The sequence below is a fragment of the Lacticaseibacillus pantheris DSM 15945 = JCM 12539 = NBRC 106106 genome, assembly GCF_001311175.1.
In the GTDB taxonomy this organism is placed as follows: domain Bacteria; phylum Bacillota; class Bacilli; order Lactobacillales; family Lactobacillaceae; genus Lacticaseibacillus; species Lacticaseibacillus pantheris.
The window spans coordinates 1-57,671 of the sequence record NZ_BBAI01000005.1; the positions used below are offsets into that span (position 1 = coordinate 1).

General features: G+C 49.1%; 51 protein-coding genes and 17 pseudogenes (1 of these 68 running past the window's edge). 47 read left to right on the forward strand and 21 right to left on the reverse strand.

Annotated features, from left to right (window positions below):
• Window positions 1–45 precede the first annotated feature (45 nt).
• The 4 genes and pseudogenes from JCM12539_RS02950 to JCM12539_RS02965 form a co-directional block, all read right to left on the reverse strand.
• Window positions 46–911, reverse strand: a pseudogene (locus tag JCM12539_RS02950) (aldo/keto reductase).
• 14 nt (window positions 912–925) lie between these two features.
• Window positions 926–1,962, reverse strand: a pseudogene (locus JCM12539_RS02955) (zinc-dependent alcohol dehydrogenase family protein).
• Window positions 1,962–2,447: a flavodoxin gene (locus JCM12539_RS02960; RefSeq protein ID WP_054649139.1), complete on the reverse strand. Its 486-nt coding sequence runs from the start codon at window positions 2,445–2,447 to the stop codon at window positions 1,962–1,964. Before JCM12539_RS02960 ends, JCM12539_RS02955 begins: the two are co-directional and overlap by 1 nt.
• A 179-nt stretch (window positions 2,448–2,626) precedes the next feature.
• Window positions 2,627–3,496, reverse strand: coding sequence for a DMT family transporter (locus JCM12539_RS02965; RefSeq protein ID WP_054649141.1), 870 nt, complete (start codon window positions 3,494–3,496; stop codon window positions 2,627–2,629).
• Window positions 3,497–3,730: 234 nt separating this feature from the next.
• On the opposite strand from JCM12539_RS02965, the pseudogene JCM12539_RS15500 reads away from it, so the two are divergent.
• The 3 genes and pseudogenes from JCM12539_RS15500 to JCM12539_RS02975 all read left to right on the forward strand — a co-directional run.
• Window positions 3,731–3,967, forward strand: a pseudogene (locus tag JCM12539_RS15500) (ATP-binding cassette domain-containing protein); the annotation flags it as partial.
• Window positions 3,968–4,053: 86 nt separating this feature from the next.
• Window positions 4,054–4,197, forward strand: a pseudogene (locus JCM12539_RS15505) (ATP-binding cassette domain-containing protein); the annotation flags it as partial.
• Between the two features lie 204 nt (window positions 4,198–4,401).
• Window positions 4,402–7,014: an ABC transporter permease gene (locus JCM12539_RS02975; protein ID WP_054649143.1), complete on the forward strand. Its 2,613-nt coding sequence runs from the start codon at window positions 4,402–4,404 to the stop codon at window positions 7,012–7,014.
• Between the two features lie 191 nt (window positions 7,015–7,205).
• Here JCM12539_RS02975 and JCM12539_RS02980 read toward each other — a convergent pair whose 3' ends face one another.
• Together JCM12539_RS02980 and JCM12539_RS02985 are read right to left on the reverse strand one after the other, a co-directional pair.
• Entirely contained in the window at window positions 7,206–7,688 is a 483-nt protein-coding gene (locus tag JCM12539_RS02980; RefSeq protein WP_054649145.1) for a YbhB/YbcL family Raf kinase inhibitor-like protein, read from the reverse strand.
• Window positions 7,689–7,770: 82 nt separating this feature from the next.
• Window positions 7,771–8,736, reverse strand: a complete 966-nt coding sequence (locus tag JCM12539_RS02985; RefSeq protein WP_054649146.1) for a zinc-binding dehydrogenase — start codon at window positions 8,734–8,736, stop codon at window positions 7,771–7,773.
• A 169-nt stretch (window positions 8,737–8,905) separates the two neighbouring features.
• Between JCM12539_RS02985 and JCM12539_RS02990 the strand changes: the two genes are divergently transcribed.
• Complete coding sequence (locus JCM12539_RS02990) at window positions 8,906–9,463, forward strand: PadR family transcriptional regulator (RefSeq protein WP_054649148.1); 558 nt, start codon at window positions 8,906–8,908, stop codon at window positions 9,461–9,463.
• Between the two features lie 2 nt (window positions 9,464–9,465).
• Complete coding sequence (locus tag JCM12539_RS02995; protein WP_054649150.1) at window positions 9,466–11,037, forward strand: MFS transporter; 1,572 nt, start codon at window positions 9,466–9,468, stop codon at window positions 11,035–11,037.
• 331 nt (window positions 11,038–11,368) lie between these two features.
• Here JCM12539_RS02995 and JCM12539_RS03000 read toward each other — a convergent pair whose 3' ends face one another.
• Window positions 11,369–12,376 carry a TMEM175 family protein gene (locus JCM12539_RS03000; RefSeq protein WP_054649152.1) on the reverse strand — a complete coding sequence of 336 codons (1,008 nt, stop codon included), beginning with the start codon at window positions 12,374–12,376 and terminating at the stop codon, window positions 11,369–11,371.
• 191 nt (window positions 12,377–12,567) lie between these two features.
• On the opposite strand from JCM12539_RS03000, the gene JCM12539_RS12525 reads away from it, so the two are divergent.
• Window positions 12,568–12,750 (forward strand): type II toxin-antitoxin system HicA family toxin, encoded by a 183-nt coding sequence (locus tag JCM12539_RS12525; protein ID WP_082405304.1) that lies wholly within the window; start codon window positions 12,568–12,570, stop codon window positions 12,748–12,750.
• Window positions 12,751–12,898: 148 nt separating this feature from the next.
• Window positions 12,899–13,174: a hypothetical protein gene (locus JCM12539_RS03005; RefSeq protein WP_225350213.1), complete on the forward strand. Its 276-nt coding sequence runs from the start codon at window positions 12,899–12,901 to the stop codon at window positions 13,172–13,174.
• A 282-nt stretch (window positions 13,175–13,456) separates the two neighbouring features.
• Here the strand turns inward: JCM12539_RS03005 and JCM12539_RS03010 are convergent, their stop codons facing one another.
• The 6 genes and pseudogenes from JCM12539_RS03010 to JCM12539_RS03035 all read right to left on the reverse strand — a co-directional run bounded on the left by JCM12539_RS03010 (window position 13,457) and on the right by JCM12539_RS03035 (window position 21,107).
• Window positions 13,457–13,855, reverse strand: coding sequence for a pyridoxamine 5'-phosphate oxidase family protein (locus tag JCM12539_RS03010; protein WP_054649154.1), 399 nt, complete (start codon window positions 13,853–13,855; stop codon window positions 13,457–13,459).
• A gap of 142 nt (window positions 13,856–13,997) precedes the next feature.
• Complete coding sequence (locus JCM12539_RS03015; RefSeq protein WP_054649156.1) at window positions 13,998–15,422, reverse strand: MFS transporter; 1,425 nt, start codon at window positions 15,420–15,422, stop codon at window positions 13,998–14,000.
• Between the two features lie 25 nt (window positions 15,423–15,447).
• A complete protein-coding gene (locus tag JCM12539_RS03020; RefSeq protein WP_054649158.1) occupies window positions 15,448–16,569 on the reverse strand; it encodes an alpha-L-fucosidase in 1,122 nt (373 codons plus the stop codon).
• Window positions 16,566–17,981, reverse strand: coding sequence for an MFS transporter (locus JCM12539_RS03025; protein WP_054649160.1), 1,416 nt, complete (start codon window positions 17,979–17,981; stop codon window positions 16,566–16,568). The genes JCM12539_RS03020 and JCM12539_RS03025 overlap by 4 nt, the downstream gene beginning before the upstream one ends.
• Before the next feature lie 2 nt (window positions 17,982–17,983).
• Window positions 17,984–20,343 (reverse strand): annotated as a pseudogene (locus JCM12539_RS03030) (glycoside hydrolase family 3 C-terminal domain-containing protein).
• 140 nt (window positions 20,344–20,483) lie between these two features.
• Window positions 20,484–21,107 (reverse strand): hydrolase, encoded by a 624-nt coding sequence (locus JCM12539_RS03035; protein ID WP_054649162.1) that lies wholly within the window; start codon window positions 21,105–21,107, stop codon window positions 20,484–20,486.
• A 1,010-nt stretch (window positions 21,108–22,117) separates the two neighbouring features.
• Here JCM12539_RS03035 and JCM12539_RS03040 point away from each other — a divergent pair.
• Entirely contained in the window at window positions 22,118–22,702 is a 585-nt protein-coding gene (locus JCM12539_RS03040; RefSeq protein ID WP_054649164.1) for a hypothetical protein, read from the forward strand.
• Between the two features lie 65 nt (window positions 22,703–22,767).
• On the opposite strand, the gene JCM12539_RS03045 is transcribed toward JCM12539_RS03040, so the two are convergent.
• From JCM12539_RS03045 to JCM12539_RS13825, 6 genes are all read right to left on the reverse strand, one after another.
• On the reverse strand, window positions 22,768–23,418 hold the full coding sequence (locus tag JCM12539_RS03045; RefSeq protein WP_054649166.1) for an EAL domain-containing protein: 651 nt from the start codon (window positions 23,416–23,418) through the stop codon (window positions 22,768–22,770).
• 355 nt (window positions 23,419–23,773) lie between these two features.
• Complete coding sequence (locus tag JCM12539_RS03050; RefSeq protein WP_054649168.1) at window positions 23,774–25,186, reverse strand: C69 family dipeptidase; 1,413 nt, start codon at window positions 25,184–25,186, stop codon at window positions 23,774–23,776.
• Window positions 25,187–25,354: 168 nt separating this feature from the next.
• Window positions 25,355–26,125, reverse strand: a complete 771-nt coding sequence (locus JCM12539_RS13025) for a hypothetical protein (protein WP_156302017.1) — start codon at window positions 26,123–26,125, stop codon at window positions 25,355–25,357.
• Window positions 26,126–26,646: 521 nt separating this feature from the next.
• Entirely contained in the window at window positions 26,647–27,657 is a 1,011-nt protein-coding gene (locus JCM12539_RS03060) for a 1-phosphofructokinase family hexose kinase (RefSeq protein ID WP_054649172.1), read from the reverse strand.
• Window positions 27,654–28,127 carry a DeoR/GlpR family DNA-binding transcription regulator gene (locus tag JCM12539_RS13820; protein ID WP_225350214.1) on the reverse strand — a complete coding sequence of 158 codons (474 nt, stop codon included), beginning with the start codon at window positions 28,125–28,127 and terminating at the stop codon, window positions 27,654–27,656. Before JCM12539_RS13820 ends, JCM12539_RS03060 begins: the two co-directional genes overlap by 4 nt.
• On the reverse strand, window positions 28,078–28,416 hold the full coding sequence (locus JCM12539_RS13825) for a DeoR family transcriptional regulator (protein WP_225350215.1): 339 nt from the start codon (window positions 28,414–28,416) through the stop codon (window positions 28,078–28,080). The genes JCM12539_RS13820 and JCM12539_RS13825 overlap by 50 nt, the downstream gene beginning before the upstream one ends.
• A 365-nt stretch (window positions 28,417–28,781) precedes the next feature.
• Between JCM12539_RS13825 and JCM12539_RS03070 the strand changes: the two genes are divergently transcribed.
• The 13 genes and pseudogenes from JCM12539_RS03070 (at window position 28,782) to JCM12539_RS03120 (ending at window position 37,034) form a co-directional block, all read left to right on the forward strand.
• Entirely contained in the window at window positions 28,782–29,150 is a 369-nt protein-coding gene (locus JCM12539_RS03070; RefSeq protein ID WP_369396052.1) for a PTS sugar transporter subunit IIA, read from the forward strand.
• Window positions 29,147–29,480: pseudogene (locus JCM12539_RS03075) on the forward strand (PTS sugar transporter subunit IIB). The gene JCM12539_RS03070 and the pseudogene JCM12539_RS03075 overlap by 4 nt, the downstream one beginning before the upstream one ends.
• A 14-nt stretch (window positions 29,481–29,494) precedes the next feature.
• Entirely contained in the window at window positions 29,495–30,889 is a 1,395-nt protein-coding gene (locus JCM12539_RS03080; protein WP_054649174.1) for a PTS galactitol transporter subunit IIC, read from the forward strand.
• A gap of 22 nt (window positions 30,890–30,911) precedes the next feature.
• Complete coding sequence (locus JCM12539_RS03085) at window positions 30,912–31,118, forward strand: hypothetical protein (RefSeq protein WP_054649176.1); 207 nt, start codon at window positions 30,912–30,914, stop codon at window positions 31,116–31,118.
• A 48-nt stretch (window positions 31,119–31,166) separates the two neighbouring features.
• Complete coding sequence (locus JCM12539_RS03090) at window positions 31,167–31,970, forward strand: class II aldolase/adducin family protein (protein ID WP_054649178.1); 804 nt, start codon at window positions 31,167–31,169, stop codon at window positions 31,968–31,970.
• 186 nt (window positions 31,971–32,156) lie between these two features.
• Window positions 32,157–32,612 (forward strand): transporter substrate-binding domain-containing protein, encoded by a 456-nt coding sequence (locus JCM12539_RS15510; RefSeq protein ID WP_439645114.1) that lies wholly within the window; start codon window positions 32,157–32,159, stop codon window positions 32,610–32,612.
• Between the two features lie 78 nt (window positions 32,613–32,690).
• On the forward strand, window positions 32,691–32,990 hold the full coding sequence (locus tag JCM12539_RS15515) for a type 2 periplasmic-binding domain-containing protein (RefSeq protein WP_439645115.1): 300 nt from the start codon (window positions 32,691–32,693) through the stop codon (window positions 32,988–32,990).
• Window positions 32,991–33,031: 41 nt separating this feature from the next.
• On the forward strand, window positions 33,032–33,706 hold the full coding sequence (locus JCM12539_RS03100) for an amino acid ABC transporter permease (protein WP_054649180.1): 675 nt from the start codon (window positions 33,032–33,034) through the stop codon (window positions 33,704–33,706).
• Window positions 33,693–34,421, forward strand: a pseudogene (locus JCM12539_RS03105) (amino acid ABC transporter ATP-binding protein). Before JCM12539_RS03100 ends, JCM12539_RS03105 begins: the two are co-directional and overlap by 14 nt.
• A gap of 120 nt (window positions 34,422–34,541) precedes the next feature.
• On the forward strand, window positions 34,542–34,688 hold the full coding sequence (locus JCM12539_RS15050; protein ID WP_369396053.1) for a GntR family transcriptional regulator: 147 nt from the start codon (window positions 34,542–34,544) through the stop codon (window positions 34,686–34,688).
• Window positions 34,678–35,166 carry a UTRA domain-containing protein gene (locus tag JCM12539_RS03110; protein ID WP_156302019.1) on the forward strand — a complete coding sequence of 163 codons (489 nt, stop codon included), beginning with the start codon at window positions 34,678–34,680 and terminating at the stop codon, window positions 35,164–35,166. Before JCM12539_RS15050 ends, JCM12539_RS03110 begins: the two co-directional genes overlap by 11 nt.
• Window positions 35,167–35,239: 73 nt before the next feature.
• Complete coding sequence (locus JCM12539_RS03115; RefSeq protein WP_162203999.1) at window positions 35,240–35,980, forward strand: PfkB family carbohydrate kinase; 741 nt, start codon at window positions 35,240–35,242, stop codon at window positions 35,978–35,980.
• Between the two features lie 100 nt (window positions 35,981–36,080).
• Window positions 36,081–37,034: pseudogene (locus tag JCM12539_RS03120) on the forward strand (SIS domain-containing protein).
• 46 nt (window positions 37,035–37,080) lie between these two features.
• Here JCM12539_RS03120 and JCM12539_RS03125 read toward each other — a convergent pair.
• Window positions 37,081–37,521: a GntR family transcriptional regulator gene (locus JCM12539_RS03125; protein WP_082405305.1), complete on the reverse strand. Its 441-nt coding sequence runs from the start codon at window positions 37,519–37,521 to the stop codon at window positions 37,081–37,083.
• Window positions 37,522–37,529: 8 nt separating this feature from the next.
• On the reverse strand, window positions 37,530–37,811 hold the full coding sequence (locus tag JCM12539_RS03130) for a GntR family transcriptional regulator (protein WP_054649188.1): 282 nt from the start codon (window positions 37,809–37,811) through the stop codon (window positions 37,530–37,532).
• Between the two features lie 176 nt (window positions 37,812–37,987).
• On the opposite strand from JCM12539_RS03130, the gene JCM12539_RS13830 reads away from it, so the two are divergent.
• From JCM12539_RS13830 to JCM12539_RS03255, 26 genes and pseudogenes are all read left to right on the forward strand, one after another.
• On the forward strand, window positions 37,988–38,554 hold the full coding sequence (locus tag JCM12539_RS13830; RefSeq protein WP_225350216.1) for a phosphoheptose isomerase family protein: 567 nt from the start codon (window positions 37,988–37,990) through the stop codon (window positions 38,552–38,554).
• 1 nt (window position 38,555) lies between these two features.
• Window positions 38,556–38,834: a phosphoheptose isomerase family protein gene (locus JCM12539_RS13835; protein WP_225350217.1), complete on the forward strand. Its 279-nt coding sequence runs from the start codon at window positions 38,556–38,558 to the stop codon at window positions 38,832–38,834.
• Window positions 38,835–39,089: 255 nt separating this feature from the next.
• A complete protein-coding gene (locus JCM12539_RS03140) occupies window positions 39,090–39,449 on the forward strand; it encodes a hypothetical protein (protein WP_054649189.1) in 360 nt (119 codons plus the stop codon).
• Window positions 39,446–41,263, forward strand: coding sequence for a sigma 54-interacting transcriptional regulator (locus JCM12539_RS03145; protein WP_054649191.1), 1,818 nt, complete (start codon window positions 39,446–39,448; stop codon window positions 41,261–41,263). The genes JCM12539_RS03140 and JCM12539_RS03145 overlap by 4 nt, the downstream gene beginning before the upstream one ends.
• Window positions 41,247–41,837 (forward strand): PRD domain-containing protein, encoded by a 591-nt coding sequence (locus JCM12539_RS03150; RefSeq protein WP_054649193.1) that lies wholly within the window; start codon window positions 41,247–41,249, stop codon window positions 41,835–41,837. The genes JCM12539_RS03145 and JCM12539_RS03150 overlap by 17 nt, the downstream gene beginning before the upstream one ends.
• Before the next feature lie 213 nt (window positions 41,838–42,050).
• The gene (locus JCM12539_RS03155; protein ID WP_054649195.1) at window positions 42,051–42,470 is read left to right on the forward strand and encodes a PTS sugar transporter subunit IIA; all 420 of its coding nucleotides are present in this window, start codon (window positions 42,051–42,053) and stop codon (window positions 42,468–42,470) included.
• Entirely contained in the window at window positions 42,470–42,940 is a 471-nt protein-coding gene (locus JCM12539_RS03160; RefSeq protein ID WP_054649197.1) for a PTS sugar transporter subunit IIB, read from the forward strand. Before JCM12539_RS03155 ends, JCM12539_RS03160 begins: the two co-directional genes overlap by 1 nt.
• A 38-nt stretch (window positions 42,941–42,978) precedes the next feature.
• A complete protein-coding gene (locus JCM12539_RS03165; protein ID WP_054649199.1) occupies window positions 42,979–43,782 on the forward strand; it encodes a PTS mannose/fructose/sorbose/N-acetylgalactosamine transporter subunit IIC in 804 nt (267 codons plus the stop codon).
• Between the two features lie 18 nt (window positions 43,783–43,800).
• A pseudogene (locus tag JCM12539_RS03170) lies at window positions 43,801–44,636 on the forward strand (PTS system mannose/fructose/sorbose family transporter subunit IID).
• A gap of 70 nt (window positions 44,637–44,706) precedes the next feature.
• Window positions 44,707–44,988 (forward strand): phosphoheptose isomerase family protein, encoded by a 282-nt coding sequence (locus JCM12539_RS13840; protein ID WP_225350218.1) that lies wholly within the window; start codon window positions 44,707–44,709, stop codon window positions 44,986–44,988.
• A gap of 115 nt (window positions 44,989–45,103) precedes the next feature.
• Window positions 45,104–45,685 carry a phosphoheptose isomerase family protein gene (locus JCM12539_RS13845; RefSeq protein WP_225350219.1) on the forward strand — a complete coding sequence of 194 codons (582 nt, stop codon included), beginning with the start codon at window positions 45,104–45,106 and terminating at the stop codon, window positions 45,683–45,685.
• Between the two features lie 162 nt (window positions 45,686–45,847).
• A pseudogene (locus JCM12539_RS15055) lies at window positions 45,848–46,454 on the forward strand (HAD family hydrolase).
• A 16-nt stretch (window positions 46,455–46,470) separates the two neighbouring features.
• Complete coding sequence (gene rpoN, locus JCM12539_RS03190) at window positions 46,471–47,838, forward strand: RNA polymerase factor sigma-54 (protein ID WP_054649205.1); 1,368 nt, start codon at window positions 46,471–46,473, stop codon at window positions 47,836–47,838.
• Entirely contained in the window at window positions 47,795–48,670 is an 876-nt protein-coding gene (locus tag JCM12539_RS03195; RefSeq protein ID WP_082405307.1) for a YitT family protein, read from the forward strand. Before rpoN ends, JCM12539_RS03195 begins: the two co-directional genes overlap by 44 nt.
• Before the next feature lie 258 nt (window positions 48,671–48,928).
• Complete coding sequence (locus JCM12539_RS03200) at window positions 48,929–50,221, forward strand: BglG family transcription antiterminator (RefSeq protein ID WP_054649209.1); 1,293 nt, start codon at window positions 48,929–48,931, stop codon at window positions 50,219–50,221.
• Window positions 50,222–50,258: 37 nt separating this feature from the next.
• Window positions 50,259–50,468 (forward strand): annotated as a pseudogene (locus tag JCM12539_RS14525) (PTS sugar transporter subunit IIA); the annotation flags it as partial.
• A gap of 111 nt (window positions 50,469–50,579) precedes the next feature.
• A pseudogene (locus tag JCM12539_RS03210) lies at window positions 50,580–51,021 on the forward strand (PTS sugar transporter subunit IIA).
• Between the two features lie 2 nt (window positions 51,022–51,023).
• Window positions 51,024–51,307: pseudogene (locus tag JCM12539_RS03215) on the forward strand (PTS sugar transporter subunit IIB).
• 2 nt (window positions 51,308–51,309) lie between these two features.
• Window positions 51,310–52,575 carry a PTS ascorbate transporter subunit IIC gene (gene ulaA, locus JCM12539_RS03220; RefSeq protein WP_054649213.1) on the forward strand — a complete coding sequence of 422 codons (1,266 nt, stop codon included), beginning with the start codon at window positions 51,310–51,312 and terminating at the stop codon, window positions 52,573–52,575.
• Between the two features lie 11 nt (window positions 52,576–52,586).
• Window positions 52,587–53,322 (forward strand): annotated as a pseudogene (locus tag JCM12539_RS03225) (sugar isomerase domain-containing protein).
• 331 nt (window positions 53,323–53,653) lie between these two features.
• Window positions 53,654–54,569 (forward strand): annotated as a pseudogene (locus tag JCM12539_RS15520) (restriction endonuclease).
• Window positions 54,570–54,703: 134 nt separating this feature from the next.
• Window positions 54,704–55,078: a nucleotide pyrophosphohydrolase gene (locus tag JCM12539_RS03235; protein ID WP_082405310.1), complete on the forward strand. Its 375-nt coding sequence runs from the start codon at window positions 54,704–54,706 to the stop codon at window positions 55,076–55,078.
• A 30-nt stretch (window positions 55,079–55,108) separates the two neighbouring features.
• Window positions 55,109–56,295 (forward strand): annotated as a pseudogene (coaBC, locus tag JCM12539_RS03240) (bifunctional phosphopantothenoylcysteine decarboxylase/phosphopantothenate--cysteine ligase CoaBC).
• Window positions 56,296–56,300: 5 nt separating this feature from the next.
• Window positions 56,301–56,483 carry a hypothetical protein gene (locus JCM12539_RS03245; RefSeq protein WP_054649215.1) on the forward strand — a complete coding sequence of 61 codons (183 nt, stop codon included), beginning with the start codon at window positions 56,301–56,303 and terminating at the stop codon, window positions 56,481–56,483.
• 51 nt (window positions 56,484–56,534) lie between these two features.
• The gene (locus tag JCM12539_RS03250) at window positions 56,535–56,990 is read left to right on the forward strand and encodes a Fic family protein (protein WP_263849733.1); all 456 of its coding nucleotides are present in this window, start codon (window positions 56,535–56,537) and stop codon (window positions 56,988–56,990) included.
• A 295-nt stretch (window positions 56,991–57,285) separates the two neighbouring features.
• Window positions 57,286–57,671 (forward strand): annotated as a pseudogene (locus JCM12539_RS03255) (S8 family serine peptidase) (it continues 4,012 nt past the right edge of the window).

A 57,671-nucleotide genomic window follows, 5' to 3' on the forward strand; every position in this document is an offset into this window, starting at 1 on the left:
GGCGCGTGTTTGCGTATATTAGGTCAAATGACAATTGTTGTACCGCTATTGATCGGCGTGGACATCGAAGGCGCCCAATAGTCGCTTAGCCACACCTGGCGCGTCAGGATCGTGACGGCCGTGGCCTTTGTCCAGCGCTTGCATTGTGGCCATTTCATCGTCGGTTAGGGCAAAGTCGAAGATGTTCTGATTGGAAGCAATGCGTGCTTCATGCACTGACTTAGGGAACACCACGACGTCGGACTGGTACTCGAAACGCAGGATAATCTGGCCGGCATCTTTCTTGTACTTGGTGGCTAGCGCTGGATGACTGGCTCCTGGAACAGTTCAGGGTTGCCCTGACCCAGTGGCGCCCACGCCTCCAACACCGTCTGTGTGGAGGCCATTAGGGCACGCAATGGTTGTTGCTGGAAGTAAGGGTTGAATTCAACCTGGTTCACTGCCGGCCGTACGTCAAAGTCAGGAACGAACTTTGCCCACAGCCGTGGCGTGACGTTAGAAATACCGATGGAGCGAATCTTGCCGGCCTGTTGCCCCGCTTCTAAGGCCCGCCAGGCTCCGGGAACATCCCCATATGGCTGGTGTAATAGGTACAAATCGATGTAGTCGAGGCCGAGTTTTTGCAAAGAAGTGTCGATGCCCGTCCTGGCGGCTTCAAAGCCATAGTCTTGAAGCCATAGTTTGCTGGTGACCCAAATTTGGTCGCGGGGGATGCCGGACTCGGCGATGGCCTGGCCGACCTCTCGTTCGTTAAAGTATGCTGCGGCGGTATCGATGTGGCGGTAACCGAGACGTAAGGCGGTAGCCACCGCTGCTTTGGTCGAGCCGTCCGCCGGAATTTGGAACGTCCCGAAACCGAATGCGGGCATCTGGTTGCCGTCATTTAAGGTGAAGGATGGAATTGTTGTCATAAAATACCCCCCGATTATTTGCTTACAATTAATAGTGACTTGATCGCTGTACGCTGGTCCATTGCTTCGTAGGCCTGTTGCACGTCGGCTAGGTCAAAGCGCTGGGTAAAGACGTGGCCTGGGTGGATTTGGCCCTGCAGCACCGCGTCGAGTAAGACGGCGCGGTCGTACGTGGTGACGGAAGCAATACCGCCGCGCAGGCCAACGTTGGTCCAAAATGGTGTGGCGTTAGCGTTTGTCGCTTCTTGTGGTACACCAACACGGCCGACGACGGTACCGGCCGGGCGACTTTGATGGCAGTATCCACGGATAGCGCCGTGCCGACGCATTCGAGAACGGCGTCAGCACCGCCGTCAGTCATGTCCAGGACCTTGCGAACGGCGTCGTCGCCACGTTCCTCAACGATATCCGTAGCGCCAAATTCTCGGGCCAAAGCTTGGCGGTCGGCGTGGCGGCTCATAGCGATGATGCGCGTTGCACCCATCAACTTGGCCGCAATCACACCACACAGGCCAACTGCGCCGTCGCCCATAACGACTACGGTGTCGCCGGGTTTGACCTCGGCGCTAGCCGCAGCGTGGTAGCCGGTGGCCATGACGTCCGACAGTGCCAACAAGTCGTTGAGCTGTTCGTCCGTGTAATCTTCTGGCTGGCCGGGAATTTTAACCAGCGACCAGTCGGCCAGGGTAAAGCGAACGTATTCGCCCTGGAAACCACTGGAGCCGTGTTCCTGGGCGTTGAGGCAGTTACCTTCAAAGCCTGCGCGACAGGCCGCACAGTGCCCACAACCGTGGGTAAACGGCAGGATCACGAAGTCACCCGGTTGGACGTGGGTTACTTCCGCCCCGACTGATTGAACGACACCGATTGCCTCATGACCCACAGGTGAACCAGGTTCGCGTTGGGCGAGTCCCCGGAACCACCACAGGTCAGAGCCGCAGACGCAGGCGCGGAGTACCTTAATGACGGCATCAGTGGGTTGTTCGATTTCAGGCATGGGCAGGTCTTGAACGGCCACGTGCCCCTTTTCTTCAAATATAGTAGTGCGCATTATTTTTCCTCCTTCAATAATTGTTCGAGCCATGACTTAATTTTCGGGTTGGCGGCGTCAACCGCGTTTCCGGTAATGCCTAACCCAGTGGCAACGGGTCGCGTTCCAGCAAACTGTTTAAAAGTTGCCTCGTATTCACCGGCCGTACCGGCATGAGTGTAAAACGGGGCCAACAGCGCATTGCCAGTGTCGACCGTACTGAGAAAACTCATAATCGGTGTGGCGGGCTTACCGGACCAAACCGGGCCACCAACCAGGATCACATCGTAGTTGTTGCAATCTGGTAGTGGTTGAACGAGTGTTGGTAGATTTCCCGATTGTAGTTGTTGCTGCGCAGTGTCTGACGTTGCGTACATATCTTTGGCAAAGGTGCTCGGTTGCACCTGGATTTGGTAACGGTCGGACGCAACCATGTCGCTGATTGTTTGGGCCAGCGTGGCGGTGTGGCCCGACCACGAATAATCGACAATTAGTATTTTGTTCACTCTGAATGCCTCCCAACTGTTGTGATTATCATAGTGCCTTACAGTTGGTGTAAGGCAAGGGCAATTTAAAATTAATAGGTACTTTCTACGGTTAGACAACAAAAAAAGCCCCAGCAAACTGGACCATGGTATGCCGTTAGACCTTGACTATACACGCTGCTTCTTCGGTACCCAACTCATCATGCACACCGCGCTAGTACCAAGACAATCCCGGCGAACTGTAGGAAGTGGAAACCCAGCGCCAAGAAGATAATGGATAGAATCGTGGCGGTGAGGGGCTCCAAGTTGCCGATCATGCTGGCAATTGCGGGGCGCAGCGTTTTGAGGCTGGACACGTAGAGAATGTACGCGAGGAAAGTCGCCCCGAAAATGATGAAGGCGATGAATAACCACGACCACGCGTGTAGCCCCGTGGGTACGCGCCAGACGGGGGTAATCCAGTTCATCAGGAACCCGCCAATCACGAGGCCCCAGGCGACGATGACCAGTGGCGGCTCGTGCTGCAACAATGGTCGTGGCAGCAACGTGTACGCCGCGCCGGTGACGGCCGCAACCAGGCCCCACAGGACGGCGAGCGGGGCAACGTGTAGCTGCGTAACGTTGCCGTCAGTGACCAGGAAGAATACACCGATGAGCGCAATGGTAATGGCGATTGTGTCGATGGGCCGGGGCCACATGCGGTCGCTGACGCAAACCACCACGGTGATCATGGCCGGAACGAGCGAGAGCATGATGGTCGCGATGGCGGCATTACCGTAGAAAATCGCGAGGAGGTAGCTAAATTGGGCCATGGCGACGCCCACGATACCAAAGGCGATGAGGCGGAGCGCGTCGGCACGGTTCCGCCACACCCGTAGCAATGGTTGGTGGGTGATCAGTCCGTATGCGAGCATGGCTAGCCCCGCCCAGGTGAGTCGCATGCTGACCAGCCATGCGGGTGTGGCGTGACTGGTGTTGAAGATGATGTTGCTAAGGATGCCACCGACACCCCACATGGTGGTGCCAATTGCAGCGCGCAGGGCAACGCCGCCGTTTGTCGATTTTTTCAAGTTTCTTTCCCCCAGAGACGAATGACCACCGGGCAAAGTTGTGCGCCCGGGTGAGGCCGATGCTTCTAAGTATAGCAATTAATTTGTGGCGCGTGACGTGAACCGCATTTTTTTTGCCAGTGGTTGAGGCTGAAAAGTGGGTGCAACGCGGTATACTAATGGTTAAAGGCGAACTGACGGAGGGAAAACAATATGGCGTACATTGAGGTCAAGGAAGAGTCTAAAGTTTACCAAATGGGCGACACCAAAATTGTGGCGAATAATGCGCTCAGCTTTGACATTGAGGCCGGGGCGCTCACCGTCATTTTGGGCCCCAGCGGTGCGGGTAAGTCGACGGTGCTGAACATTTTGGGTGGAATGGACTCGCCTACCAGTGGTCAAGTGATAGTGGATGGGACCGATATCGCGCAGTTTAACGCTAAGGAACTCACTGAGTACCGACGGCGGGCCGTGGGCTTTATCTTCCAGTTTTACAACCTCATCCCCAACCTGACGACGCGCGAAAACGTTGAGATGGCGGCCTCACTAGTGCCGGACGCCTGGATGCGGACGATACTTTGCGTGCGGTGGGTCTCGGCGCCCGCCTGGATAATTTTCCGGCGCAGCTTTCCGGTGGTGAACAGCAACGTGTGGCCATTGCCCGGGCGTTGGCGAAAAACCCGCAATTGCTGCTGGCCGACGAACCAACGGGGGCCCTGGACTACCAGACCGGTAAACAGGTGCTACGTTTACTGGCGGATGCGAGTCACCGTGACGGTAAAACCGTGGTCATCATCACGCATAACGCTGAGATTGCGAAGATGGCGGACCGGGTCATCCGGATTAACGACGCCCAGGTGCGGAGCGTGACTGACAACGAGGAGCCGCTATCGGTGGACGCCGTGGAGTGGTAGTGGGGTGACCGCATGTATCAATCAATTCTAAACACCATGCTGGGCCGCAGTATTCGGCAAAGCTTGGGTCGATTTATTGCCATCATTTTAATTATTATGCTCGGCGTGTTGGTCTTCGTCGGCGTGAAGGGTATTGGCCCGGCCTACACGGATTCCGCGACGACGATGGTGGACCAGCAGCGTCTGGCGGACGTGACCCTGACGAGCACGGCGGGACTGACTAAGGCTGATTTACGGGCTGCCCGGCAGGTCAAAGGTGCCCAGGTCATGGCGGCTAAGAGCGTCTTTGCCCTAGCCAGCACGGACGACTCCGTGGTTGCGGTGTCTGGGTACACCAATAACCGGCAGCTGAACCAAATAATCGTCAAGAGTGGGCGGTTGCCACGGCGCGTAAACGAAATTGTTTTAGACGCCCGGGCCCGGGACTACGGCCGCTACCGGATTGGTAGTACGTACCGCTTTGCCAAGACGAGTCAGCTCAAGCGGCGCACTTACAGGGTCGTTGGCTTTGTGGAGTCACCGCAGTACCTCGATTCGACCTACAACCGCGGCAACGCCAACATCGGTAACGGGCAAGTGGCCTACTTTGCGTACGTCACCGCGTCGAACGTTGATGTTGATGTGTATACCAGTATCGGCTTTTACTTTGCCGGTTTAACGCACGGCAACAGTTTTAGCGACGCGTACCAAAACCGGGTGGATGATAAAGTTGTGGCAATCAAGCGGGCCCTGCGTGGGCGGGCAACGGCGCGGCGGCAGGAGTTGATTCGAACTGCCAGCCAAAAAGTTGACGGGCAACTCTCCGAAGCGCGAGCGACGTTGCAGCAACTGGACCAAGCCAGTGCGGCGGGGGCAACGAGCGCGGACGTGACGCAACAACGCACCAAGCTTACTGCGGCCATCACGCAGTTGGAGGACGCACAGCGCACCATCAAGGCCAAGGTGGCCAAGCCGACGTTGAGCTATGGTACGCGACATGACCTGAGTGGCTTTGCGGACTACGGTGAGTCGGCGGAACGGATTGCCGCCATCGGTAACGTCTTTCCCGTGTTCTTCTTCCTGATTGCGGCGTTAATTACGTTTACCACCATCTCGCGGATGGTGGCTGAGGACCGCAGCCAGCTGGGCACCATGAAGGCCCTCGGGTACGGCAGCGTGGCAATTAGCCGCAATTACTATATTTACGCGCTACTAGCCGCAATAATCGGTACCACTTTGGGCGCCGCGATTGGTAGCGAGTTGTTGCCACGGCTCGTGGTGCAAATGTCGGGCAGTAACACGTCGATTGTGCGTACGGCCGTGATTAACCTCCAGTGGTCGAACATTGCGCTGGCGTTGATCTTTGCGCTGATTGCGACGGTTGGTGCGGTTGTGGTCGCGGTGACCACCGAGTTGCGGGCCAAGCCGGCAGAACTCATGCAGCCCAAGGCACCCAAAGCAGGCAAGCGGATTTTGTTGGAACGGATTACGCCACTCTGGCGGCGGCTATCATTCAACCGCAAAGTCAGCTACCGCAACCTGTTTCGGTTTAAGTCCCGGATGGTGATGACCATCATTGGGATCGCTGGTGGTGCCGGACTCATCGTGACCGGATTTGGTATTCGCGATTCGATTAGTGGCGCGGGTACGCGTCAGTTTAACGACATTATTCGGTATAGCGCGGTGGCGACGTTGAGCGACAAAGGGACCCCGGCCCAGGCACGTAAAGTGTTACGGCAGAATCAGCATTACCAGCGTAGTGCCACCGTCACTGCGAATACAGTCAAAGTTCAGGCCCATGGACACAGTGTTGGTTCGGTCAGCTTCTTTGTGCCCACTGCGACCAATAATTTGACGGGTTACGTGAACGTGGAGACGACCAAGGGACAGTCGATTAGACTACCGCAGCGGGGAGTAGTGCTGACGCAGAAAGCTGCAACCACGCTGGACGCCACCGTGGGCAGTCGCGTGACCATTAAGCTAACGAACGGCCGCTCCGCGAAGGTCCGGGTGCGGGCAATTGCGCAGAATTACACGGGCCAATTTGCTTACATGACGAAGTCTGGTTACCGGGCGGCATTTGGGCGTAGTGCGCAGACCAACGCATTGTTGGTGAAGACGACGGCCCAAACCGCACAACAGCGGCGTCACCTGGCAGAGCAATTGTTGCGTAATGGCGGCGTGATTAATACGAGCTATGCGGACGACCAGCGGGCGACTTTGGAACAGATGAGTAGCAGCATGGACACCTTCATTGTCATCATTATTGTCCTGAGTGGATTACTGTCGTTCGTTGTGCTGTACAACCTGACCAATATCAACGTATCGGAGCGGATGCGGGAGTTATCTACAATCAAGGTGCTCGGTTTTTACGACGGTGAAGTGACCATGTACATCGTGCGCGAAAATATCATCTTGACCGTTGTGGGCATTTTGGCGGGCTTCCTGCTGGGCAATGGCCTGACCGCGTTCATTTTGCGGCAGGCAGCCTCTGCCCAGATTGTCTTCCCACTGATTATCCACTGGCCGGGGTATCTATTGGCGGCCGTACTGACGGCTGGATTTACCGCCATCGTGATGTGGGTAACGCATCGTCGTCTACAACGTGTGGATATGGTGGAAGCTTTGGCCGCGCGGACGGACTAGGTGTGGATAAAAACGCAGATATAGAGTGGAGGACGGCCACTTTATCCCCATAATGTGGGTATTACCTGTGGTTATCCATGATACGACGTCGATTATGGGGAGAAAGTGATCGCCGCATCAATGTTGTCCACAGAAATAGGGACTAGCAACGCCGCTTGCGGTGATTGCTAGTCCCTATTATTGTGGATAAATTATTTATTTGCCGGACTGAATAGCCCCGTTAACGACCCGTGGCACAAGACGTGACCACGAATGCAGTGGATAAAGTCGTGGTAATTGGCCCTCGTAGGTAACGATAGGCGGTTATCCAGTGCATAAACTGTAAATACGTAGTGGTGCGTGATGCGCCGTAACCACGTTGGCTTGGGTCCGCAGTAACCGTGTCGACCAAGAACTTCGCCCTGCACGGCCCCCATAATCTCCGTGACGTGCTTCCCCGGTAGAATGTGTCCCGGGATACGGTCACGAGGGTCGATGTTCCACATTACCCAGTGCGGGTGCTGGTGGTGTCCCAGCACGTCCTCATCCACCATGGTGACGGCCAGGGTGGCCGCTTTGGCGGGTACCCCCATGATGTGTATCTCGGGACTGTGGTCACCACCCCATGCGGAATTGTCGTAGCGCATAGTATGACCGTTGTGGAATTCGGGACTGGAAACAAGTAGTGATAGCACGGTAACACCTTCCAACGTGGATATTAATTGCCCTTACTGTACACCCAAAAGGGCGACGGGACAAATTAAGTCCCACGGTTAACTATTCACCGAAGGGCAGTACTACCACTTTGCCAAAGCTATCCGCACTGTCCAAAAATGCATGGGCGTCGGCGGTGTGCTCAAGGTCGAAAACTTTCGTTGGGTGCACGTCGATGTGGGCTTCCTCGATGAGGTGCAACATCGCGTTCAGGGCGAATTCAGTTACCTTACCCGAGTTAAAGGCGGTGAGGTAACTGCCACTGGGGATGCTGGCAATCGGATCAAAATCCTTGGTTGACCATTCGCCACCTAACTCACCGGTGATACACATCACGCCGCCAGGACCAGCCAGGTGTGCCAATGAATCTTGCATCGTCTTTGGTCCAACTAATTCGAGAATCTTATTGTACTGATTCTCGGTTTCTAGCTCCCCGTCCCGTTCGATGACAACATCATCAATGGGGGTCTGTAGCAGGCGCTCCTTCTTAGCGGGCTTACGGGTAGTACCGGTAATGACCACGTCGTTTTGGATTGCCCGGGCCAACTTTGCGGCCGCGGTGCCCACACCACTGGTTGCGCCGCGAATGAGCAGGTGGTCATGTGGTTGCAGGAATAGCGACATTAACGAACCGTAAGCAGTGTAATAGGTTTCGGGGACGGCTGCTAGTTCTGCCCAGGACAGGTTAGTGTGCACTGGGTATAGTTGGTCATTTGGTAACAATGCGTACTCCGCATAACCACCATCAAATGCCCGGCCCATTTCACCCATGATGCTGATAACGGTCTGGCCTTCGGGGAGGTTGACCTCATCGGTGGTTTCCACTACGGTGCCGACTGCTTCAATGCCCAGAATGCGTGGCAACTGGACGGCTGGAGACCAGCCGTTGCGGGTGAAAATTTCGGAGCGATTAATCCCAAAGCCGCGAACTTTAATGAGCGACCAGCCGGGCTTGGTGGAAGGGGTGGGGACCTCTTCGTAAGACAGGGCTTCTGGACCACCGGGATGGTGTAGAACAATTGCGCGCATAGATAACACTTCCTTTTCTGATGATTGACGAGCTACTAACTTTATTTTAGTTCAATTCAGAGTATTATACCCTGAATTTACAGTTAAAAAAAATATATATAATGTACTTGTACAATGAGTCGTAATGACCTATACTCATACATGTCGTTTCGACATATGGAGGATAAGCATGTATGAACTGTTAATTTTGGGTACGCTGATGTCAAGGAGTATGTCGGGGTATAAGTTGCGTAAAATTCTCGGCAATAGCTTGGTGCCGCGACGAGAAATATCCAATGGGGTCATGTATCCGCTACTGCGTAAGCTCGAAGATGACGGTTATATTATTCAGTCTGCGGATCCTGACAGTGCCCGCGGTGAAAAAACCGCACACATAACGGACCGTGGTCGGGAACACTTTCAAGAGATGATGTCCGCACCCGTGGTGGCTGATGGTAAGCGTGAATCAGTGTATCGATTTAAAATTCGTGCGTTTGGTGAGATTCAGCCGGACGTACAGATAGAAATTCTGGATGCCTTTGCCGATACCGTTCAGCAAGATTTAGATGAATTTATTCGTTCACGTAATCATCTACAGCAAAAGCTCCACGTTGATGAGTCCCGCGCCGAACATTTGGAATGGACTATTCAAACTTTAGACTTGAGTATTGCGCTATCTGAGACTAAGCAACGGTGGATTGCTGGTTGTCGGCGCAAAATTGCACTCGCAGTAAAGAAGGAAAATTAATTATGGATAATGGTACAAATAAACATCCTCACCGCTGGTTGGCCCTAACGGCAATGAGCTTAGGCACGTTCATGGGGCTACTTGACGTCACGGTTGTTAATGTCGCGTTGCCGACCATGGTGCGGCAGTTTAACACAACGTTTACGAGTCTACAGTGGGTATTGAACGCGTACACCTTGGTTTATGCGGTCTCACTAATGATTATGTCTAAATTGGGGGATATGTACGGACGCAAGAAAATATTTTTGGGTTCGCTCATTCTATTTGTCGTTGCGTCCGCTGTTAACGGGATGGCACCAAGTTTATTGGTCCTCGATATCGGTCGTGGCGTGCAGGCCATCGGGGGTGCGGGGATGAACTCGCTCGCCATGGCGCTGGTGGCGTCAAACTTTGAGGGGCGCCAGCGCGGTACCGCTTTGGGTATTCTGGGGTCGGTCATTGGGATATCCTCAGCTTCGGGACCGTTAATCGGGGGCTATTTAGTTGAACACTTTGGCTGGCCATCGATTTTCTACGTTAACGTTCCTGTGGGCATCATTACGGTCATCATGACCATCATTTTTGTGCAGGAAACGCCGAGTTACGGTAAAAACGAACGCGTTGATCTATGGGGGATGGTATTGTCAGCCGCCGGTTTGTTTAGCCTAATCTACGGGTTGATTACCAAGGAATCCCATCCGCACTGGTCGTGGCTGGAACTTCAGGTTAGTGGCTGGTTGGTTGCCGGTCTAGTGTTGCTCGTGATTTTTGTGGTGGTTGAGAGTCGTTTGGAACAACCGATGATGAACGTGGCGTTCTTCAAGAAGCCGCATTTTATCGGTACGGTGGTCGTGGCCTTCGCTTTGGGGGCGGGTATATACTCGTTCAACACGTTCCTGACCGCATTGATGCAGAACTACATTGGTTATTCGGCGTTTGATACCGGAGTGCGTCAGTTGACCATCAGTATCTGGTCCCTAATTCTGGGACCACTAACGGGTATCTTAGGGGCAAAGTTCCCCAAGAAGCGGCTGATTGGGTTCAGTCTGCTAGTGGGGGCGATGGGCTTCCTGGTGATTGCGAACGCTGTTGGTCCGCAGGTCAGCTTTGCCAACCTGTGGCCGGGGATGATTCTAATTGGGATTACCAATGGTATGGTTAACCCGCTACTGAATACCGCGGGCATGGAGGGCGTCGCTCCGCAAGAAATGGGGATGGCGTCGGGGCTGCTCAACGTCTTTCGCCAATTAGGTACCACGGTCGGGGTTGTCGGCTTCGGTCTGGTGCAGGACACACGCTACGAGCAGTATCTGAGTGCGCACCTAAGTAGCACTGGTATGCCCGCAAAGATGGCGGACGGGATCCATTCGGCCTTGGTGACGGCCGGGCCGTTCTCGGGGCATAGTATTGCGTGGTCCGCACAGCTCGCCAAGACACCCTTTGCCCACGCGGTGCGGCAGGTGGTGATTCGGGCGTACGACCGGGGGATGTCTGCCGTTGCCCTTTGTGCTGCTGTTGTGGTGGTCATTGGGAGTGTTGCGGCGTTGGCATTGATGCGGAATCAGGTTTCTGCGGATGCGCAGACTGATGATTAACGTGTGGCTGGATGGCGGGCAGGTCAATTGCCTGCTGTGATAAGTCGTTTTACGTTGATAGTTTCAGGGGCAGCACCTTACTTTGCTGGTTCAATTAGGGGATAACATTAGTATACCGAACGTACGTTCGATTGACGTGTTTAAAAACGTACGGTTTGAATACGAATACTGATTTGTTAGTACTTGTCAACGATTCCAGTGGACTCAATTTGCAAAGGCCCGTGGCAATTTGGTGTTTAACCGGAAAAATTACCGCAAGATGATTAAAAGCTCCCCAGTTATCGGTTAGGTCTGATAACTGGGGAGCTTTTAATTTGCGTTGGTTGACGCTTTAGTGCTGATTTTTACGTGGACGTTGGGGATGTTCGTGTGGTTGGCGCCGCTGGTCAAACCAACGTTGCATTCTTTGCGCCATGCGTTGTTCGATTTTCGCCTTTTGTTCCGGCGTCATGTCAGCGAACCGCTGGTAAAACTGGCGCTGCACGCTAGGATCAACGTTCTGGTCGAGCCACGACGAGACGTTTTGCGGCACGGCACCTTCATCCGCGGTTGGTGGAGTGACTGGCGTAGCGTCGTCCGGGTTGGCAGTGGTAGCTTGCGCGACTTTGCGGTTACCCGTTTCCGTCGTGTCATCGGTATCCGCCGACTGGCGCGCGTTGCGCCAAAACTCACGTTGAGCCTTGCGAAAATCGCGGAGGTCGGTCCCAGACAGTTTGGTGAAGTCGCGTTGCTGTTCCTCAGGCAGGGCGGCCACATCGTACATTTCCTGGCGCGCGGAACTGTTGAGCAAAAACATGACGACCGGATAGGCCAGGAACACGAACAGTGACAGCTCCGGTTGGATAAACGCCATGATCAGGGCAGCAAAGCTGAGTCCATCCATAATCAGGTTGCTGTTGCCATAAATCTTCTGGTAGACGTTGCGCATCTCCTTGGCCTCGGTGTATTGCAGGTGGATAATCGCCTTTGCCAGGTAGCGGAAGAGGATGTTCACCACTAACTGCAGGACACCATAAAGTAGCACCGTGATACGGGTGGTGTTGCTGGCCATCATGTTGGTCAACAGCGGCATCAATGATAGTGGCATCAGGAACAGCATGTCCAAAATAATGATGCGGTAGGTCATGGTGCTGATTTCACTGAACGCGGTGCCGTGCTGATACCACATGTTGGCGATAAAAATAAAACTGATAAAGTACACGCCCACTGATTTGCCCAACTGCATGTAGTTAGTTAGTGAATCGTGTAGCACCGGGGGGATGTCCAAAACCATAATGGTAATGATGATGGCGATAATCGCGTCGCTAAAGGCGTCCAGACGGTTTTTGAGTTTTTCCATCGTGTGACCTCGTATTTACTTAATGGTGTTATTTTAGGCGTAAATGGGGGGATGTACAAGTGAGCGATGGCTATTTGGTAATGCACTAAAGTAGAAAGCAAGGATATAGCGAGATTACTGGGTGGGTACGTGTCTAATTAATGACACGTGTAAAGGCACGTGCTAAAATTCATTGAGGAGAGTTTTGCCAATTGGACTCACGCAGGTTAATTAAGATGCTGAAAAGTAAAGGCTGGTACGAGGATTATTCTACGGGTAATCACCGTTACTTTAAGCATCCGTCTCTTCCAAGCAAGGTGACAGTGCCCCATCCGCGAAAAGATATTCCCAAGGGTACTTTGAATACGATTTTGAAGCAGGTACATTTGCGTTAACGTAGTCAAAGAGGAAGGAAGAATTTCTAATGCGATGTATATACTTTGCGGATTTTGTTAAGAACGAACAGGGCCAGTTTGAAGTTACGTTTCCTGATTTGGCGCCAATGTGGCCACATACGGTAATAACCTTGCGGAGGCGTTGCATATGGCCAACGACGCGTTGAGCGGTTACCTGGTTGTGATGGAGGACGATGGCGATCGGTTACCACCAGCGAGCGATGCTGAAACACTGCTGCCCGCGGCTCAGGGTCTACTCGTGCCAATTGAAGTGGATACGCGAATTACCCGTGAACGTGATGCAAATCGGAGCGTGAAGAAGACACTCACGATTCCGGCATACCTCAACGATTTGGGGATGGAGCAAAAGATCAACTTTTCGCTCACGTTGACCGAAGCACTGAAGGAGCGGCTGCTGGGGTGAGCAGATAGACCCAAAGTGGTGGTGTTGTTTTCCACCCATGAAAACAATTTCAAAATCATTGGTATACACCCTTGCATTCGCTTACAAAAAGTGTAAAATAGTGTCTTGTAAACGTTTTTAAACAGACAAACAAGTTTTGCTGACGCATCATGAGGACTCCCTGTTCACCGGCTGGGGGCCCTTTTTTTGTTACCGTACAGTTTCTAACCGCGAGCCTCCACTATCTACAAAAAAAGGCGCCACAACCACCAAGGTTGTAGCGCCGCTTTGTATCCTCAAAGCTTATGCGAGCTGTACGCCTGCTTCCAGCGTATTATCCAATTTGTAGATGCGCTCGATGTCGATGATCACCACGGCAGCACGTGGGAACCGTTCAAAGATTTTGGTTTTACCCAGAATGTCGTTGGCTAGGTCGTCGCCCTCGTGAATGTGTGCCGTACCCTCAAACCGGAAGCCCTTCTGCGCGTCGCGATCGACTACCGCTACCGCCGCCATGTGGTTATTGGTGAGGTTGTCGAATGCCTGGCGGAAGGTGTGCTCAAAGTAGATTAAGTGTGAATCGTCGTAGACGTGCAACGAACCCTTAGGGCCAACCTGGGGCTTGCCGTCCACACCGGTAGTTGCGAGGAAGGACAGCTGAGTGCCCAGCATGTTTTTCATGTCTTCTGTAAGATTTGCCATTTTGAAAATCTCCCATCTGCAGTTTTAGTGTACATCTGCTTATCTTTAGTAAGCATATCGTTGGGCGGTGACTTTGTCAATCTTATGGCGTAATCAAAATGCAATTAACCGTCCGACGCGTCAATTATTGCAAGCAACAATACTACTTTGCGTCCGTCGACATTCCCCGGCCGCGCATGCGGCGCACCCGAATGAGGACCACCACGAGTCCTAGGGCCGACAGCACGGTGCTGCCCCAGAAGACGTTGGCGAATGCACCTAGGAAGTTGCCGGTCTGCGGCGTGATGCGCGCCACGCCGGGCAGCTGTGCGAACAGGATGACGGCACCAAACGTCATGCCGACAGTCATCCCCAGCGTCCGTGCAAAGGAGTTCAGGGAGCCAGCCACACCACCCAACGTCCGCGGTACCGTGTCCATCGTCAGCGCGTTGTTCGGCGACAGGAACGCGCCCATGCCCACACCGTTTAGGATGATCGGCCACAGGATGGCCCACCAGTTATTCGTGGGTGGATACAGCGCGTATCCGGCCTGAGACACAATCAGCACAATCAATCCCACCAGCGTCAGCCAGTAACGGTTCCAGTGGTCTGCGAGGTAGCCCGCGATGGGCGTTACCAGCAACATCGTCGCGCTTTGGCCCATCATGATGATGCCGCTGAGGAAGGGGCTGACACCCAGGAAACTTTGCAGGTAGAACGGTAGGAGGATGTTCGACACCGCGTTCACCAACATCACGATGAGCAGCGTACCAACCGAGATTAGGTAGTCCGGGTTGTGCAGAAGCTGCGGGTCAATCCACGGCGACTTTGCGTGGTCATCCTGCATGAACGAGAACACCGTCAAAACGGCCCCAATTGCCATGCCAATCCAGGCGACCACGCGCCAGCCCGGTGCTTGGACCATGGCACCACCAACAAAGAAGAAGATGATGCCGGCAGTGAAAAGGTTCTGCCCGGTCCAGTTGGCGGTGCCCCAAATGGTCCGTAGCCGGTCGCGTTGCGGAATCTGCGGCTGGAGCACGCGCCAACCAATCAGCAGAATGACCGCGCCAAGCGGAACGTTCATCAGGTAAATCCAGCGCCAGGACAGCGCGCTAATGAGCAGCCCACCCACGGCCGGTCCCGAGATAGAGCCCACCGATGTGAACATCGAAATGGCGGCTAAGGCTTCGGCACGGGTGGAGCTCGGGAAGTTATCACTCACGATGCCCATCCCGTTTGCCATGGTCATGGCAATCCCGACAGCCTGAATCACCCGGCCGATCAGCAGAATGATGAAGTCTGGTGCGAGTCCCGCAATCAGCGATCCAACGACGAAAATGACGCCGCCGGCAAAGAAGACACTGCGCTTGGACAGCAGGTCACCGATATGACCGAACATCACCAGCAAAATGGTACTGGTAACCAACCCAATAGTGACCGCCCAGGTTGCGATGCTGTTACTGATGCCAAAGTCGCGGGAGAGCACGGGCAACGCGAGCGTCAGGCTGGAGCCCGACAAACTGGTGAGCAGGGAAATGAGCCCCAACACCATCACGGTTTGCCACTGCGATTTATTCTTCTGCATTTTACCCACCTCCAAAGTTGATGATTTAATTCTGTGTGGTCTCTAGCTCACTCAGTAAGGCCGCTTGCTGTGGCGGCAATTGGCCGTCCGCCATCGGTCCCACGTTGAGCAGCAGGCGTCCCTTTTGCGGGGTCACCTGCTTGATTAACGCCCGTACCTGATCAGCAGTAATGCTGTCTTCCGGCCGGCTCATGCGGTTGTACCCAAAGCTCTTGTCGATGCCGCGGGTGACCTCAAAGTAGTCGTCGCCACCCTGCCAGTCGGTATTATACTCCAGCGTGCGGTAATCGTAGTGGGCGGGCGGAATTCCCGCGCCACCTTTGCTTTCGCGACGCTGCAAGTAGCGCGATCCGAGATCAATGGCGGCACGACCGAGCGGGTTGTGCAACCAGTTAGGGTAACTGTTCCACCGGTCGTTAATCACACCCTGCGGCACGGCCTCGTAGAAGTACGCGAACAGCTCGGGCAGCCGCTTGTCCGTCGGGTAGCCAATGTCATTCCAGAGGATGTCGGGGTGGTACCGGTCGATCAACTCGTGCCACTGGTCCCAAACGTAATTGAGGTACGTTGGGCTGGTGTCATAGCCTAGAACAAGGTCGCCCGCATCGCGAATGGGCCGCGTTTGGAACGTCCAGTCGAGCAACGACGAGTAATATACACCGAACCGCATCCCGCGACTGCGCACCGCCTGCGCGAGTTGCCCGACGAAGTCAAAGTCGAGGTGGTAATCCGGCCGTTTCGGGTTGCGTACGTTGCTATCGTACATGACAAAGCCGTCATGGTGTTTGGTTACGACGACTACATACTGCGCGCCGGCCGCCGCAAACTGGTCGGCCCACGCGTCGACGTCCACGTTACGCGCCGCGGCTTTGAAGTCGTCCGCCAGGTCCAGATAGGTGCGGTTGCCGTAGCGCTCTTGGTGGTAACGGGTCACCGCGCTCCCGCGTGTGCGCATGCCGTTGAGGTACCACTCGGCGTACGGCTGGTTGGCGTACAGGTAGCGGAGCGAATGGTGCTTGACGATGGTACCAAAATCGCCGACGTCGGTGGGGGCAAAGGCGGGAACGGAATACGGGCCCCAGTGAATGAAAATACCAAAGTCAGTGCGTGTAAACCACTTTGGCAGTGGTGCGTTACGGGTCGTCATGTGCGATCACCTCCGTAATGACGGGATATCTGGGCTTCTGCGGTGGCGCGATCCAGTTTGCCCGCGTTCACATCGGCCATGAGTTGGACGTCATGGTCGTTTAGGTGGTAGCGCGAGTACGGAATCAGCGCGAGGGCGTAACCAATGCCGGGGATGAGGGTGGCCGTCAGCCACAGTCCCTGCAGGGCGACGGACGACTGGGTGATGTGTTGGTGCGCCAATACGGCGAAGCTGCTCGCGTGGATCGGGGACCAGTGGAACGCTGCGAGGATGAACAGGCCCAGCGGTTGTGCCAGCGCCGTTAACTTACCAGCGTAGGACTGGATGGCGAACGCAATCCCCCGGGCATCGACGCCGGACGTGTAGGTGCCAAATTCCACCACATCGGGCGTGAACGTGAGGTTGAGCGTGAAGACAATCGCCATGGGAATCGCCCGTACGGCAACCAGCGCTAGGTACATCGGCAGGCTGGCCCGGCCAAAGAGGTACAGTAGGACGCTGGCGCCGACGAACCCGACGTTGCCCCAGAAGAAGAGGCGGAACTTATCGACACGCTTGAGGATTCGGCCCATCATGCTGGCAAAGATCAGCATCGGGATGGCAATAATCACCAGGGTGAGGCTGGAAACCAGCGCGCTGCCGAAGAAGTAGTACGACACGAACAGGTCGACGGCCGCGTACGTGAGTGATACGCCGCTAATGATGAAACCAATGTAGTAGCGGCGCAGGTACACGTTTTGTCGCAGGTAGTGCCACATGCCGGCGAGCGAGTATTTCTGCGTGGTGGTGACGGTCTTGACGCGTTCGCGGCCCGCAAAGCTGACGGGGACCATCGTGATGAGGATGATCAACGCCACGAGCAGGGCGGCCTGACTAAATGGTAGGCCCACGTTTTCGCTAATCAGGAAGGTGACCATCTGGCTAGTAACAAAGGTGCCGGCGAGCGCCAACATCCGCCCGCTAGACAGCACGGTGTTCCGTTCGTCCAGGTTGACCGTCATGCGCGTCACGAGGTTGTAGATGGGGATATCGCTCAGCGTGTACGAAGCGTCCCAGAGAATGTAGGCGAGCACGAACCACAGCATTTTACCCGCTGAACCCATGGCACCGGGGATTTGGAAGAGAATGATGGTGGCAATGGGGATGGCAAACATGGAGATGCGCAGCCACGGGAGGCTTTGGTGGCCGCTCTTGAAGTGGATGGTGTCAAAGAGGATGCCGAAAATCGTGTCGTTGACGGCATCCCACAACTTAACGAGGACCATCACAATGGCCACTTGGCCGAGGTCGAGGCCCACCAACATGAGGTAGGTTGTGAGGAAGCCGCTGAGCATGGAGTTAGCCATGCTTTGACCAAAGAAGTAGCTCCAAATACTGAAGCGTTCTGGTCGGGTAGACTGGTAGTTATTCATGGTTAGTCCTCCCTTCTGTGGAGTATGCGACGGTTGGCTAACCAGACGAGTGCGTCAACCTGCCACAGTTTGAGTGCCCCGCCGCTTTGTTGAGCAAGACGATGATAGGTGAGTCGAGTACAGACAGGATGAAGAAACGTTCCTCCGGCGAGCCTGGGGCTGCATTGTCGTTCTTGATGAGTTGTTGCAGGACCACGTCCGCTACTTTGCGTGCCACCCGGGAATGCCGCCCGAGCGTACGGGGCGTGCTCATGCGGGTGTGTTCGCCCCGATGCTCGGGGTGCGTTGGCGTGACGGTCATGCCAGACAAGGCGGTAAAGTCCGCTACGGTGGCGTGGCCCTGAGGCTGGCGGTACCAGGCTGGAACGTCGGGCTGAACCCAGGCGGGGGCGTCAACGGTCACGGTGAAGTCCGCAACAATATCGGTACTGCTGGTGCCCACGAAGACGCGCCAGTCGCCCGGTACGGCGCGGAACGTTTGGTGATTCTCGTCCCAGCGCATGAAGGCCCGAGCCGGAATATCAATTGTTAGCGTGTCCTCTTCGTGCGGTTCCAGCCAGACCTTTTTGAACGCTGCTAACGCCTTAACGGGGGCGAGTTGCGCCTGGTCGGCCTGACCCACGTAAATCTGCACCGTTTCGGCACCACGACGTTCGCCCTGATTAGCGACGGTAATAGTCACTGTGCGGTCAAGTGCATCGTCAGTAGCGCTGGTGGCGTCAATGGTACCGTGGTTGAGCGTGAAGTTGGTGTAACTGAGGCCAAAGCCAAAGGGGAACGCAACCGGCACCTGTGCCTTGTCGTAGTAGCGGTAGCCCACGTACAGGCTTTCGGCGTACGGAATAGCGAGTGCGTCCGGCTGGCTAAAGTACGGTGCGGCGGGAACGTCGGCAGCGTGCAGCGGGTAGGTTTCGGCTAGTTTGCCGGATGGGTTGACGTCGCCGAAGAGGATGCGGCTCGCCGCGGTTCCGACGGCTTCACCACCCAGGTAGAGCTGGATGATGCCATCGACTTTGTCCGCCCACGGCATGCTGACGGGAGCGCCACCAACCAGGACGACAATCAGGCGTTGCGTAACTGGTGCCAACGCAGCAATGAGGGCGTTTTGGTTATCGGGTAGGTTGAGGTTCTCGCGGTCAAAGCCTTCCGACTCCGCCGTGCTGGGCAGGCCGGCGACCACAACCGTCGTCGTGGCGTCCATCGCCGCCTCGGTGGCTGCGGCCACGAGTTGGGCGTCATGTTGCTCACTCCCTAGTTCGTAGCCACGGACGAAGTTGTAGGCGTGGTGCTGCTCGTCGAGACCGGCGAGGATACTGGTGGGCGTGGCGTTGATGTGCGAGGAGCCGGCCCCCTGGTAGCGGGTATGCTCAGCCAAGTCGCCGACTAGCAGTAGTGAGTCGTCGGGATTGAGTGGCAGGGCATCGTCGCGGTTTTGCAACAGCACGGCTGCGTGTTCCTCAATCCGCTGTGCTAGTGCGTGGTGGGCGGCCATCATCGCTTCGGGGTCGGTGGTGCCGGCCGGGCGTTGGCGGTTGGCGAGCGCACTAATGCGGGTAGTGGTGGCGTCCAGACGGTCTTGCTGCAATTGGCCCTGGGCGAGTGCTCGGTTGGCCTCGGCATCAAAGATGTGGTTGGAACTCGGCATCTCGATGTCCGTCCCGGCGTTGATGGCCGCGACTTTGTCGTTCAGGCCACCCCAATCGGTGACCACCGCACCTTTGAACCCCCATTGCTGCCGCAAAACGGTATCGATGAGGTAGCGGTGGTCGCTCATGAAGTGACCGTTGACCTGGTTGTAGGCGGTCATGACGGTTTCCGGCTGGGCCTGTGTGACTGCCAAGCGGAAGGCCTCCAGGTACACCTCGTGCAGGGTGACGGGGTCGATGAGCGCGTCATAACGGAGGCGGTCACGTTCCTGACTGTTACCGGCAAAGTGCTTGAGGCTGGCGCCCGTGCCGGTCGATTGCAGCCCGCGAATCCAGGCTGCCCCCATGGCACCGGCCAGCAGCAGGTCCTCGGAGAAGTATTCAAAGTTGCGGCCGCCTAACGGGCTACGCTTAACGTTGATGCCTGGTCCCAAGACAACGTCGATATTGTAGCGACGGGCTTCCTCACCGATTGCCGCACCCATCGCACGCAGGAGCTCAGGGTCCCAGGTGTTAGCTGCGGCGCTAGCGGTGGGAAAGGCAGTAGCGGGGACGCTGGCGTTCAGACCGAGGTGGTCAGCGGCTGCGTCCTGAAAGCGGAGTCCGTGGGGGCCGTCGCTAAAGCGGATACTGGGGATGCCCGGCACGCTTTCAGTGGTCCAGAAGTCGTGGCCGGAAGTGAGGTTAATTTGTTGTTGCGGAGTTAGTTTAGTCATCGTTTTTTTCGTCCTTTCCGTTAATCGGACACTTGTTGGGCATCTGGGGCAAAAAACGTTCGATTGTACACCAAACGGGGGTGCAACAAATCGTTACACCCCCGTAGTACGCGTTACGTCGCGTTCCCAGCGACTACATTTTACGCTTCTAGGGAGATGAAGTCGCCCGCAGCGAACATGGTTTTGACAAAGTCGGGTACGGTGTCCGTCCGGTTCCAGTCGCGTTGCCATTCGCAGGCGAGCTGGGCGTTGGTGGTGAGCTCAGCGCCGGCCTGTTCCATCCGCCGGAGTGCGGTTTCGTGCGCAACTTTGCTCGTGCCACCGACCGCGTCGACAACGGGGTGTACTGAGTAGCCTTCCCGCAGTGCGTCGAGTGCGGGGAAGGTCAGACAGGCCTCGGTCCACAGGGCGGCCATCACCAGGTGCTTGCGGCCGGTAGCCTTAACGGCCTCGACAAAGTCGCCGTCTTCCCACGCGTTGATGTTCGTCCGGTCGATGGACGGAATGTCCCCGAGGACGCGCTTCAGGTAGGGCACGGTGTCCTTGTTACGACCAGTGGCCACGTTAACCGTGGACAGCACTATGGGCACGTGGTAAATCTGGGCCAACTGAATGGTCATTGCCACGTTCCGCAGCAGGGTCGGGTGAGCGATGGACTGAATTGATTGAATTTGGGTTGCCTGGTAGTCAATTACTAACAACGCACTATTCTCTGGTGTTAACAGAGCATCCGTGACGGGGTCACGACGAGCTAAACTAGTCATAAGAAAGCGCCTCCAAATTATTTGATAACTAGATTGTAAACTTACTTACCAAAAATAACAAGTGCCTGTGTTAACTATTTACCCACCTATGCCGCGCGTGCACGTAAATTGGTTTTGTGCGTGCCCGTATAATCCGACCGTGTACAATAACAACAGGTGTCGGAGTGGGGTGGTTGGTGGGAACACGCGGGTGGCCTTTGGGACTGCGGCTTACGTGTCCTGCGCCGTAGTGGGTGACGGCAGCGTTGGTCGGACCGGTGAGCTGCGGCTTTCGTGGGGTGCTCCATGGTAACCACTGCTAGGGCGAAGGCTCCAACCCGCCAAGTGCGGGCGTGTTTCCGCCGCGATTTCTAGCCTGCCCGGAAAACCACCGGCCAGTCTAGAAATTCGTCGCGTTCTAATGGCTAAAGCCATAAGAACGTTACACCCCGGCAGTGGTTACCATTCCGACCCCACACGCCTCCGCTCACCGGCCCGACCGACGCGGCCTCCCCAACCACGTCTCCGGACACGACGCCTCGTCGCAAAAGCCGCCTGCGGGTTCTCGCTACATTGTGGTTGCGTCTACTATGTCCACAAGCCTTCGTGCACAGTTTGTCAGATTTTACCTGTTGGTGTAGTTATATTAGATCTCGTTTCTGCCTACAATGCTGGGTAACCACTAATCTATGGGAGGATACTCGAAGTAACGAGTGCCGGCAAAGGGATGGTGGGGTGGAGGCGTCGTGTCCGGAGACGTGGTTGCTGCGGCCCCAGAGCGCTGTTCGAGCGCAGCGAGTTACAGCGGCAAATCTTGGAGACAAAGTGGTTTTTCTTTGGCTCCGAGATTCGCGGGAAGCCCGGCACGGGCTGGAGCGTGCGGGTGTAGCAATCACGGCATAGGCACGTAAGCCGCAACCCCACCGTCCCTTTGCCAGCACGGATGTAAAGGGATCAATGTACAAACCCCCGTCAGATGATATAGTTAATTACAGTTATTGCGTAATATCTCAGAATGAGGAGACCCTGCCATGCCCGCCTGTAATCGTCCCGATGAAGTTCTTGCCCTGCACGTTCTTCAGCAGTACGCGCCAATACGTTATGCCCATGCATTGCACGCCGACCGCCCGGATATCTGGTGCTTGCGGCCGTCTATTGGCGTGGAGGTCACATGGGGGTACGCCAACCACATTTTGGCGCAGCTCGGTTTGAACTCGGCGCGGGATCCTCACGATGCGTTGCTGCGGTACCACAGCCAGTACCAGATGCCCTTTGCTGACCGCACCGGCCGGGCCTTTGAGTACCTGGAGGCGAACGGTACCATTGACCGGAACATTGAGCCGCCCGCCCACCTGGGTAGCGGCAACGACATGCTGTTCGCATACCGGCGCAAAGTCGCGAAGGCACACCAATACCGTCAGTTTGCCGAAATGAACCTGTTTCTGCACATCTTTCCCACAACCGATGACGAGGTGCGGCGATTTGCCGCGGCTGCAACAGAGCTCGCCCGCCGGCCCGTTCTGCGGACTGTTTACTGCTACGACGGGCGCACGCTGTGGGTCGTGGATTTGATGCGCGGGATGATTAGCCATGCGGAAGTGGTGGTGTCCAACTAGCCCCCTGGCAAGGTGAACGTAAAAATCGCGGTACCGGAATTAGTCCGATACCGCGATTTTACTGTCTAATTCACATCCACGTCAGTCCCCAACAGCTTGGGCCGGCCCAACCAGTAGCCCTGGATGACGTCACAAGGGTACTTACTGGTGATGGCGTCAAGCTCGATTTGAGTTTCGATACCCTCAATTGCGATGGCCTTGTGGTGTTCCTTGGCCTCGTTGTACCACATCGATAGGATTGGCTCGATTTCACGGAAGGTTTTGCACGGCCGAAAGTCTTGGCAGGCAAACTTGAACTCCGCGACATCGTCCTCCATGCCTTTAATGAGGTTCGGATTGTTTTGCCCCACACCGACGTCGTCCACGCACACTAGGAGGTTGTGTGCGTGGAAGCGGCGGGCCGCAGCCTGGATATCGGCCACAGAAACGTCGGGGTCGCGGCGCTCCGTCAGCTCGGTGAAGATATTAATCTTGGTGCGCGCCTGGATCCGTGCAACCATGTCCATGAATGCAGGATCGATAAATTGCCGCTCTTCCAGGTTGAAGGAAAGTAGGCGAATTGAGGATGACATAGTATCAACAATATTGCCTAGTAGATCGCCAATTGCGTCGGCCGTAATGGCGTTAAAATCTTCCGGCAGCACCCATTTGCCGTTCTTTCGTTCACGGATAAAAAGTTCATAGCCAATTGGTAGGCGGCTGGATCCGTCGCCCACGAACTTGGGTTGCCCAAAAAAATCGGTACATAACGTGCCCTCCCAGTAAACCGCTCAAAAATATAAAAAAACGACCCGTGCATGGTCTTTCACATGTGCGGGTCGTGTGCTACGTTACCGTAGCCTGAGCAGGTTGTTATTCGCGTTATTTCACAATCGGAATATCGATTGCCTGATTAATTACGTTAACTTTAATTTAGCAAAGTCGTAGCCCAATGGCAATAGCCTTCGATAAAATTTGGTTGGGAAATCAGCCATGTGATGTGTCAATACACCCACTCCACACCTGTTGTTATAAAAAGGGTTTAACTATTGGGACGGTGCCGTAATCGTGCCGAGTTTGTGCTCTTGTGCGTTAGTCGTGAAGCGTGAACTGTAACTTCATCCGCGGTGCGGCTAGCTTGAGCATCTGGCCGAGCAACTTGGTTGAGTTCTTAACGTTGATGGCGGCCATTTCATCGTTGACGGATGCCAAGTAACTTTGCAGGTCGTCCTGGTCGGCAGCCGCCGCATCGGCTTTGATTTCGAGGTTGCGCGCCGCAGCCGTCGTGTTCTCTTCGTAGAGGTTTTCGAAGTCTTCGAAGAGGGCGAAGTCGGTGTCACCAAAGATAGCCAGTGTGTTGGCCAGCCAGTACATGTTAGCGGGGTCAAACTCACCGGTCGTGTTCTTGTATGGGGCTGGCGTGTCGTTAACGTTGGCGTAGAACGGCAGGACGGAGTTGAACGTGTTTGGGCCAAAGGCGAGCCAGTGAACGCCGGCGATGGCGGCAGGTACGTCGTTGCGGATTTGGAGGATGTGCAATTCCTGGTTACGGTTGATCCCAATCGGCCGGTACAGCTTCTTTTCCGCATCAGTCCCGGTAGTACCGTAAACATCGTAAGGCGTGTTCTGGTAGTGGGAGCTGAGGACGAACTTAACGTCCTCGATGCTAATTTTGCGGTCGGTCCGGCAGATGAACGGCAGGTCCTGGTCAATCGGCGTGGTGTCGAATTCAGGATTGAAGTACTTCTGGCCGTACCATGCGCGGGGGTTGTTGTAGCGCGTGTCCTTGATGGTGGCAGAACCAAAGATGTGGCGGAGGTCGTAGCCTTCACGGTCGGGGTTGAGGTGGTGCTGCTCAATCAGGTCCTGGAGGTCAGCGCTGGCCATGTAGTTTTCATGGTCGTCAAAGTCGAAGTCGTCGATGTTAAAGCGGTTTGGTGCCACTACGTAAGCGTCGTCGGGAATACGGACAGCGGCCCAGTGATGACCGGCGATACTTTCGAACCACCATACTTCATTGTTGTCGGAGAAGCCAATTCCGTTGGTCTCATAGGTACCATACTTTTCCAGCAGGCTACCGAGGCGTTCGACCCCTTCGCGGGCGCTGTGGATGTATGGCAAAGTGATGGTTGGCATGTCTTCTTCACCGATACCTTCGTCAACCAGTGGGTCCACACCGAGGATACGGCTATTGGTCGTGATGGTTTCGGTGGAAGTCATTGCGACGTTATCGCTGTTAATACCAGCGGCTGCCCAGAGCCCGTGGCCGTCGACGGCTTCTGGTGTAGAGGTGTACTGGAGCGGGTTGTCAGGCAGGTCGATGTTGAACTTGCTGAGCACGGACTGGTAGTGGCGAGGTTGGTCTTCGGGACGAACCACGACGAACTTTTGTGGGTGCAGCGGTTCGTTGCCGTCTTCGTTACGGGCGATGATGGTGGAACCGTCAATTGATGCGTCTTTGCCGACCAGAATGGTGGTACAGGAACCCTTGATGTGTTTGGACATGAGATTACCTCTTTCTGTTTGTATGATGAGTTAATTGTATAGCTTGTGGTGGGGAAAGGCCAATTCGGAAAGTTAAATTTGAACGTGATTAAACTAATGGTGAGTGGGATGTATGTTAGTGGACAGCCGCACACCAACATTAACGAAACTAAGCGTCGGACGGAGCCGTTACAGTAACAACATCCAGTCCTTGGTTAATGCCCGCGCCTTGTTGTGTTGACTGTCGTATTGGTAACGACTCTCAACCTCATTGATGATCATGGCACGAATGCGTTGATGCTGAGCCCAATAGTCATACTCACGCCCGCGTGGAGGTGCAGGCAGATTATTGACGTCTAGGAACGGCAATTTAAGCTGCTGGCCCCAGTTGGCGTGATGATAAAGTGTGGCGGTCTGATGAAGTAGGGGGTTCAGTAATTCCTCGCCCATGCTGGTAGTGAACTCAATTAAGCGGGTGAGGCGCTGTTGGCACAACCCAATTTTTACGCACAACCGGCGTTCGTAATATTGGCCATTGCGGAACCGTGCGGGTGACCACCACGCTGCACGCAATCGGTGAATGTTAAACCAGGGCTGTGCACGTGACTGGTCAACGCCCATGGCCAGAAAACCATCATGGTCGCTAGTCCACGCCGTCATCATTTCGATTCGTGGGCAAATATCCCTAAAGAGTTCGGGATTTCCAAGTGCCCAAAGCATCGGTTTATTTAGTCCGTGTACATACCTGGTACGGTCGATTAAGTTGTTGCTGCGCTGCGAGCTGACATAAATCTGACTAGATTCATGGATCAACAGGCTGCGATATCCACTGCTTGGGGCAGCAGGGATGATTGCAGCAATATCGGACGTCAGGTAACACAGTGGCCAAGAGGGCAACTCTACAGGTAGAGTTGCCAGGTAATCGGTCGAATGGCCACCGATATAAAAATGTTGATTCATAAATCACCGCACCTCGTTTTTTTGAAAAGTGGTAGGGTGCGGCTGTCCACGCAATTATTGTAGGATATGCGCCCGGCACGAACAAACGTTTGTGCGTATTTTTCCGATATATGACCATTTAACTTTGCGTGTTCTGTGATTCGCCACAGGTTATACTTTATGTTGGTGTATAACCGAATGAAGCAAATATTTTGATTGTTTTAATAGCAATTACCAAGTGATATACTGCATGTTGATTGAATTCACAGACCGTAAAGTTAGAATGGAGTCGCCATGGAGCAATTTGATGAAACAAGTGCAAATTCACAAGACGAATTGCTTGCTGAAATAATTAAAAAAAATCACTTTAGATAAGTCTGATGATTCGGTTCATCAGCAAAATGTTCGTTGGAAGAAAGTCCAGGACGAGTATTTGGTTAAGACTTTCGATTCTGACTTTCTAGGCTATAATGAATATTTTCATTCATTTGCTGCATTACGAACAACACTAGCGTTAAAGAAAACTAATTAAATGCCACGCCTTACTTCACCTTTTGCAGGTCAAGTAGGGCGTGGCTATTTAATTGATTTTTTTGGAAAAGTATTTGGGAATCATCTTCGATATACGCGCTAACGTTTTCGGGTTGTAGGAAGCCAGTCTTTAACTCCATTACATTTGCCATGCCAGCGGCCATACCGTACTTAACGGTTCTAAGATCGCCAAGACCCTGACTAATTGCGAAGAGCATGCCGCCCACTGTAGAATCTCCTGCCCCCTCAGTGTTAACTGCGTTTAGAGACCGGGTTTTAACAACGTAGAACTGTGGGTTTGCGGTGCCGACTTTAATTGCCGCTCCAGTACTACCCAGTGAAACCACTACTATGGGGATACGCGCCAGGCGTTGGTTGTGTAAGGCAGCAATTGCGTCCCGAGGATTTTCACTAATATGCTCACCAGTTAGTTCTCCTAGTTCATCATTATTTGGTTTGATGATATCCGGAATGAAATTACCACTAATTGTATCCCGTAGTGCTTGCCCAGACGTGTCTAGGATAATTTTTGAGTTAGGGGATATTTCCCGTATTGTTTGTATTATTTGTGAATATGCGTCGATAGGAGAATTTGGCGGTAGTGAACCGTTAATGGAAACGGCATCAAGCTCATCTAGGGATCGGATCATGTTTAAAAGCTCTTGAAGTTGATCTTCGGAAACCGGGTCACCGTTTTCGTTTAGTTCGGTTTTCGTGCCATTTTGGTCGATAATTGTATAGCAGAGCCTAGTTCTTCCGGGACGGGCAATAAATTTGTGAGTTACCTCATAGTTAGCAAGGTCGTCCAAGATTAGCTGACCGTTTTGCTCACCCACAAATCCTGTGGCAACTACGTTATTGTTGTTTTGACCTGATAGAATTGAGGCTACTCTGGCTGCGTTAATCCCCTTACCGCCAACAACCTGTTTATGACTAGTTTCACGGTTTGTTTTGCCGGCATCAAATGAAAGCGTGTGGTAAATCATATCGATTGATGGGTTGGCTGTGATTGTTAGAATCATTCCGTTACCTTCTTTCCGATGAGGACTTCAGTGAATTGTTTATAGTATTTAGCTTCTTCTCGTGAAATACCCGAATCAGTAATTAATCCGGTAACATCGCTTAGTGAAAGGAAGTTGTAGCGGTCGGCTTTTCCAAGCTTAGTGTGGTCACATACGATATATTTACGTTTTGCACGACTAACGGCTGCTCGTTGAACATTTCCTTCAGCAAAATTTGAGGTTGTTGCGCCTCCTTCCCAAATACCGTTGGTGCTAATAAAAGCAACATCAAACACAAAATTTGAAAGGGAGTTTTCGGCAATTGTTCCGACAAACTCGTTCGTAGTCTTGTGGTAAACACCACCTGTAAGGGTGACGTCCATATCTTTATCAGCGAGATAATGGAATGAAATGTCTGAGTTTGTGACGAATTGAATGTCCTCATTTTTGGGTAAAAAAATCCAGACTTGCGAATACAGTAGTCCCCGCACCTAAATAAATACTAGTTTTTGGTTCTACTAAATGAGCTATTTCTCGGCCAATTTCGTCCTTGGCCTCTTTTTGTAATGCGCGCTTTTCTTTAGTCGTCTTCTCTTCATAGAGGGTTGCACCACCATATATACGGGTCAAAAGATTGTGCTCGGCCATCTCCTTGAGATCACGTCGTATGGTCATGGCTGCTACGTTTAGCTCGGAGGCTATTTTCACGGTTGTCATGGATCCGGTTTTCGATGAGTTGAGCAGTGATACGATTGCACTTTGACGATCTTGTTTAAGCATAGCTGCACCTCCCTTAATCATTTTCATTGTACGACCATACGCGAATATGTTCAAGTATGTTCGACTACAGCAGTACGAATATAAAGACACGTTAATGAATCAACTGCTATCTAGGGCGTCTTGCAGTGATAATTTATTATTGAGAAAATGTTGACACAGTTCAAGAAAGCGTTTACTATATGAACTGGAACAAAGATAAACAAAAAAAATGTAAAGTTGAACATAGAAAGGAGATCTTTGCGAATGTACGAATCCATGTTTGACAAGGATTTGGTGAATCTTCACGTTGACGCCAGTAATTCAACTGAATTGTTCGAGTTGGTTGGACAAGATGCACAAGACAAAGGGTTTGCCAATCCAGCTATATAGCCGGTCTTGAAAGGCGAGAATCAAAATTTCCAACAGGATTAATTTTTCCCGATATTCAGTTAGCTTTACCGCATGTAGATCCGGAGTTTGTAAAGCAACCATTTATCTACGTCGCGAGAACTGTTAGGCCGTTAAGTTGGTTGCAGATGGGTGATAGTAAGCCGATGGACACTGACAGATTTATGTTTTTGGGAATTAAGGAACCGTCGAAGCAGGTCGGACTGTTATCGTCAATTATCGCTGCATTTCAAGATGAAAACTTCGTAACCACTTTTAAAGCGGCAAGTAGTGAGAACGAAATGGTCAATTTGCTGGTAAAAAAAATTTACACAGGTTCCAGTATAGAAAGGGAGTATGGAAGATGAAGACGATTTTAGTATGTTGTGGTTCTGGTGTGGCTACGAGCCCACAGGTTGCAAACAAGATTAATGATTTTTTTGTCAGATAATGATCTTGACGATTTTGCACATGCTGAACCCCACCCAGTAGAAACCGCAAAATCACGGATTGATGGTAATAAGGACATTATTATTTATGTTGGCATTGCACCGGCAGATGACGACTTAAAGGAAACGATTGAAGAAAACCACGTTACAGAGATTGTCGGTGTTCCTTGGCTGACCGGCATGGGTGAAGATGAGGCTAACGAAAAGGTTAGAGACGTTGTTGAACAAAACATGAAGGCAATCAATTGAGGAGATGAACAGTCATGAACTGGAATAGTATTGTTCAGGCTATACTATCGCCCGGACCTTCAGTCGTTGTTTCAGCACTAATAATGATTTTAGGCCTGGCATTCGGTATGAAAGCATCAAAGGCTATTCTTTCTGGTTTATATCTGGGTGTTGGTTTTATTGGTATGAGTATGGCCATCAATCAATTGGTTGCGGTTGTTACTCCTGCTTCCAAGGCATTGGCTAAAAATACTGGCATTAACTTACCTGCTGTCGACTTTGGATGGACAGGGGCATCTGCAATTACGTGGGCATGGGCCGTTGCGTTTGTATTTTTCGCGATTGAAATTGGTGTCAATGTGGTTATGCTAGCTACCAAGACGACCAATGTTGTTAACGCAGATATGTGGAATGTGTGGGGCATTGCGCTTACTGGCTATATGATCTACTTTGCGACTAATAGTTATATTTGGGCCTTTATTGCTGGGGCCATTCAGGCTGTAATCAGTCTTAAGCTTGGTGACATGTGGGCACCTGAGATAGAGGACATGCTGGGGTACCCAGGCATTACCGTGCCACATATCGAGGCTTTTACAGCCGTGATTATGTGGCCAGTTAACCGGCTGATGGATTTCATCCCTGTATTTAACCGTCAGTGGGATGCAAAGGCACTGAAAAAGAAGATTGGTATTCTGTCCGAACCAGTCGTAATGGGCTTTATTATTGGTCTTATTTTAGGACTTGCAGGCCGATACAACGTCGGTGCGTCACTTAGTTTGGGGGTAACCGTCGGAGCTGTTATGGCAATCTTCCCAGTTATGGCGAAGTTCTTTATGGATGCCCTAACACCATTTGGTACTCAGATGAGTAACTTTATGAAGAAACGGTTTAAGGATCGCGAATTTGTGATAGGCCTTGACTGGCCAGTATTAGGTCAAAGTACGGAGTTATGGGTGACGATGGTTATCCTTATTCCGATTAGCATTGTGTACGCGGCTATTCTTCCTGGAAACGAAATTTTGCCAATGGGTGGGGTCATTAACTACTGTCTCGGTGTTGGCGGATTGTTACTGACCGGCGGTAATTTACTACGCATGCTGGTTCTAGGGGTTATTTATGAACCAATGTTTCTATACGGCAGCACCTACTTTACTAACGTATTCACTAAACTGGCTCGAGATACAGGCGCAGTTAATGTTGGTAAGGGCAACCTAGTTTCCTGGAGTTCCATTGAGGCTCCAGATCTTCGCTTCCTGATGGCCAAGGCGTTCTCGGGCAACATTCTGGCTTGGATTGGCTTAGTAGCATTACTGGCACTATTCATTGTGGTTTACCTGTACTTCAAGAAGCACCCGTTACCAGCAAAGGCCTACACGAGTCTAAGTAAGAACACTAAAAAGCCGGTGGTTAAGGCTGAAGCTGCTAAATAAAAGACGAACGGGGGAAACTGGAATGAAAATCATGTTGTTGAACAAGCGCTTTTGGACTGCAATTAGTTTTGCAACATTCGCGCTGTTCTTGGTGGCGGTGATCACACAGCGGTACTGGTTAAACGTTGGTGTCATTATTTTGGGACTTCTGATTAAAAAGTATGGTTCCCCAATTATATTTTTAGAGGGGCAGCAGCGCCGGAAACGGCTAAAAAAAAGATTTAGTTAATGCGCGGGTGATTAAGGTTTCTAACAATCAAAAAGGACGGTAATTATTATGATTAGTGCACCGGATGGACGTATTATTTTTGAACACGAACGTGAAGACCTCGCAAAGATGGTTAAGTTGATTATGGAACGTGACGATACCAATATTGCGGGCGGTAATTTTTCCTTCAAGGTGACAGACGACGATGGCAAGGACTACATCATCATGACGCCAACGATGATGTCTCAGGCGTATATGGGAGAATTATCTCCAGAACAAATCTTGGTTGTTGAGCCGCACACTCGTCGAATTGTTGCCGGTGAAGGGAAGCTTACTCGTGAAATCAACTTACACGAAGGCGTTTATGATGCCAACCCTAACATTCGTGCTGTCTTACACTCTCACGCAATTAACAACATGTTCTGGGCAACCAGCGGATTGCCTGAACCTAACGTCACGGAAGCAACTCAGAAGCTACATGAAATTGAGACCCTGGAGTACGAGCCAAATTGCTCGGAACCCCTAGCGGAGTTGGTCAGTGAACACATCACTGACATCGGCGATAGGGCACTGATGCATATGTATTTGTTGAATAGTCATGGTGTCTTAATTACTGTTGGCAAAAAGGATAAGGTGATGGATGGGCTTTCCGCTATTCATCAGGCGTTGGCAATTGTCGATACTAGTGAGTGGAATGCGCAAATTGCGTACAAGCAAGCTGTGTTCCAAAAATTAGGGTTGTTGGATGGCTTCTACTCTGAAGGCTCTAAAATTGGTACTTTGGACGATCTCAAGGAAGGTAAGGCAATCTTTAATCCTAACGCAGGCATCGGCAAGTCAGATAAATCTAAAAAGCGCTCAGTGATTGTTTAATAGGTAATGCAGAATTGAATAATTCCCCCCAAAAAAAAGATTTAATCGCCCCACTTGGTCAGTGGGACGATTTTTTTGTTCAAAAAAATGTGAGACTAATAATTTAATTGCCATTGACGTTAAAAAGTTATGAGTATATGATGAAGACACTGAAAATGTTATGACGTTCTATAACGTGTTGCAAAAATGGAGGGAATTCTATGTTTAAAAAAAGGGAAGATATTTATTGGAATTGCCGTTGCTTTACTGGCAACAATTTCTTTGTCAGCCTGTGGCAAGTCGGCCAATGCTTCGAGCGATGGTGATGTGGGGCGAATTCAGAAGAAGGGAACACTAGTGGTTGGTATTATTAGTTCCAATCCCCCGTATGAATTCCATACTAGCATCAATGGCAAGGACAAATTTAGGGGCTCAGATGTTAAATTGGTTAAAGCCATTTCAAAGAAGCTGGGCGTTAAGTATCAGCTTAAACAAATGGATGTGGACGGGTTGCTACCTGCATTACAGGCCAAAAAGGTGGATATGTTGGTGACATCATTAAGTCCAACCCCAGAGCGGAAAAAGGCGGCTGAATTTTCTAATGTTTACTACAAGAGCACCGCTGCTATTACAGTTAGAAAGACAGATTTCAAAAAAATTTAATGGCAATACTAAAGCACTGAGCCGGGCAACTATCGCGGTAGTTAATTCTTCAACTCAGGAAGCAATGTTACAAAAAAAATGTATCCTAACGCTACTTTGAAGAAATTCTCTAAGGTTACTGATTTAGCGCTGGCCGTTGCAAACAACAAGGCGGATGCTTTCTGTATTGATGTTCCCACTACCAAACTGCTTTTACGCCAAAATCCTTCATTGAAGCAGACCAACTTTAACCACGATGATGGTAGTGTTGGTGCCGCGGTAGCAATGCCCAAGGGTACATCGGAGAATCTGATTAAAAAGGTCAACCAAGTTATTAAGGCTAATAAGCAACAGTACTCCAAGTGGGTCATTGATGAGACTAAGTATGTTCAGGAATAAAATTGATCAGCCACACGTACCGGACTGAGGAGGAATGAAAATTGGCGAATTTCTTTAGCGGTTTTTCATTTTTGAAAAACTATTGGCAGTTCTTCGTGACGGGTGTCGAGGTGACCATTGAGCTGGCAATTGTATCAATTATTTTGGGTACAGTGCTAGGAATAATGCTCGCGATGGCGAAGCGCTCAAAGGCATGGATATTAAGCCTGCTGTCCAAGGCATTTATCGGTTTTATTCGTGATACCCCGTTACTTGCTCAGATTTATATTGTTTATATTGCGCTCCCGGCGGTTACAGGTTTAAGCGTGCCGGACTTTGTAACCGGGGCAGTGGCGTTAACGTTATATTCGTCAGCGTACATTGCAGAAATTATTCGCAGTGGCATTCAATCGTTACCAGCAGGTCAAAGTGAAGCGGCTGCGAGCTTAGGAATGACGAGTAGGCAGGCAATGCGAGACATTATTTTACCGCAAGCGTTTAAGAACATTTTGCCTGCTTTAGGCAACCAATTTATTGGTAACGTGAAGGATTCGTCTTTAGTTTCAGTATTGGGAATTACTGATTTGATGTACCAGGCGCAGACCGTGCGAGGGTCTACTGCGCTGGGATTACAGCCGATATTAGTTGCATCAGGATTGTATTTAATTATGACCTGGTTGTTGAACCGTGTGTTGAGCTATGGTGAAAGGAGGATGAGCGTAAGTGATAACCGTTAATCATGTAGCTAAATCGTTCGGAGAAAATTTAGTGCTGTCTGATATTGATTTTGAAATTAATGATGGTGAGGTCGTAGTAGTAATTGGCCCTTCTGGCTCAGGAAAAAGCACGCTGTTGCGCTGTCTAAATGGGTTAGAGCAACCTACCAGCGGCACGGTCGCCGTGGACGGACAAGTTATTTCTGATGCTAAGGTTAAAATTGAAAAGATTCGTGCAAAGATGGGGATGGTGTTTCAGCAGTTCAATTTATTCCCACATTACACTGTTCTTGAAAATATTGTACATGCTCCAATGGTGGTTAAACACGAAACAAGGGATGTTGCTACCAAGCATGCAAAAGAGTTGCTGAGGCAGGTAGGACTCGCAGAAAAAAATTAATAGTTATCCTTTATCACTATCTGGTGGACAGCAACAGCGGATTGCTATTGCACGAGCCTTGGCAATGGAACCAGAAATTATGCTCTTTGATGAACCGACCAGCGCCCTTGACCCTGAAATGGTGAAGGAAGTACTTCAGGTCATGAAATCTTTGGCGCACAGTGGCATGACAATGGTTGTTGTCACTCATGAGATGGGTTTTGCACGGGAGGTGGGGATCGAATTCTGTTTATGGATGAGGGCAGGATTCAGGAGAGTGGAACTCCTGAAGAGGTCTTTGACCATCCTCAGTCTGAACGTACACGTGATTTCCTAAGTAAGGTATTATATGACTAGAAAACAGAAACGGATGTGAGTATATGATTGATCGCCAGAGGGTCTCACCGCTTTACTTGCAGATAAAAAAAGCAAATTATTGCAGACATTGAATCTCATAAATATCCTGAAGGTAGTCAGATACCATCAGAAGGTGAACTTGAGCAAAAGTATGGGGTCAGTCGTATTACGGTAAGACGCGCTGTTAGTGAATTGGTCACTGAAAATTTTTTTGGTCAAGAAACAAGGGCGTGGAACGTACGTGCAGCAGCCAAGGATGGTTCGTAACTTATTGTCCTTAGATAGTTACACCCATTACCGTGAGTCATTGGGTGAGCGTCCGGAACGCCATGTTGTTAAAAATGAAATAGTAATGGCCGATTCTCGAATAGCTGAAGAGCTGGGTGTGGCAGAGGGTGCCGAAGTGTTTACTTTGGGACGAGTAATGCTATTAAGTCCTGGAAACTCAGGCTATGAGGAAAGCATATATTCAGTGGATCTTTTCCCTCAGCTAAATCAACTTGTCAATGATGATTCGTCAATGACCAAGTTATTGAAGGAACGGTATGGGGCAACGATGGGTAAGGATAGGAACATGATTAATGTAGTTTCTGCCACTACAGAAATTGCCGAATTAATTAATGTTGGAGTGGCCGAACCCGTTTATCAGGTAGACAAGACTACATTTAGCAATACAGGAAGCCGACTGTATCATTCCACTATGTTCTATGATGCTCGAAAGGTTAGCTTTGTAGTCGAAAATTAGGGAGGCAACATGAAGGCTATTGGTATAGGCGATAACGTTGTCGATATGTATTTAACTGAAAAAAAAGATGTATTTGGGTGGTAACGCACTTAACTTTGCCGTTTTCGCAAATCGCCTTGGAATAGACTCAGCATTTGTTGGCGTTTTTGGTAATGATCAACGGGCTAGTTTTGCTTTGGACGTGCTGAATCAACTTAATGTTGACACGTCACATTCGAAGGCTAATCCCGGCGAAAATGGATTTTCAAGGGTGGAGTTACTTAACGGGGACCGTAGATTTCTAGGCAGCAATCGTGGCGGTGTGTTACGGGATGGCTTAAATCTAAACGTTTACGACATTGAATTTATTAATGGGTTTGATTTGGCACATTTCAATATTAACGGTTCAGCCGATGAGTATCTGGACCTAGTCAAAATTCCCAAAGTATATGATTTCTCAGATCTATTCACCGAAGAAGTGATAGCCCAAGTGGCAGGTAAGGTGGGCTTGGCGTGCTTTTCGTGTGGTGGTATGTCCAAAGGCGATGTTGATAGCTTATGCCACTTCGTCGAAAAAGCGGGTTGCGATAGTGTTCTATGCACATTAGGTAGTCAAGGATCCGTTGTTTATAGTAACGGATTGTTTTACTGGCAGGATGCTGTTCGAGTAAAGGCTGTGGACACTATGGGAGCGGGTGACGCCTTCATTACTGCTTTTTCGATAGAGTGGGTACAGAAAACTCATTCTATCGAGGAGTCCATGATAAAGGCTCGGGATTTTGCAACTGAGCAGGTCATGACTAATGGGTCATTCGGTTTCGGACGGTCATTTTAACGTTAGTTCTTATATAACGTTATAGCACGTATTGAAAAAAAGGAGAATAAACGGTATGCAAAATGAAGTACAGACCACGTCATTGGTAGAAGTTCAACAGATGGTTCAAAGTATTACTAAGCAACAAGGAATTAGTACGTTAGCCTTTGTTGGCTGTGGCGCATCGATGTCAGAACTTTACCCGGCAAAGTATTTTCTGGAGCAAGAGGCGCATTCCCTACGAACTGCACTGTTGACCGCGAATGAATTCAACTATGCGCGTCCTAACTTTGCGGATGAGAGTGCTGTTGTCGTTGTCGCTTCGCTAGGGGGAACCACCAAAGAATCCATCGAGGCTACAAAAAAATGCACATGATTGGGGATGTACCGTTGTGGCGGTTACCCATAATCCCGATGCAAAATTAACGGAGGCGGCCGATTATGTCCTGGTTCACAGTTTCTTTACCAGCTATGCGACCAAGGCGGCTAAAACCAAAGTGGTGTTAGAATTCTCTGCTGAAATGTTAAATGCCGTTGAGGCTACGATAATTACGATGCCATACAGACAGCATTTGCGGGAATTGATGATGTAATTAATGAAGGGGTCAAATCAGTTACACCCGCAGCAAAGGAGTTTGCACAGGAATATAAGGATGATCAACTGATCTATACGATCTCAAGCGGTGCCACTTTCGGGACAGCATACTCTACTGCTAACTTTTTATTTATGGAAATGCAGTGGATTGCCAGTCCGGTAATTCATTCTGGTGAGTATTTTCATGGCCCGTTTGAGATGACTAATAATGGAACACCATACCTACTGTTTATGAATGACGGGAAGACCAGGCATCTTGATGCACGTGTATTGGAGTTCCTGCAACGGTTTGATGCACGGGTTACGGTAATTGATGCTAAGGACTATGGTCTGGACAGCGTTTGTGCACCGACTGTAATTGATTACTTTAATCCACTCATTATTACTGGGGTAATGCGTGTATACGCTGAAGAACTGGCGAAGGTCAGGAATCATCCTTTAACTAAGCGACAGTATATGTGGAAACTGGAAAATTACTAGAATTAAAAAGCTCGCGGATTTTCCGCGAGCTTTTTGTTTAGGAATATTACTGAATCAATTCATATTTATATTTGTCACTTCTGATAACTTGTCTCGTTATATGGAGAGGATGATCGTTTTGATCGTAAACAAAATCAGTAATTTGCATAAGTGAGGTATCCCGCTCTACATTCAGTAAGAAAGCCTCACTGGTACTAGCCTTTGTAATGTCGAACATTTTATGACCACCAGCAGGCACTTCATTAAATTGGTCATGTAAAACCTGGTAAAGTGATCCATTAAGATTTTCACTGGTGATGCTTGAAAACTCTTCGGTAAAGTAAATGTATTCCACGCAGAACGGACTCTTGTCTACGTATCGTAAGCGTGTGAGCTTCAGTAATGGGGTCTTGGGCTCGATACCGAAAAATTCTGCCTGTTCCTTAGACGCTCTGGTGGGTTGAATATCTACTAGTTTGGTACTGATTGACGCTCCCAAATTTTCCACGTTATTGGTTAGACTGAAGAATTGGCTGCGTGTTGTTTCATTACTGGTACCATCCTGAACGAAGGTACCTTGCCATGTATCTTAACCAGCACACCCTTGTTGACGAGAATGCGTAACGCGTGGCGAACAGTGCTCCGACTATAGCCAGTACTGCGTTGTAACTCTAGTTCAGTCGGAATTTGAGCGCCCGGGAGGTACTTTTCGTGATTGATGTCGTTCAGTATTTTATTTGCTAATTGCTCGTACAGCGTCAGTGATGACTGCTTTAAGTTGGCCGTTAAACTCCCCATGATTGGTACCTCCCCCCAGCAATGATAGATAAGCACAGTATACAACAAAAAAAATTGTGGTAGAAACAAACTTAGTTGATTTTAAGAAAGGGCTTGCACTATCACTAAAAAGCGTTTATTCTGAGGTCGTCTCAAAAAAAAGTTGTATGCAGTTGTATCTAACATGGGAGGACAACATGAACAAAATACAAACGACGGTGGGCAGTATAATTCAGCGGGTCTTTAAGGAAAGTAATGAATCAGTTAGGCGCGTTGTATGGATTGGGGCAGGTGGATCTTTCGGGGGCTTTTATGCCGCACAATACTTTATGACTCGCAATGCAGTCACGTTTAGTTCGGAAATGTTTACTAGCAACGAATTTGTCATGGCGCCGCCAGCATATGTTGGGGATGATACTCTGGCAGTTGTCTGCTCAATGCGAGGTACTAAGGAAACTTGCGAGGCGGCCAGGGTTGCTAAGTCCCTAGGCGCGCACGTTGTAGCATTATACGTGGATCCATCCGAATTAACCGAAATAGCCGATTATCAAGTTAAGTATGAAAGCTTGGCCCTTGATGAAAGTAAAACTGAGTTATCCAACACAAGCATTGCATTGATGATGGCGATGGAGTTAGTGGATAGGACTGATGGCTATGCTGACCATGATGTCGCAATGAGTGCGTTTGACAACGTTGACGCAATATATCGACGTACCGTTGGAACCACTACGCCGCTAGCCCAAAAATGGGCTGAAAAAAAATAAAATGCGTAAGCCAATTTATGTGTTGGGGAGTGGACCGGCCTATGGCGCAGCTTATATTTTTTCTATTTGCAACATTGAGGAGATGCTACAAATTAGTTCGCCAACCACCAACAGCTGCGAGTATTTTCACGGACCGTTTGAGACACTGGATAAAACCACTTCGGTTTTCCAACTGGTGTCTGTTGGCCGTACACGACCCGCGGATGAGCGGTCGGTTCGTTTCTTAAAGGAATATGGTGGGGATAACGTGTACATTCTTGATGCAAAGGAATCGGTCTGAACGATTTGGATGATCGGGTGTCGGAATACTTTAACCACATCATTTTTGCACCAATACTGAACAATGTTTACATGCGCGCATTGTCAGCAGAAATTCAGAAATCTTTCCTGACGCGGCGATACATGTGGAAAGTGAATTACTAAATTTGGTAAAAATGGGTCAAGATTAGGTTGATGTTATACCCCCTTGTTGAAAGGAAATGTACCCTGTTGTATGCTTGGGGTACAAGCGCTTTCAATTAAGGGGGCTTTTATTTTGTCTGAGGATATTAAGAGTGAAATTTATACTCGTCTAGTCTCTCTTTGCGAAGAGGGCGATCTTAGCGCTGTAATAATAACGGCAGATACTATTGCCAATAACCTGCAAATTAAGCGTAATACGGCCAGTCATTATTTGAACATGCTGGTTACTGAAGGAAAAGTAATCAAAGTTAATACAAGACCGGTTAGATTCTATTCGCGGGCGGCGGTTGAAAAAGCAATTGGAAAAGCATTGGTCGATTCAATATATTCATCGACTGCTGACATCTTTCATCAAAAAGGAATCCCTGATGATCCTATGAGCGCGGTGATTGGCTCAAAGCAATCACTTTTTTTTCACAAGTTAAAAGGATGAAAGCCGCTGCACGATATCCAGGCGTTGGACTACCCGTATTATTGACGGGACCAACTGGTTCGGGGAAGTCGTACTTAGCTCGAGTATTCTATGACTATTGTGTTAGTGAGGGTTACCTTAGCGGCGACAGTTCGTTTGTTCATCTTAATTGTGCAGAATACGCTGATAATCCAGAACTACTAGCCAGCATTCTCTTTGGCTATAGGCGGGGAGCGTTTACGGGAGCAAGCAAAGACAGCCCGGGACTGTTCGATCAAGCGGATAAGGGGATGCTATTTCTAGATGAAGTGCACCGTCTTGGTGCCAAAGGACAAGAAAAGCTATTCGAGTATTTAGACAACGGTGTCATCTCGCCCCTTGGCGAGACTAAGGCTGGCCATAAGGTCACTGTACGGTTAGTGTTTGCTACCACCGAGAATGTTCAGAGCAACTTTTTACAAACCTTTATACGGCGAATTCCGGTTCAAGTGGAGATCCCAGGCATCAATGAGCGAACGCAATTTGAACGTGAGAGTCTAGCAAAACTTTTCTTCCTTAACCAGTCTCGCCGTATTGGTAAGGACATCAAGTTAAGCAAACAAGTACTGAGCATTTTAACCAGCCAACACTATGATAGTAATGTTGGACAAATGAAGAATTATATTACTTTGGCTGTAGCCAATGCGCTTGCAAAGGTTAACGAGAGTAGCAAAAATTTACTTGTTGACATTGGAAATTTGCCAAATGAGATTTGGAGTAAGAATGATGCCGATAGCGTTCGTTTACGCCTGAGCGGTGATGGTACGACTATCCTGATTCGTAGTGGTATGAATTTGAAGGAGCTAATTGATGATGATTCTGATCAGGATAATCAAATTCGCTTAATTTTTACGCAAATATTGGGATTATATGACAATCTAGGCCTATCTCTGCAATTTATTAAGAGCAGTACAGATTTAATCAATACTCTGAGCGATGAAATGATTTTTAGCAACGTGATTGATCGTGGCGAGGTGCCATTGGATCTCATGAAGAAAATGACTCAGGCTAAACTGCACTCACTTGAAGATAATTTTTCGGTGAAATTTTCCGGAAATTCGTTGGTGGTAATTGCTTACTTCTTATACTACAGGCAGTTTAATTACTGGGTACTGACTGCTAAAAATCATGAGTTATTGAATGAAATCAGTTCAAATCTAGCAGAGCAGGATGCGAGTGTTGCAACTTTTACCGATGAAATACTTAAAATGACCCATTCTGCCTTATCACTGCCTGTGGACGTTGTGGACAGGTTGTTTTTGCAATTATATCTACATGAAGCAATCAAGGTGACTAAGAACAATACGATTCGTTGCCTGGTTCTAGCACACGGCTACTCGACAGCTAGTAGCATTGCTAATGTCGTGAATAGACTGGTAGGATATTCAGCCTTAGGTTATATTGATATGCCATTAAACATTAGCGTGGAGACTATTGGGCAAAGGGTGTCAGAATACATTGCTAGTAATTCCATTACTTCAGGATTGATTTTAATGGTAGATATGGGCTCACTTTCAGGGATTCATAAGTATATTCACGGAACGATTGATTTTCCAATCGGCATAATTACAAATGTGTCTACTCAGTCGGCCCTTTCCGTGGTGGACCAGGTTGCCCACAATAAGTCTATAGACGAAATAGTTACCCACACGGCCAAAACTGTGCACAGTGAAGGAAGGACTATTTATCCTCAGGAAGTTAAAAAGAATTTGATTATTACGTGTTGCAATACCGGAATTGGTACAGCAAACCAAATTAAGCGGTTGTTGGATAGTAGCTTTGCAGAAAAAAATTGATGTTGTGGTTAATGCTTACGAATACGCCGTGGTTAGTGATAGTAGTCAAATGGCCACACTACGACGTACCTATAATGTTCTGGCGATTGTCGGAACCGTTAACCCACATGCGGAAGGGGTACCCTTCATACCACTGGAAAAATTGATATTGGGTGAGGATTCAGGAGCAATGTTGCGTGCGCTGGGTGTTGTGGCTGGCAAGAAGCAAGTTGATGAAATTGTGACAACCTTGTTGCATAACTTTACCATTGAGCGGGTGATTAACTCACTGACTATACTGGACGCTTCTGGTGTAATGGATGCAATTGATGTGGTAATGAGCTGCTTTGTCCAACTGTCGGGTAGTGTGTTGGCTAATCCACAACGAATGGCTTTGTATGTTCATGTTAGTTGCATGATTGAACGACTAATACGTAACGAACCAATTACCACCTATGACTGGAAGACTAATGATTTTGACACAAAAACGGTCGAGGACATCAAAAAGGCGCTTAGTGTCATAGAAACCAAATATAGTGTCACGGTCCCGAAAAGCGAGGTGGGGTATATTTATGATATTATTCGTGGAGATTAGCTAGTTCCAGGCGTTTTTAGATAGGTTGTAAGTATATTGAGCGTGCCAGCATAAAACTGGCACGCTTTTTGCTTGTATATATATGTAAGGGTTAAGGCGCAAGAACAAGCTAAATATCAATCTCCAATCTTAGCCCAAACTAATCAGCGGTATCTCACGTGGATTACCGGATTATTGGTTAAGCAGATATTAACAGTGAAAGGAGGCACGCGTATGCGGATCATTTTGGTAAGTCACGGACGTTTGGCGCTAGGTATGCAGGATACAGTGAAGTTTATTATGGGGGAAACTCCCAATCTATCAGCTTATGCGGCTTACGTTGATAGTGACGAAAGTAAATATGTTTACAGTATTGAGGCTGAACTCACGCAGCATCCTGAGGAAGAATTTGTTATTTGCACGGATGTTTTGGGTGGCTCGGTTAACACAACAATGATTCAACTGTTAAAGGATTATCCAAACGTGGAGTTGATTGCCGGAATGAATTTACCGCTGATTTTGCAGTTATTAGCTGAAAGTACGGTTAAAGATAAAGACAAACTGGCGGGGGTTGTTGAATCAGCACAACAGGCACTCGTTGATGTTAATGGTTTGTTGGTAGCACAAAAGAATGGAGAGGAGGATGACTTGTAATGATTAAACTGGTGCGAATTGACCATCGCTTAATGCATGGACAGGTTGTCTTTTCGTGGACTAAAGCGCTGGGCATTGAACGTATTGTGGTGATTGATACTGGTACGGCAAACGACGAATTTAAGCGTATGTCGTTAAAGCTATCGAAGCCAGCCGACGTTAAGCTCAGTCTCTTCACGGTTGAACAAGCAATTGAGCGAATCCCCAAGATTAAAGCGTTGAAAGAGAACACCATGCTTATTTTTGGCAATGTAGGCGAGACGTATAAATTCTTTCAAACGTTTGGGGCTGTTCCGGAAATCAATTATGGCGGTATTTTGGATCGTCCAGGAGCAACGCGCTACAGTAACGCAATATATTTGACCGATGAGGAAGTAGAGCAAAGCAGGCAATTGGCTTCGATGGGTATTTCATTATTTATGCAGCAGGTGCCAACCTCCAAGAAGGAAATTCTGAACCATAAATTGTAGTAGTTACGTTTGTACGGACGGAAAGGAGCGTGAATATCATGCTTATAAAGGCATTGTTGATTGGGATTATCAGCATTGTTGCCATGCTTGACTCGCGAATGTTTGGTCGGTCTAATCTTGAACGGCCGCTAATTGTCAGTACGCTAGTTGGTTTAGTTCTTGGTGATGTTACAAAGGGGCTAATGGTTGGTGCCTCACTTGAATTAATTTCTATGGGTCTAGTTAATGTCGGAGCTGCGGTGGCCACGGATATGGTATTGGGTTCAATTATTGCTACCGCATTTGCTATCCTGTCTAACACTTCTGCTCAGGCGGCACTGACAGTTGCAATTCCAATTGCGGTGTTTGGCCAATTGCTCGGAATTGTTGTGCGTATGTTGATGTCGTCGCTATCGCATATGGCAGAGCGCGATATTGAGAAAGGCAAGTTCAAACGGGTACTAAGTTATCACATCGTGTGGGGAAATGTGTTCTATTCACTAATGTATTTTGTGCCAACGTTTATAGCAATTTACTTTGGTACCGGTGTGGTTAGCGAAATTGTTAAACAGATCCCCGACTGGCTGACAAATGGTTTGACATTATCAAGCAAGATTTTACCAGCTTTTGGGTTTGCACTGTTGATGTCAACGATGCTGTCAAAGAAGACCGCCGTCTATCTTTTCTTGGGATTCTTCATTACGGCCTACGCAAATATATCAGTTACCGGGGTAGCTATTTTCGCAGTTCTGTTGGCATTGGTTGTTAATGAGTTTATGCCCAAAACAGGTAATACTGAAACGCCTGCTAGCAGTAATGCTTCGAGTAGCGATACAGATGATGACGATCTTGAAGAGCTCTGATGGAAGGAGTGAGCAAAGATGGCAGACAATGGCTTAACTACTGAACAGCGTAAGGACTTACGGAAAAAGTCGTGGTCGTTTACATGGCGTTCATGGGCAATACAGGCTTCCTGGAATTATGAACGTCAAATGAACATGGGGTTCCTATATGGAATTGCCCCTACATTGAATCGTTTATACAGTAAGCCGGAAGATTTGGACAAGAAAAAAAGCCGCTTATCAGCGGCACATGGCTTTTTACAACTGTACTCCCCAAACTAGCTCCTTTGTCTTGGGCTTAACGACTTCGATGGAGGAAGAATACGCGAAGAATCCATCATCAATGGACCCAGATTCAATTAACGCCGTTAAATCATCCTTGATGGGTCCCTTATCTGGTGTGGGTGATTCGTTCTTTCAGGGAACAATCAGAATATTGGCGTTTAGCTTGGGGATCAATTTAGCCCAACACGGAAGTATTTTGGGGCCGATTTTGGCGATGGTCATTTCATTTATACCTTCGTTTGCAGTTACTTACTGGGGTGGACAGTTTGGATATACCGCCGGGAAGAAGTATTTGAAAATTTTGACCGGTGGCGGCCTAATGAACCGCGTTATGTACTTAGTGAACATTGTTGGATTGATGGTGATTGGGGCTATGATTGCCAGCATGATTGGCATCACTACCCCAATCAAGATGGGGAGTGCGTTCAACCTTCAAAAAAACGTTGGATAGCATTTTCCCACAGATGATCCCACTGGCCTTCACATTCCTGATGTACTGGATGCTACGGAAGAAGGTTGGTACGGGTTGGATTCTGCTTTTCTGCATTGGTGGTGGAATCTTGCTGAGCGTTTTGGGAATATTCGCATAAAGTTATTTCAATTATTCTGGATTCGGTTGGTTAAAAGCCAAATCAAAAATTATATAGGAGGAATTCAATTATGAGTACTATGTCACCAAAGGAAATTGTTGCAGCTATTAAGAAGGATCACGGCGATATCAATCAGGTATTGTTTGTTGGGTGTGGGGCTTCAATGTCCGATTTATATCCAGCATACTACTTCACTCTTCACGAAACGAAGAGTGTCAGGACGGCAATTATTACTGCCAATGAATTTAACTATGATGCTCCAAAGAATATCGATGGGCAGACTATTGTAATTACAGCATCATTGGGTGGTACCACCCTGAGTCGGTTGAAGCAACAAAAAAAACGCCGTTAAGTGGGGAGCTAATGTCGTTAGCCTATCCAACAACCCGGATGCTCCAATTCTAGAAGCCGCACAGTACAAGATTATTCATGGGTTCCATGAGAGTTACTCCGCTAAGATTCAAAAGATGACGAATGCCGTTAAACTGGCAGTTGAAATTAAGAACCAGTTTGAAGGGTACGAGTATTATGATGAAGCCCAGAAGGCGTTTGATGGTCTGTATGACTTGATTGACGAGCAGGTTAAGCATGTTGGTCCTGAGGCCAAGAAGTTTGGCGAGTTGTACAAGAACGACCAAACAATTCACGTGCTTGCAAGTGGTGCTACATGGGGTGCGGGTTATGCCACTGCCAGTTTCCTGTTTGAAGAAATGCAGTGGATTACCGCACCAATGCACAACTCCGGGGAATACTTCCATGGCCCATTTGAACTAACTGAAAAGGATGCACCATACCTGTTGTTTGCCAATGATGGCAGCACCCGTCCAATGGATATGCGTGCGCTGACATTCTTGCAACGCTTTGATGCGAAGATTACCTTGGTTGATGCCAAGGACTTCGGGCTTGCATCTATCGCTGGGCCACACGTCATTGACTACTTCAACCCAATGCTACTGACCGGTGTATTCCGAGTTTACGCCGAGGAACTAGCATCCAAGCGTGACCACCCGCTGTCCAAGCGCCGGTACATGTGGAAATTGAGTTACTAATTTTTCTCAGGTTATGCCAAAAGTGTATTAGTACCACCATTGGGGAGCGGCGGATGCCGCTCCTTCTGGTGGTTTAGGGGTGTCATTGTTCACGGAAGGAGGGGGCTACGTCTTGATGTGACGCGGCTATTAGATAGTATGTTCAAGGCGGTTATATTTGACATGGATGGTGTTCTAGTTAATAGTGAGGAGTTTTATTTTAACCGGCGAATGAGTTATTTTGAAGAGAAGGGACTGCATCCCGGATCAACGGATATTCACGATTATTTGGGGATGTCTAACAACCAAGTTTGGGCAGCCTTGGTCCCTGACCCTGAGCAACGTGATGTTTTGCGTAAAGATTACCTCGTATACCAAGACACTCATCCAATTGATTATTCCCGCTTTTTGAACGCGGGTGTTGTTAACTTGTTAAAGAGTTTGAGGACCCATGGTATGGCGATTGGACTGGCATCGGCTGGCATATACGCTGATATTTTCCGCATGTTGTCAGAGTGTCATATACGCCCTTTTTTTTGACCAAGTGCTGAGCGGTGAAGCTGTACCGAACAATAAACCCGCACCCGATATTTATGTCGAGATATCTGGAAAGTTAGGTGTTGAAGTTGGCCAGTGTCTGGTGATTGAAGATAGCAGTAATGGAATTCAGGCGGCCAAAGACGCAGGCATGACCACTTGGGCAGTTGATCAAGCACAATATAATGTTGATCAGTCGAGGGCTGACCGTATAGTCAGCGGTATGGATGAAATTAGAAAGACGCTCAAATAATAGGGGAGGCTAAACCATGGGCATAGAGCAGACGATTAGGCAGAGCCAGCGCCTACAGTTGACACAAACGATGCAGCAGTCGTTGAAAGTACTGCAAATGGATGGTTTTAGCCTACAAGAATACTTGAACGATTTGAGTTTGAGTAACCCCTTAGTTGATGTCAGTGCCAGTGGCGATATTAATATCAATGGATTCGAAAGAATGAACAGCCCAGAATACACTAACTTGTATGACTATTTGGAGACTCAAATTGAATTGCGGTACAGTGAAAAACCACTGCGTAGGTTAGTAAGCCTTTTGGCGCGTCAACTCGATCGGGATGGTTTTCTCAATTTCAATCAGGACGAATTTATTGCTACTAATGGTGTGAGTATTGTTGAATTCGAGGATGCCCTTACCTTACTGCAAAGTCTAGATCCGGCCGGTGTCGGCGCACGCAGTATACAGGAATCATTGATTATCCAGGCACTGCAAATCGATAGTTGTCCGCCGCTAGTACTGGAGATATTGCGGAACTATTATCACGATTTCTTGCACAATGATATTCATAGAATACTTGTTGGCACCGAAGCCAGCGTGGCGGACTTTACCGAAGCTAAGCGAGTTATTGGCACGTTTACCTCCAGGCCGGGTGCAACATTTTGGAATGATGAAACTCAGTACCGCATACCGGATATTAAAGTGCGGCCTGATGGGGCTGGTTATCGAATATATTTGACGAAATTTGGACGACCGGAGTTAATTTTTAATACTGCGGAGTATGACCAATTACGTGCTCATGACGACAAAGAACTTGAGGACTACCTAGGATCACTTGCCATGCAGTTCCATGATGTTGACGGTATGCTACAACGCCGTGAAGAAACGATTAGTGCGGTTGCAGAGGCGATTGTTGCCGTGCAGTGGTTATACCTAAAGGGCGAGCAAAAGTTTATTAGCAACCTATTACTTCGGGACGTTGCCAGATCTGTCGGCGTAGCAGAGTCAACTGTGAGTCGAGCGATTTCTGGTGAATATATCGACAGTCCTATCGGGATAGTTGCGGTCAGAGATTTGCTTACCAATAGGTCCGGAACTAGCGACGGTGAATCCGCTGATAGCAGGGCCATGTCCAGTATTCGTAGAATTATCCGGAACGAAGATAATAGCCACCCGCTTAGTGACCAGAAAATTGCAGAACTTTTAGCGGGTGAAGGCATAGCAATCGCGCGTAGGACCGTTGCCAAATATCGTGGCGTCATGGGAATCGCAAGCAAAAAAAATTGCGTAAGAACGGTGGTGTGTAGGATGACGAAAGTGGAGTTGGGATTGGGTTCCAAAAAAAATATGGCGAAAATTAATGATCTCGCTGATATATGGTTTTTGCCTAAGTATTGCCCTTAACTTATTTTGGGTGCCTGGGCACATATCTGCGGGTGGTGTCACTGGTGTGGCTCAAGTCATTGCCATTATTTTTCGCCGCTACCTCAACTTTTCAATTGGTGGCCTTGCAGTAACGGACGTCATGAACACTGCAAACCTGATTTTTATCATTAACGTGCCGCTAATCTGGATTTCATGGCGTGACATTGGTCGCGAGTTTACGGTTTTTACTTTGATTACCGTTGTTAGTTCGTCGGTCTTGATTAATCTCACTAGTGGGTTGACCCCTCTAGTTCGGGATCCAATGATTTGTGCAATTTTTGGTGCAGTCATTAACGGTGCGGGCATTGGCCTAGCTCTACGTAATGGTCTCTCAAGTGGTGGAACCGACATAGTAGGTATGGTGTTGCACAAATACTTTAATATTTCAGTTGGAACGGTCAGCATTGCCGTTAACGCGTGCGTGGTTATTGTAACTGGCTTTCTGGAGGGGTGGCCGCATGCATTGTACTCTGTAATCGCTATTTTTATTGGTGGTAAGGCGATGGATTTGTTGTACACGCGGCAACAGCGGCTACAGGTAATGATTGTCACGAATCAGAGTAAGGCGAATGAAATTCTTACCGCTATTCACAAGGAGATGCGGCATGGAATTACAGTGTTTAAGGATACAGAAGGCGGGTATAAGCATGAGAGTAAGACGGTTTTGCTAACAATCATATCTCGAGCCGAATTCGCAGACCTCCAGGCTACCGTTAGGAGTAAGGATAGCCGGGCATTTATTTCTAGCACACGAGTTGCGGAAATGGTTGGGGCGTTTGTTGAGCTAGTGTTGACTGAGCTAAATTGGTAGTCCGAAACAAGTAATGAAGTTTGGTTCCAGTTGTGGTTTTGTCAGTTTGTTAAGCACCCTCATCCCAGGCTAATGGATGGGGGTGTTTTCGTCTGTAATGGTGGCTTACCGTTCCTGGTGGCCTGCTTAAACGCATCATACTGAGGGTTAATAGCTTGTGCGCATATAGGTGTACACGTTTTTGCTAACCAAGCCGGACTATTTTTGGTCTCCTCATTTCGTATACGCTTACATATTATATTAAGTGAAGGTGATAACTTGAATGAAAATCAGAAACCAAACAGCAAAAATCGAAAGTATTTGATATTGGCTCGGTTGTTTAACAATGAGCATTTAAGTTACCAGCGGTTAGCTGATGATTACTTTGTTTCCAGAAGTAGCATTGCTAACGACATTGCCTTTATCAAAGAGCTTATAGCGAAAGACAATGTTGCATTAAACTTTGACAATTCGGGTACCTACGTGGGAAGTGATGAGATAGCGAAACAAAAGGTCATTAAGCGGTTGGTGATTGATTTTATGAATGGTGGAAGGGCCAAGCAGTACATTCCGATTTTAATTCAAACTGATGTAATTGAGCCTATTCGTAAGACTGTGATTGCGACAACGGATGCTTGGCAGTTACAGATTTCTGATAGTTATGTGACTGATATTGTAGTATCTACATCGGTTTTGGTGTCGCGCGGTCGTAGCGGATTCCATATTAATTTGGATTTGCATAATCAGTTAGGAACCTTGCTCCTTAGCTTAGACAAGTACCCACTGATATACGAGCTACTGAAATCGGTTGAAAACGCGCAAATTTATGAGTTTTCGCAGGATGAATTACGTTACTTGTCATATGTAGTTCTTGGTGGTGGTTTCCGTTACTTTGTCCCGGACACGTCAATTCCGGAAACATTTAAGCGGGATACTCAGCGCCTAATCCGAAACGTTAGTCACGGTATAAATATTGATCTAGAACATGACAACCAGTTAAGGGAAGATCTAACCTTGCATCTTTTTCAAATGGCGTTGAGGTTAAAGTTTGACACGACGGTTGTTAACCCCTTGCTTGGGGAGATTAAACGTGATTACCCGACTGTTTTTGGAGTTGTATGGTACGCATTGATCGACTTTGCCAATAATAACGGTTTAGTGGTTTCGGACGATGAAGTTGCCTTCGTCACAATTCACTTCCAGGCAGCAATTGAAAGAAGCAAACGGCAACGCAGAATTCTCTTTGTTTGTCTAAACGGCATTGGTACAAGCTCGTTGATTTCAGCGAAGATGAGACAAATTTTACCCGAGGTTTCATTGATTGAAATTATCTCCCGAGCAGCCTTACCCAGACAGAATTTAAGTAATGTTGATCTTATTATTTCAACAGTCAGTTTGCCAGTACAGGTCGTTCCGGTGGTCCAAATATCACCGATGATTACAAATGAAGATATGAAGTCAATCATGAGCCAGTACATCGATGTAGTTACTACTAAAAATAGACAGCCAAACATTTTAAACAGTAGTTCGGCAAGGACAATCAGCATGCTGAGAGAAAATATATTTTTTTGAAGCGGTTGATACTCAAGCTGAAGCGATTGATTACTTGTTGAGCAAGAATTTATGGCGTTCATCTGCGGAGTTAGCCAACTATCGAGAATCCGTTATTAGGAGGGAAAAGCTGCAATCGACGTACCTAGGAAATGGCTTTGCATTGCCACATGGGAACCCGCAGTTAATACAAAGTAGCCATATTTCTATTTTAATACCAGGAAAACAGATTTATTGGGGTAATAACAAAGTTGACGTAGTGGTGATGTTAATGGTGGCAGAAAAGGATAAGAAAACGATTGAACCAATCATGGAGCTAATTATGCAGGGTGTTAATAACAAGGACTGGTTTATCGATAAGATGACGGAGGTTAGATGAATCGTGGGTAGAGACCTAATACCAGAAAGTAATATACAAGTGGTTGAAACAGTAAAAAAACTGGGAAGAGGCGGTTCGTCTGGCTAGTTTACCTTTACTGAAGAGCGGAAATATTAGTGATGAATATGTAGATAACATGATTGATAGCGTAAATAAAAATGGTCCCTACATGGTTTTGTCCGACTACTTTGCATTAATGCACGCCAGGCCAGGGCAGGGCGTTAAGAAGCTGGGAATGAGTCTATTAGTATTGAAGCATGAAACAGATTTACGGGGGAAGCCGGTCAAGATATTTCTGGTACTGGCAGCCACCGATAATCAAAGTCACTTGGAAAGCCTGCAGCAAATAATGGGCATTTTTATGGATGACGGATCGTACCGGTCAATATTGACTGGAAACAGACCAGCAATTGTTAATTTATTTGATGGATTGGAGAAGTGATTATGAAAATTTTAGCGGTATGTGGTTTTGGCGTTGGTAGCTCAATGGTCCTTAAAATGACGCTGGACAAAGTTGTTCGTGAACTGGGGGTTGATGCAACTGTGGAAAATACGGATATCTCTTCGGCTAAGGCGACTCTGGCAGATGTATATTTTACGAGCTTTGAATTGAAACCGGACCTTGAGGCATCAACAGATAAGCTATTTATGCAATCAAGCGTTATATGAACAAGGACGAGGTTGAGGCAGCGATGAACGACTATCTTGCAACCAGAAAGGATGCGTAACAATGGGAATACTCAATTTTATTTCAAATAATATCCTTCAAGATCCTCCCGTTTTGATTGCTCTAATTGCGATGATTGGCCTAATTGTTCAGAAGAAGCCAATAGGCGAAATCATTAAAGGTAGTGTTTCGGCAGCGTTTGGTATGGTGATACTGACTGAAGGGGTCAACATGTTGACTGGGGTTGTGTCAGCAATCAACACCGCCGTACAGACGAAGATGGGATTGTCTGTAGCTAAAGGATTATCGGATGCCACGTTTACTGCCAATTATGGTGGTGCAGTCGGTATGGCCATGTTCCTTGCACTGGTTATTCATATACTAATTGCAAGATTTACGCCGATTAAATCAATCTTCTTGACTGGTCACATGCTTTGGTGGGTACCGTTTGTTATTGTCGCTGGTGGTGTAGAAGGTGGTCTGCGTGGCCCAGTGCTTATAGTTGTTAGCGCGGTCTTGTCAGCACTGTATTTCTCAATTGCACCGTGGGTTATGCGTAAGTATGTGTGGGCAGCAACGGGTGATGATTCATTCTTAATTGGTCATCCAACAACTATCCTTTCATTGATTTCAGGTTTTGTCGCTAAGCGTGTTGGTAACAAGAAGCAATCTACCGAAGATATTAAGGTTCCAGAGGCCCTATCCTTTTTCCGAGAGATTTCGATTAGCGGTGGTTTAGTGATGTTCGCGGTCGACATCGTCGTGGGATTAGTTGCTCCTGCGCTGGTTCCAAAGGGTGGCAACTTGTTTATGGTTTCGCTAAACGCTGGATTAACGTTTGGTGGTGGACTGCTTATTCTGCTCTATGGTGTTCGTTTGTTAGTTAACCAGATCATCCCTGCCTTCCAAGGAATTTCCGAAAAATTGGTGCCAGGTGCCAAGCCTGCATTCGATATTCCTATTTTGTTTAACTACAAGCCCAACGCCGTAATCATCGGATTTATTTCAGCCTTTGTGACTTCGACAATTCTCGTATTGATTGCTAACACTACTAATGTATTTGGGGTAGTTATTGTGCCACTGATTATCACCAGTTTCTTTGAATGTGGTGGTGCTGCTATTGTTGGTGAAGGTCAAGGCGGGCTCCGTGGCGCCATTATTGGTACGGCTGTTGCCTCATTTGCAATGGTTGCTTTAGTTGGAGTTTCTGCTGCGATGATGGGTGGTACCATCAAGAATTGGATTCTAATATTTGGTGGTAATGATTTGTCTTTATGGTCAATAATCTCTAAGTTTGTTGGCCAAGGTCTTCACCTATTAGGATTATAGGAGGCACGTTTATGTATCGTTATATCGACAATGTTGAGCAACTGATTAGCAAGGTTGCTAATGAAGAAAAGCCCAATATTGATGCCACAATTAATTTGTTGACCGATGCAAACTTAAAAAAAGCATTCCATTTATGTTTTTGGGGCTAGTCATGCCGGTATTATAGCTCAGGAGATGTACTATCGTGCGGGTGGGATGCTTACTATTAATGCGATATTCGGGCGTGAAGTAATGCTTGATCGTTCTCCGATTACTTTTACCAGTGATATGGAACGCCTAGAGGGGTACGGAACGCGGCTGGCTAATTCCGTTAATTTTAAACCAAATGATGTGTTAATCCTGCACTCGGTTTCTGGACGTAATCCGGTTATTGTTGACTTAGCTATTGCGGCCAAGAAGAAGGGCGTCCGTATAGTGGGGCTCACAAATGTTTCATACTCAAAAACAGTTACCAGCCGACATTCGTCTGGTAAGCGCCTATTTGAATTGGCAGACATCGTAATTGATAATCACGGTGATGTCGGGGATGCCTCCTGTCAATTGGCTGGTGCCCCACAAAAAGTTGGGCCAACCTCGACGGTGGTTGGAGCCGCCATCCTAAATGCTATCATTGTTGAAGTTAGTCAGAGACTTGTGGATACTACGGGCGAGGCACCTGTCTTCTATTCGGCTAATCTAGACGACGGTGATGAGAGAAACAGACAATTAGTTAAAGAGTATCAGGAAATGATTCATTACGATTTTTAAGCCGATAAATTATCAAAGCCGTTAATCAATGGGGCTATTATTACATGATGCAGACTATACCAATATATTTACAGTTTAAGGATGTAGTGTTACATCGACCATGAATCTATGGTCGCTAGTTAATTCCAACAAAACCGCTGGCGCAATAGTCGGCGGTTTTGTTATAGATTCGTTAGATACATCTAAGGTGATTGCTATTATTCAGCCTTGGTGTTGATAATTCGACCTGATGTACACGTCCCGCAATACTATACGCACAACGTGGATTTACTAGGATCAGTGATTTGGGTGTAAAATTACCATATTCATTACTTATGGAGGGGGTAGGACTGTGGCATATATACGTAGAGGGGCACAAAAGGCGATAGTTCGAGCACTACAGAGTGTTGGTGGCACAGCTTCAAGGGATGATATTAAATCAATCATCGCAGAAGATGACGGCAGTGGATTCACTCATGATGATGTGTACGGTACAGTTATTTCACGGAAAGGAAATGAATATATCCCGTTTAATTATGATTTTAATTTTGCAATGCGGGAATTGTCGGTAATTGACTACATTGAAAAGTCTTTTCGTGGTGGTAAAGTAACGCTAACCGAGCAAGGCCGGGCAGACTCATTATCCGACTTTCCTAATAAAGCCCAAAAACAGGCGATACGTGAATACTGGATCATACTAAAGCGCTCCGTGAAGCGAAAAGTGGATCAAACAACGCCAATGACCAGACTTCTTTAGGCGGTAACGATGATGAAAGTACCGATGATGCTCAAGATGTGACGGACACATGGAAGACGGAACTACTTGCCAGTCTGAAAAAAAATTTTCACCAACGAAATTTGAGCGCTTTTCTAGACTGCTGATTTCACAAATGGGTGTAAAAATAGATGCGAAGATGGGGATGGTTGTTTCTGGGGACCATGGGATTGATGGTTTTGGTTATTTTCAATCCGACGAGTTTAGGACTTCTAGAGTGGCAATACAATCCAAAAGATATAGCGATGCGCCTGTTGGAGAACCTGAAATTGATAAATTTAAAGGGGTAATGGACGGGTTTAACGCTGAGTATGGTATCTTTATCACCACTAGTTATTATACTGACGGCGCGAAAAAGAAGGCTGTCCAAGGCGCCAAATCCGTGACGCTAATTGATGGTCCTGGAATTGTTAAGCTTGTCGAACGGTACCAACTCCACATATCCCCAGTTCAGACGTTTGAACTAGATGATTATTATTTTGAGCAAGACTAATCTATTGAATTTAATTAAAGCCCCACCCCAATGCCCACTACGCTGATGTGTAGTGGGCATTATAGTGTAAAATGGCCTTAACAACCATATTTGATATATTCAATACCCACCCATTCGCAAAGGAGTCTGCACACATGTCCTCAACCATCCATCCAATTGTTCCATCAACTGTTCCCGTAGACGCACACACATCCGCGCATTACCGCGATGTGTTGGCGCAAATTGTTGCGTTTCGCGACAGTAAGGGGTGGGCGGAGTACCACACGTTGCCGAACCTCGCTAAGTCACTGAGCATTGAGGCCAGCGAAGTGTTGGAAATATTTCAGTGGCTCGACACCGGCGACCAGTTGGGCAAAGACGAACAGGCACACCTGACCGAGGAGCTGGCCGACGTCTTAACGTACACGTTCTTCATGTGTGACCGGCTGGGTGTTGACCCGTTAAAGTTGGTGGCGGCCAAGAATGCCATTAATCGTGGCCGGCACTGGGCGCAGACCGAGAACGACTAGCAGCACGACCTTAACCGAGGAGGATTCATCATGCCTACTATTAGAAATATTGCCGTCATGATCACCGGGGGCATTGCCGCCTACAAAGTGCCACTGCTCGTGCGCGGGCTTGTCCGTGATGGCTACCAGGTGCGCGTTGCGATGACGCCAGCTGCGGCAACCTTTGTTACCGCAGCGACTTTGTCAACTTTGACCAAAGCTGAAGTGGTTACCGATGCCCATGAGTTCGACCATCCGGAGCACGTTGTGCACGTCGAGCTCGCGCGCTGGGCTGACATGATGCTGGTCGTGCCGGCCACCGCCAACAGTCTCGCTAAGTTTGCTAATGGACTCGCGGATAACGTCGTGACGTCTACCTGGCTCGCCTTTGACGGCCCCAAGCTGGTCATGCCCGCCATGAATGACAAAATGTGGGCTAACGCCGCGACGCAAAGCAACGTTCGGCGGCTGAAGGACATGGGCGTGCGCGTCCTGCCACCGGCCGAGGGGTTCCTGGCTGAGGGGTACTCCGCGGTGGGTCGGATGCCGGATTTGGACGTGATCCAACTGTTCGTGGAGACGTACCAGGCGAAGCAACCACTGGTTGGCAAGCGCGTCCTAGTATCGGCGGGCGGCACGCAGGAGCGAATCGACCCGTGCGCTACATCGGAAACGACTCATCCGGCAAGATGGGCACCGCCGTTGCTAACGCGGCCGCGGCGGCGGGGGCCGAGGTGACGCTGGTGGCTACCAAAATGTTGCCGGTACTGCCGGGCGTGGAGGCCGTTTACGTTACTTCGGCCGCGGAACTGCACGACGCCATGCTGGCTAACTTTGATGCGGCCGACCTGGTGGTTATGGCCGCGGCGGTGGCTGACTTCCGACCGGTCGACGTGAGCGGCACCAAGATTAAGAAGCAATCGGCGGACGACGGCCTGCACCTAGACTTGGTGCAAAATCCCGACATCCTGGCCGCGATGGGGGCGCAGAAGTCGCACCAGTACCTGGTCGGCTTTGCTGCTGAGACCAACGACTTGGTCGCCAACGCGCAGGCCAAGCTGGAACACAAAGGCGCGGACATGATCGTCGCCAACCCGGTCGGTTACGGGCAGGGGTTTAACGCTGATACGGACACCGTCACCATTCTGCGGCGGGGGCAGGACCCGCTCGCTCTGGATGAGGCCGCTAAACGCGACGTGGCGGCAACGATTGTCGGGCTGGCGGAGGCGGAGATGTAGTCGCCATGGACCATTATGTTGATCGGTATTATTTGGGAAATGCCGCTGAAAAACAGTTTTTTCATGATCACTTAGCTACCTTGGTGGCTAGTGCGGCTAGGTTTGAGGGCATGACGCTGGGTGCGGGAAAGGTGGCTCGAATCTTGAGCACCGGCAGTTTTGATGGCATCCTTCCTACCGATATTTAAATCGTCCTGAACCTCAAGCACGCCTTTGAATACATCACCACCCTTGATAAGCTGACTTTCGATGCTATTTTGCGTGTGAACGAGCTTATTCAGGGGGCCGCTAAGGCAGACGCCGGTCGTATAAGAACGGATATTGTCACGGTGGGGCACACCAACGACACGTATGTACCACCAATTCCGTCTGAACAGACGGAACGGGCATTTTTCGCCAGCCTAATGAGTGCGGACATGTCAGCCACGCAGCAAGCAATCAAGCTCATGTTGCATATCTCCCGGTCGCAATGGTTCGCCGATGGCAATAAACGTACCGCGTTGGTGGTTGCCAACGCGATAATGCTTACTAAAGGCGCCGGTCTGCTGGCTATCCCCGAGAACAAAATGCACTGGTATCTATCCCAGTTGCAAAAGTTCTATTTAACGGGGCGCAGTCGGCGATTGAGCGGTGGCTGTACGAAGAAGCTATCTTTGGTATCGCGAATGATGCTACCGAGTAGCTGGCAACACTAATAATGTTTTATGGAGGGCACACCTGTCTCAGCGTGTCCTCCTTTGTTTTGCCACAAAATTAAAATCGATGCTAGCTAACTCTCATAATCATGCGGTGGTCAAGTGGTCCCGATATGTCGTAATTATCGATACACCGATGTTCACTGTCTTGACAATGCCGATGTGATGCGATAAATTGCCCTTGTTGAGCAAATTAGAATTAAATGCGTTAAAAAATGTGAACGATTTGTGTTTTTGCAAAGCTTTGTCTGGGAAGATGGCGTGCTCAACAACCAATATGAGGGGGTAGTCGCGAATGCGTAGAAATTCGATGACCGAAATGAAGAGGCACTACAAGTTATATAAGTCGGGCTCCAAGTGGGTGGCGGCGGCAATCATTACCGTTAGCGCGGGAGCCATTGTGCTGAGTGGTAACGACACACAATCAGTGGCGGCCGATACCACGACGGCGGCAACGGTACAAACGCAAACCGACACGGGAACGACCGGACAGTCGTCCAGCGCGGGGGACGACGCACAAAATGCAGCGGACAACCACACGCAAAGTAGCACGGCTACGGCGGAGGACATGACGCCAGCGCAATCATCGGCTACCGCGTCACAGGCGACGCCAGCTACTACTACGAGTCAATCGCAGGCTGGCTCAAGTGCAGCCACTAGCGGCGCCACTGCCACCACTGC

Bases quoted from the DNA above. Each gene is read 5' to 3' on its own strand.
- JCM12539_RS02975 (WP_054649143.1), top strand. From the start codon at position 4,402: ATGTATCAATCAATTCTAAACACCATGCTGGGCCGCAGTATTCGGCAA.
- JCM12539_RS02985 (WP_054649146.1), bottom strand. From the start codon at position 8,736: ATGCGCGCAATTGTTCTACACCATCCCGGTGGTCCAGAAGCCCTGTCT.
- JCM12539_RS02990 (WP_054649148.1), top strand. From the start codon at position 8,906: ATGTATGAACTGTTAATTTTGGGTACGCTGATGTCAAGGAGTATGTCG.
- JCM12539_RS02995 (WP_054649150.1), top strand. From the start codon at position 9,466: ATGGATAATGGTACAAATAAACATCCTCACCGCTGGTTGGCCCTAACG.
- JCM12539_RS03000 (WP_054649152.1), bottom strand. From the start codon at position 12,376: ATGGAAAAACTCAAAAACCGTCTGGACGCCTTTAGCGACGCGATTATC.
- JCM12539_RS03005 (WP_225350213.1), top strand. From the start codon at position 12,899: ATGGCCAACGACGCGTTGAGCGGTTACCTGGTTGTGATGGAGGACGAT.
- JCM12539_RS03010 (WP_054649154.1), bottom strand. From the start codon at position 13,855: ATGGCAAATCTTACAGAAGACATGAAAAACATGCTGGGCACTCAGCTG.
- JCM12539_RS03015 (WP_054649156.1), bottom strand. From the start codon at position 15,422: ATGCAGAAGAATAAATCGCAGTGGCAAACCGTGATGGTGTTGGGGCTC.
- JCM12539_RS03020 (WP_054649158.1), bottom strand. From the start codon at position 16,569: ATGACGACCCGTAACGCACCACTGCCAAAGTGGTTTACACGCACTGAC.
- JCM12539_RS03025 (WP_054649160.1), bottom strand. From the start codon at position 17,981: ATGAATAACTACCAGTCTACCCGACCAGAACGCTTCAGTATTTGGAGC.
- JCM12539_RS03035 (WP_054649162.1), bottom strand. From the start codon at position 21,107: ATGACTAGTTTAGCTCGTCGTGACCCCGTCACGGATGCTCTGTTAACA.
- JCM12539_RS03040 (WP_054649164.1), top strand. From the start codon at position 22,118: ATGCCCGCCTGTAATCGTCCCGATGAAGTTCTTGCCCTGCACGTTCTT.
- JCM12539_RS03050 (WP_054649168.1), bottom strand. From the start codon at position 25,186: ATGTCCAAACACATCAAGGGTTCCTGTACCACCATTCTGGTCGGCAAA.
- JCM12539_RS13025 (WP_156302017.1), bottom strand. From the start codon at position 26,125: ATGAATCAACATTTTTATATCGGTGGCCATTCGACCGATTACCTGGCA.
- JCM12539_RS03060 (WP_054649172.1), bottom strand. From the start codon at position 27,657: ATGATTCTAACAATCACAGCCAACCCATCAATCGATATGATTTACCAC.
- JCM12539_RS13825 (WP_225350215.1), bottom strand. From the start codon at position 28,416: ATGCTTAAACAAGATCGTCAAAGTGCAATCGTATCACTGCTCAACTCA.
- JCM12539_RS03080 (WP_054649174.1), top strand. From the start codon at position 29,495: ATGAACTGGAATAGTATTGTTCAGGCTATACTATCGCCCGGACCTTCA.
- JCM12539_RS03085 (WP_054649176.1), top strand. From the start codon at position 30,912: ATGAAAATCATGTTGTTGAACAAGCGCTTTTGGACTGCAATTAGTTTT.
- JCM12539_RS03090 (WP_054649178.1), top strand. From the start codon at position 31,167: ATGATTAGTGCACCGGATGGACGTATTATTTTTGAACACGAACGTGAA.
- JCM12539_RS15510 (WP_439645114.1), top strand. From the start codon at position 32,157: ATGGAGGGAATTCTATGTTTAAAAAAAGGGAAGATATTTATTGGAATT.
- JCM12539_RS15515 (WP_439645115.1), top strand. From the start codon at position 32,691: ATGTATCCTAACGCTACTTTGAAGAAATTCTCTAAGGTTACTGATTTA.
- JCM12539_RS03110 (WP_156302019.1), top strand. From the start codon at position 34,678: ATGGTTCGTAACTTATTGTCCTTAGATAGTTACACCCATTACCGTGAG.
- JCM12539_RS03130 (WP_054649188.1), bottom strand. From the start codon at position 37,811: ATGGGGAGTTTAACGGCCAACTTAAAGCAGTCATCACTGACGCTGTAC.
- JCM12539_RS13830 (WP_225350216.1), top strand. From the start codon at position 37,988: ATGAACAAAATACAAACGACGGTGGGCAGTATAATTCAGCGGGTCTTT.
- JCM12539_RS13835 (WP_225350217.1), top strand. From the start codon at position 38,556: ATGCGTAAGCCAATTTATGTGTTGGGGAGTGGACCGGCCTATGGCGCA.
- JCM12539_RS03145 (WP_054649191.1), top strand. From the start codon at position 39,446: ATGAAAGCCGCTGCACGATATCCAGGCGTTGGACTACCCGTATTATTG.
- JCM12539_RS03155 (WP_054649195.1), top strand. From the start codon at position 42,051: ATGCGGATCATTTTGGTAAGTCACGGACGTTTGGCGCTAGGTATGCAG.
- JCM12539_RS03160 (WP_054649197.1), top strand. From the start codon at position 42,470: ATGATTAAACTGGTGCGAATTGACCATCGCTTAATGCATGGACAGGTT.
- JCM12539_RS03165 (WP_054649199.1), top strand. From the start codon at position 42,979: ATGCTTATAAAGGCATTGTTGATTGGGATTATCAGCATTGTTGCCATG.
- JCM12539_RS13840 (WP_225350218.1), top strand. From the start codon at position 44,707: ATGAGTACTATGTCACCAAAGGAAATTGTTGCAGCTATTAAGAAGGAT.
- JCM12539_RS13845 (WP_225350219.1), top strand. From the start codon at position 45,104: ATGACGAATGCCGTTAAACTGGCAGTTGAAATTAAGAACCAGTTTGAA.
- rpoN (WP_054649205.1), top strand. From the start codon at position 46,471: ATGGGCATAGAGCAGACGATTAGGCAGAGCCAGCGCCTACAGTTGACA.
- JCM12539_RS03195 (WP_082405307.1), top strand. From the start codon at position 47,795: ATGATCTCGCTGATATATGGTTTTTGCCTAAGTATTGCCCTTAACTTA.
- ulaA (WP_054649213.1), top strand. From the start codon at position 51,310: ATGGGAATACTCAATTTTATTTCAAATAATATCCTTCAAGATCCTCCC.
- JCM12539_RS03235 (WP_082405310.1), top strand. From the start codon at position 54,704: ATGTCCTCAACCATCCATCCAATTGTTCCATCAACTGTTCCCGTAGAC.
- JCM12539_RS03245 (WP_054649215.1), top strand. From the start codon at position 56,301: ATGGACCATTATGTTGATCGGTATTATTTGGGAAATGCCGCTGAAAAA.